A 56,370-nucleotide genomic window follows, 5' to 3' on the forward strand; every position below is an offset into this window, starting at 1 on the left:
GCGAAGGACTCCTGGCATGTGGTGGTCTATCGCAGCACGATGGTTCCCGGCACTTGTGAAAGCCTGCTCGTGCCTCGTCTCGAGGCGGCGTCGGGAGGAAAGCGTGCCGGCATCGATTTCGGCGTGTGCGTGAATCCGGAGTTCCTCCGTGAGGGGAGTAGCGTCGAGGACTTCTTCGATCCGCCCAAGACTGTCGTGGGCGAGAGCGATCCCCGGAGTGGGATGCAGGTCATGGCACTCTACGAAGATTTCGGGGGATCCCGATTCAGAGTTCGGCCGGCCGTGGCCGAGATGGTCAAATACGTGGACAACAGCTTCCACGCGCTGAAGGTGGACTTCGGTAACGAGATCGGTGCGATCTGCGGAGCGCTGGGACTCGACTCGCACGCCGTGATGGAGATCTTCGTGTCGGACACGAAGCTCAACATCAGCCCCGCGTATCTCATGCCCGGTTTCGCGTTCGGTGGTTCCTGCCTGCCCAAGGACGTACGAGCTCTCGTCCATACCGCGCGCCGACACGACGTCGAGGTGCCTGTGCTCTCGAATGTGTTGACCTCGAACGAAGTCCACCTCCGCCGCGTAGTCGATCTGGTGCTGTCGCTCGATCGACACCGGATCGGGCTGTTCGGGCTGTCGTTCAAGCAGGGCACGGACGACCTAAGGGAGAGCCCGATGGTGGAGCTCGCCGAACGGTTGATCGGCAAGGGATTCGATCTCAAGATCTACGACGCCGACGTGGCACTGTCGCGGTTGACGGGATCCAATCAGGCATTCCTCGACCATCGCCTGCCGCACATCGGATCTGCACTGACCGACGATCCCGACGAGGTCCTGTCGCACGGTGAGGTACTTATCGCGGGTTCTCGTGACGAACGGGCCGTCGCTGCTCTCGACCGAGCCGGCGCCGACCATGTGATCGTGGACCTGGTCCGCCTGCCTCACGCCGAGGACCGGCGGCGACGTGGAGGCTACGTGGGAACGGGCTGGTAGCCGTGGACGCCGAGTCCCCAGAGCCGTTCTTCAGTATCCTCACGACCGCGTACCGTACCGAGCAGTATCTTCCCGAGGCGATCGAGTCCGTCCTGTCCCAGACCCGTGGCGACTGGGAGTTGATCGTGGTCGACAACGGGTACTCGGACGACATCGCGCGGATTGTCGGCACATACGCCGACGACCACCGGATCGGATTGATCCGACAGGCCAATCGGGGTTACGGCGGCGGAGTCACGGCGGCTGCAGGGACGGCCCGCGGCCGTGTGCTCACAGTGCTCGACAGCGACGACCTGCTGCGGCCCGACTTCTGCGAACGCGTGGGGGCCGTCTTCGAGGCGGAACCACATGTCGCCGCGGTCGGCTGCGACGCGACGCTGTTCGGTTTCGGCGACGGCACCGAACGCGGATACCTGAGGAGTATCGGTTACCGCAGTCGGAAACGTCACGTGGATGTGCCACTGACGTTTTCGGATGTGCTCGGAGGGATCGTGCCCTACTACAGCGGCGCTGTCCGGCGCGACGTGTGGCATGCTGTCGGCGGCTACACGGCCCCCGCCGGTGTCGAGGAGGACGTCCTGCTGTGGTTGCGCATCACGGCCGCAGGCTGGGACGTGCGATTGCTCGACGACCGATTGGCGCGGTGCCGGGTGCGGGCGGACTCGTCCTCGCGCGATCCGTCCCGGGTGGAAGCCTTCGACGAGCGACTGCAGGCGACGTTCCTGTCTCTAGCCGGGGGGCCGGACCAACGTCGTGCCGTGGACCCGACGTTGCGGCGCTTGCGGTACCACCAGTCCCTCCGCCGGGCTCGGTGGGCATTGCTCGAGGGAGACGTGCGCTCGGCTCGCCGCGCCGCGCGCACCGCGTTCGGCCAGAAGCCGAGTCTCCGAACTGCCACTGTGGTCTCGGCACTGGCTGTCGCGCCGGGCGTGCTTCGGCGCGTCCATCCCCTCAAGCAGCACCTCTCGGGCACTGTGCGGCGATACGGCGTCGCGGGTGCCCGGATCGTCCGTCCCGTCCGGGGATCCGGGTGACCATGTCGAAGCCTACGGAACGCCCGGAGTCCGCCGAGGCCCCTCCTGTCGGACCGCTCGCGGGACGCTTGCGGCGTGGAGCGGCAATGGCTGCGGCGGGGCTCGTCCTCGTCCAGGGAATCACCTTCGTGCAGACGCTGGTCCTTGCACGTCTGCTCACCCCGGAAATCGTGGGTGTGTTCGCGGCGGCAACGGTACTGACGACATTCCTCGTGGTATTCACCCATGGGACCTTGGCCCAGGCGCTGATCCAACGCGAGAACGAGGTCGACGACGCCGTCACCACCGTGTTCTGGGTGACCCTCGCGACGGGATCCCTCATGGCAGTCGGGGTCCTGACAGTTGCACCGATGATCGGGTGGTTGTTCCACAGCGACGAAGTGGCGACAGTGGCAGCGGCGATGTCCGGGTCGGTGCTGTTGACGGCTGCGACGAGTGTGCCCGATGCCGTCATGCAGCGACGGTTCCAGTTCAGTCGCCGGGTCGTCGTCGATCCGGCAGTCGGCCTGACCTACGCGGTGGTCTCGATTGCATGCGCAGCCCAGGGGCTGGGGGTGTGGGCGCTTGCGATAGGTTCGTACGCATCGTTGGCCGTGTGGATTGCAGCGAGCTGGTCGCTCTCGCACTGTAATCCGTTCCGCGGACACTTCTCGGTACGGCTGTGGCGCGAGCTCGCCGTGTTCTCCTTCCCCCTCCTGCTGGACGGTATGGCTGCACGTGCGCAGGAAGCCGTCGAGCTGACCATCATCGGTCGAGGTCTCGACGAAGGGGCTCTGGGCAACTATCGCTACGGACGTCGAATCGCCTTGATCCCGTCCATGGCGATCGTCCAGGTGTGCTCGTATGTCCTGTTTCCGGCCTTCTCCAGGATCGCCTCGGACGTCGAACGGTTCCGGGCGGCATTCCTGCGGTCTCTCCGATGGATGTGGCGGGTGACAGTGCCGGTGGCGGCATTGACAGCTGCGCTGGGCGAGTCAGCTGTCGTGTTGTTGCTCGGTGAACCCTGGCGCGGTGCCGGCGTCGCATTGGCGTCGATGGCCGGCATAGGCATCGGAGTGGCGATGACATCGGTCAGTGCGGAGTCCCTCAAAGGTGCCGGGCGATCCGTGCGGATGAACTGGATGACGGGGGCGGGGATCCTTTCCGGCATCCCGTTGCTCCTCCTGCTTCTTCCGTTCGGGCTGTCCGGAGTAGGGCTGGCTGTCTCCGGAACGGCAGTTGTCGTCGGGATCACGGGACTCGCCGTGACGCGCTCGGTAGTAGGGGTGACCGGACGCGACATGCTGCGGGTGATGTGGTCGCCTGTCGCGGCGTCCGTCCCGATGTTCCTCGCCGTCATGTATTTCGAACGATCGGGAGGGAGTCCCGACGAACTGTCGCTCGTCGCAGGTATCGGCCGGCTCGTCGTCGAGGTTCTGGTCTTCGGTCTCGGGTATCTGCTGGTCACGAGGTTGGTCGCCCCGGCAGATTTCGCCGAGATCCGGGCGGCGGGGGTGTCGCTGATCGCTCGTCTCCGGGGACGGACATGCACGAGAGCGTGACGAGCGCTCGGGGGAGACGAATCCGGATCGGACGGCGGTTGTCGTTCGTCGTTTTCGTGCTCCTGGTGGTGGTCGCCGGAGGCATCCCCCTGTACGTAGTACCCGCTCAGGATCGTCTCCTCCCGGCAGACGCAATCGTCGTGCTGGGTGGCCCGGGAGAGGAGCGCTACGCCTACGGGATCGAGCTCGCGAACAGGGGCCTCGCGGCACACGTCGCGCTGTCGGATCCCAGCGGCGGTGAGGACGATCGGCTCACGGGTCTGTGTGCGGAGCCGTCGATTCCGACGGTGACCTGCTTCGCGCCCCGTCCTCCGACGACATCCGGCGAAGCGCGCGCGATTCGTGACCTGGCCGCTCGGGAGCATTGGCGGAAGATTATCGTGATCACGTTCCTGCCGCATCTCTCACGTGCGGGATTCATCATCCGGCGGTGTTTCGCCGGCGATGTACTGATGATCGCCAGTCCGGACGGGCTCTCCCCTGCGGAATGGGCATGGCAGTATCTGTATCAGACCGCCGGTTACGCGCGTGCGTTGATGAATCCTCCTTGCTGAAACACTTGTGCGTACCCGTCGAGCGGTACCCAGCGGCCCTCCAGTTCCCGATAACGCTCGCGCACCTCGGGAAGTAGATCCGGCAAGGTGAGCAGAACCCGGTCGGGCTCCGCCATCATCATTTCCTCCGGCGCGACGATCGGCACGTCGGTTCCGGGCATGCGCCGGCCCTGCTTGGCCGGTGAGGCATCTGCCACAGCGGTGACAAGGCGCCGATCGAGCCCGGCGCGTGCGAAGAGCGCTACCGCCCGGGACGCAGCCCCGTAGGCGAAGATCCGTCGCCGTCGGCGTGCCGACGATTCGAGCCAGGCGCGCAGCGCGCGGGACTGCGTGTCCGCTGCCCTCTGCAACCGGCGTACCGACGACACGTCCGTGACACCGATCGCCGTCTCCTTCTCGAGGATGTTCCGGGTCTCCGCCGCCGGCACGGCACGCGGCGTCCGCCGTGCCGCGACCAGCACGGTGCCGCCGTACAGTTCGAACTCGCGGGCATACACTACGTACAGACCCACCTCGGCTAGCAGCGCGCGCAGTGCGGTCAGTGAGTAGTACGCATAGTGCCCGTGCCGGAGTGCCGTCCACTGGCCCCCCGAGACGATCGTGGCCAACGAATGGAACTGCAGCAGCAGCACGCCGCCGGGGGCGACAGCCGATGCGCGCTCGCGAAACGCCGCGCGCTGGTCGGGAGCGTGCATGATGCCGAACGAGTCGAGCACCACCGAGGCCGCGGCGCCCGCCGCAGCTACCCGGAAGCCGTGTTCGGTGAGCAACGGAAGCCAGGTACCGCCGTGCGGGCTGCCGAACTCGGCTACCGTCCGGCCGACGAGGAGACCTTCCGAGGCCGCAGCACGTACGGCGGCGGCGGCCTGGTCGCGCAGCGCCTGCGGTTCGACTCCACGAGGCTCGTCGGGCACCGAGTCGTCCTCGGCGAGCTGTGCGAGCCCACAGTCGCGGCACAGGTTCATCGCGAGCGGGTGCGCTGTCTCGTCGGCCGTGACGGGAGTGTCGACGGCAGGGAAGCAGTCCGCTGCGGGCATCGGGCCGAGGTCGACGACGCGCTCGACGTCCGGGCTCCCGCATCCTCGGCAGGTGCTCACAGCGCTCTCCTTCCGCCGCAACGGTGCACTGTTCGGCCACGCGGTCGGCGTCGATGCGCGACGATGGGCCGATGCGGGTGGAAACGACGGAACTGGCGGATGTGGTCGTCCTGCGCCCGGAGCCGTTCCGGGACGATCGGGGACTGTTCACCCGCACATTCGACGCCCAGGTGTTCGACGACCACCTCGGCGCGAGCGGAGTGCGCGCCGCCGATTTCGTCCAGGACTCGCAGTCGCGTTCGAAACGGGGCGTTGTACGCGGTATGCACGGACGGTCCGGACGGGGCGAGGCCAAGCTCGTGCGGTGCGCGCACGGCGCGATCCACGATGTGCTGGTCGACATCCGGCGAAGTTCGCACACGTTCGGCCGCCACAGCGCCTTCCTCCTGGACGACGTGGAGTTCGCCCATCTCTATGTGCCGCCAGGCTTTCTGCACGGGTTTCAGGCCCTCACCGAGGTGGCGGACGTGTGCTACCGCATCGACCGGCCGCACGACCCGGCGGAGGATCTGGCGGTCCGGTACGACGACGCCGACCTCGCGATCGGATGGCCCCTCCCGGTGACGGTGCTCAGCGCCCGGGATGCGGCAGCGGGGCCGTGGTCCGCCCTGGCGGCCGGCCTCTGACTGCCCGGACGCCGGCATCCTCACCGCCGCCCGGCGCCGGAGTGCTCGAAGCGCATCGTGCTGTCGAGCACCCCGGCCTCCTGGAGACGCTTCAGGTGGGCGAGCCGGACGAACCGGTTCGAGAAGCCCTCGCGCGTCAACCCGTACTGGAGGTAGCGGGCATACAGTTCGGCTGCCCCGTCGGCCACGGTCCACTGCGGCAGATAGTCGTCGAACGCCTTGCGGATCGCGCTGAAATCGACCCGGTACGAGCGCGGGTCGGCACCGGTCTCGCCGGTGATCACGACCTCCGCGCCCTGGACGACGTCGGCGACGGTCTGGGCGATCTGGGCGACGGTCACATTGTTGGTCTCCATGCCCACGTTGAACGCGGCGCAGTGGATCCGGTCGATCGGCGCGACCAGCGCGTGCGCGAACGCCTCGGCGATGTCCTGCGCATGTACCAGCGGCCGCCACGGCGTGCCGTCGGAGAGCACACGCACCTGGCCGGTCAGCACCGCGGTGCCGACGAGGTTGTTCAGGACGATGTCGGCGCGCAGGCGCGGGGAGAATCCGAACGCGGTGGCGTTGCGGAGGAAGACCGGCGAGAAACCGGAGTCGGCGAGGGCGGTCACGTCGTCCTCGACCCGCACCTTGCTCTCCGCATACGGCGTCAGCGGACGCAGGGGCGCGTTCTCGTCGACTGCGTCCTCGCCGGCCGCGCCGTAGACGGAGCAGGTGGAGGCATAGAGGAACCGCCGCACCCCGGCTGCCTTGGCGCAGCGTGCGAGCCGTACGGACGCCTGATGATTGATCGCATACGTGATGTCCGGCTCGAGCGCTCCGAGGGGATCGTTGGACAAGGCGGCAAGGTGGACCACCGCGTCAAATCCGGTGACGTGCGAGGCGGTGACGTCACGGAGATCGATCCGGATCGCGGACGGTTCCTCCGGTGCGGGCCCGAGGACGCAGTCCGCGAAGAGGCCGGAATCGAGTCCGGTCACGATGTGACCGTGGGCCCGAAGAACCGGGACCATGACGGAGCCCAGGTATCCCTGATGCCCGGTGACGAGGACGCGCATGGCATGCCTTTCAGAAGTGGACTGTGGCCTTCTCGACTACGAACGCTTCGGCGTGCGGGCGACGGCACTGCACGCCGCGCAGCCGCGACAGACCTAGGAAGGCCTGTTCGTCGAACCAGTCGTGGTCGAGCTGAGAGGGGTAGTGCTTGAGCAGGATCCGGACCTTCTCCTCGGCCACCTTGCGGGTCAGGGGGTGGTAGAGCACCGGGCGGGGGGTGTCGGCCTCCCACTTGAGAATCTCGTATCCGAGCACGAGGTGGTCGCGGAAGACGGTGGGGACGAGTTCGGCGAGCAACCGGTGGTCCTGATGGGCGTCACCGCGCTGCGGTGCGAACACCACGTCGGGTTCGCAGGTGTGCCGGAAGGATTCGAGGGCGGTCTTGATCGCGTCCCAGTACGCGGGGGCGCGGCCGTCCGGAACGTCGAGGACCGTGAGTTCGACGTCCGCCCCGGGACACAGTGCCGCGAGCGCGTGGCGTTCCTCGATCTCGCGTCGCGAGTCTTCACCCGACAGGACGAAGGCGCGTACCCGCAGAGGTTGTGTCGCCCGGCCGGTCAAGGTGAGCAGTGTTCCGCCGATGCCGATCGCGATGTCGTCGCAGTGGGCTCCGAGCACCGCGACCTCCCCGATGTCGCGGGCGTGCAGTTCGATCACGACGTCACCGTCGCACGGGCGCTCTCCCACACGGTCCACGGATGGATGCCGCGGGCGTAGTTGTCGTCCAACTCGGCGCGTTCCTTGAACGTGTCGGCCGGTTTCCAGAACCCGTCGTGCCGGTAGCCGTACAGCCGGCCCTGCCCGGCGAGGGTGCCGCAGACGTCGGCGACGAGGTCGCCCCCAGGTGGGAGCAGATCGAAGATCTCCTGACTGAGCACGAAGTACCCGCCGTTCTCCCAGATCGGGAAGCGGCTGACCGGGACGATCTCCTTGATCTCACCGTTCTCGGCGACGTCGACGCAGTGGAACGACGACTGTGGGGGGACGACGAGCATCGACGCCGTCGCGCCGGACCGGTGGTAGCGCTCGATCATCACGTCGAGGGGAGCGTCGGTCAGGACGTCCGCATAGTTGGCGAGGAAGTACCGGTCCCCGTCCAGGTGGTCACGCACGCGGCGCAGGCGCTCGCCGATCGCGGATTCGAGGCCGGTGTCGACGAAGGTGATCGACCAGTCGCTGATGTCGGTGTTGAGCAACTCGACCCGGTTGTCGTGGAGGACGAAGTCGTTGGACTGTTCCTCGTGGTAGTCGAGGAAGAAGTCCTTGATCTTGGCCGCTCCGTAGCCGAGGCACAGGATGAACTCGGTGTGGCCGTAGTGGGCGTAGTACTTCATGATGTGCCAGAGCAAGGGCCGTGGGCCCACCATCTGCATGGGCTTGGGAATCTCGTCGGTACGGTCGTTGCGCATGCGCATGCCGTAGCCGCCGCAGAACAGGACGACTTTCATACCGTGATCCTCCTGACGAAGTCGGCGGGGCCGATGGTGGTGTGCAGCGTGGGTAGCGGGAATACGAGCCGGCCGCCCCAGGCGGAGATGTACTGCAGTTGGGTCGTCAGTTCTGCGGACAGGTTCCACGGCAGGGCGACGACCACGTCGGGCCGGTCCTTCTCGATCTGTTCCGGCGGCAGGATCGGGATCCGGGCGCCGGGTGTGTAACGCCCGTGCTTGTACGGATTGCGGTCGACGGTGTAGGCCATCAGGTCCGGCCGGATTCCGCAGTAGTTGAGCAGGGTGTTTCCCTTACCTGGTGCGCCGTAACCGACTACGGACAGGCCCTGGTCGTAGCAGTCGAGGAGGAATCGCAGCAGGGTTCGGCGGACGGAACGGGCGCTGGCTTCGAGTTCGCGGTAACCCGCCGTCGTGTGCAGCCCGGCCCGGCGCTCCTCCTCGAGTACGGCTTCCACCCGTGTTCCGGGAGTGCTCGCGACCTCGTCCGGCCGGGCCCAGAGCCGGATCGATCCGCCGTGTGTGCCGAGCAGTTCGACGTCGACGACCGACAGGCCACCGGTGGCCAACGCCCGCATCGCCGACAGCACTGTGTAGTACTGGAAGTGCTCGTGGTAGACGGTGTCGAACTGTGCTTCGCGCACCAGGTTCAGCGCGTGGTGCACCTCGATGGAGATCCAGCCGTCGTCGGCGACGAGGGTGCGCAGCGATCGGGTGAATCCCAGCAGGTCCGGGATGTGGGCGTAGACGTTGTTCGCCACGACCAGGTCGGCAGGCCCGTACTCCTCGCGGATGTCCTCGGCGAGTCCTTCGTCGAGGAACGCGGTGACGGTGGGGACACCGATCGCGCGCGCCGCGGCGCCGACGTTCACCGACGGTTCGATGCCCAGACACGGGATGCCGGCCGCGACAGCGTGCCGCAGCAGGTAGCCGTCGTTGCTGGCGACCTCCACGATCGAGGAGTCCGGTCCGAGTTGCAGTTTGCGGACGGCGGCTTCGACGAACTGCCGGGCGTGGTCGACCCACGAGTCGGAGAACGACGAGTAGTAGGCGTACTCGGTGAAGGTGTCCTCCGGGGTGATGAGCGCCGGGATCTGCAGCAGCAGGCAGTCCTCACACAATCTGAGGTGCAGGGGGTAGGTGGTTTCGGGCAGGTCGAGTTCGTCCGCGGCCAGGAAGCGTTCGCACGGTGGTGTGGCACCGAGATCGAGCACGCTGAGGAGTCTCTCGGATTCGCACAGACGGCACTTCATTGATCACACCCCTCGGGCAGTCGGCCGGGGGACCGCGCCGGCGAGACTTCCGCAACATCGGTCCGACTCGACTAGGTAATCATACTTGAAGAACGAATGGAACCCTGAAACAAACCTCGATATTGTTTTTACGGCTGTTTGGCGCCGGTTGGTAGACACACATAGACTCGGGGCTATTCACACCCCCACTCGTGGGTCGGGCACGCCGGGGGCGAGGCGTACTGTGAGGTCCTGGGGAGGTCTCCCGATGTCGTTTCAGATCGTTCAGCGCGAACGGACTCTCGTCGCCGGCCTGCCCGTGCGCAGCCCGCGCCGGGCTCTCGGCAAAGTGCGCGACCGGGCGCTCGACCGGGCCTGGTCTGCGGTGCTGAAGCAGGAGCTCGGCGGCCCGCTGGCCTCCGCCTACACCGATCACGCGGTCGACATCGACTCCTATTACACCCAGACGGTCGGGTATCAGTGCGAGTCCCTGGATCAGGTGACGGAGGGGCACATAGTGGCCTGCCTGCCGGCTGGAACCTACGCGAAGTTCTCGTCGACCGGTACTTTCCCCGGCGTCTTCATCGATCTGTGGAATCAGATCCGCACGGCCGAGGAGACGGGCGAGATCGTCCGATCCTTCACGGGTGATTTCGAATTCTATCCGCACGCGTACCGCATCGACATGTACGTGTCGATCGTGACCTCGGAAAAGGCTGGTGTGCAATGAGTTTCGAACTCACCAAACTGCACGACCACTATGTGGGCGGCCTCGTTCTGCCGGGACTCGAACCGGGATCGACCGGCCAGCAGTCCGAACTGCTGGCCTTCACGGAGGATCGCATCCGCGCGCGCGGCGTCGGCGAGGTGCTCGTGGTCTACATCTGCCATCCCGAGGTCGGATGGAATGCGGTAATCGGCAGTCGTTGCGAGGGCCTGAGCGAGCTGACGATCGGGGACTCGCTGGTACGGGTCCCCGCCGGGTACTTCGCCCGCTTCGTGCCGGACGGAGAGCACTCCGATCCCGTCGACGACGTGTGGCACCAGGTGGAGATCGCCGAGAAGGAGGGGCTGATCGAGCGGGCACACCGGGAGGAGGTGGCAGTCATCGGACCGTCGGGACTGACGGAACTCTACATATCTCTGGCTTGAACGCTGTTGTGTGCTTCGAACACCGTTCTTCGGCGTGAACACTGTGGGGAGCACCCGGATACTGCATACTCGATCCATACAGCCACATATACGATCCGCACCGTCCCAGGTCGGGGATACCGACCGCGAGGAGCGCGAGGATCCGATGTGGTCCGCCGGGTGACTCCGACCGGGGTCTCCCGCAAAGTCGGGAGGCCGACCGTGGATCGAGCAGTGCGCGCCGCATCGCACTCGGTGCGGGAGCGAGTCTCGACCTACCGGGATCAGGCCTCCGGATATTCGTTCGTCGCAGCCGCACCGAGTGCGGCGCCGGATCTGTGGAACGAATACATTGCCCGGGCGTTGGGCGCTTATCGTCGATTCGGCGTCGAATCCGCACTGGAGTACGAAACTGTGCGAAGCGGGGAGAGCACGGCAATATTCTGCGCGGGGCTCGATCGAAGGGGGGTCGTCGTGGGCGGGGTGCGGGCCCAGGGGCCTTACCAGAACGCGGACGAGTCCCACGCCTTGACCGAATGGAGCGCGCCGGAGCACGTCGACCATCTCCGCCGCATGATCGAGAGCCGAATCCCGTTCGGTCTGATCGAAGCCAAGGCGGCGTGGGTGTCCGAGGATGTGCCCAAGCGCCGAGAACTCACGCTTGCCGTGGCGCGCATGGGCGCGAAGTTCATGGGCCTGCTCGACTCGCGATACATGATGGCCACCGCCGCCGACAACCTGCTGGATCTGTGGAAGACCTGCGGGGGTGTGGTCGACCCGAGCATGCCGGCCACCCCGTACCCGGACGCCCGCTATCGGACCCGGCTCATGTGGTGGGACCGTCTGCGCACCGATCCGTTCGGCGACGAACTCCGACGAGAAGTGGGTGGGATCCGCTTCGACGGGGAGCCGATGTGAACGCCGACGGCGAGACCGGATGGACGCCCTCCGTGTTTGCGGAGGACCGGCCGCAGGACATGGAGGAGCTTCGACGTCTCCGCTCCGAACCCGGGCTCGTCGTCGTCGACCGTCTCGCCGATCAGGTGAGAGGACTGCGCGAGGTGCTCCCGCGGCCGGAGAGCGACCTGCTCGACGAGCCGGCGCGGTGGGTCCATTACCCCTGGCATCGGACCGTCGTCCGCGTACTCGGCCCGAACTCGTTCCGGCGGTTACGGCTGGATCGTAACCGGAACAAGGTGACGTCGGCCGAACAGGATCGGCTGCAGGAAGTGACGGTCGGAATCGTCGGTTTGAGTGTCGGCTTCTCGGTTGCGCAGGCGCTGGTGCTCGACGGAGTGTGCGGAGAACTGCGACTCGCAGACTTCGATCCGATCGAGTTGTCGAATCTCAATCGGCTGCCGGCTTCCCTCGTCGATCTGGGCACGAACAAAGCGGTCGTGGCCGCGCGACGACTCGCGGAACTGGATCCGTACCTGCCCCTGTCGGTGTGGCCCGAGGGAGTGGGGCCGGAAACGATCAGCGAGTTCGTGGACGGACTCGACATCGTGGTGGACGAGTGCGACTCGCTGGACGTGAAGGTCGCGTTGCGTGCGGAAGCGGCCCGGCGGGCGGTACCGCTGGTGATGGAGACGAGTGACCGGGGACTGATCGACGTCGAACGCTTCGATCTGCAGCAGGGGCGGCCGTTCCACGGTCTGCTGGGAGAGATCGACCCGGAGCGGCTCGCCGCGTTGTCGGGCCGGGAGAAGATTCCGTACGCGCTGCGCCTGCTCGGACCGGAGCGGATCTCGGCCCGGATGGCCGCTTCCCTCCTGGAGGTGGAGCAGACGCTGGCCACCTGGCCTCAACTGGGCAGCGAGGTGATGCTCGGCGGCGCGACGGTCGCCGCGGTCGTGCGACGGCTGGGGCTCGGGCAACCGCTGAACTCGGGACGCGGCCGTGTGGACGTCGAAGCCTGCCTCGACGCCCTGACCCTCCCGGCGGATCCCGGAAACCGGCCGGGTGCGGATGCACCCCCGCCCCCGGAATCGGACGATCCGATCGACCGGGTACTGCACGCCGCGAGCAGAGCCCCCTCGGGCGGCAACAGCCAGCCGTGGTCCGTCACGGCCGGCGGCGGAACCCTCGAGATCGACATCGCGGACGACTTCGTGCCGACCGCGATCGACATCCACGCCCGAGGCAGCTACGTCGCGCTCGGCGCGGCCCTGCAGAACGCGCGCATCGCCGCCGCGGCACACCGGATACTCGGTGCGGTCCGGGTGCTCGAACGGGACGCCGGTGAGCCGCCGCGCAAGGTGCTCGCGACGATGCAGTTCTCCGACGGAACGGACTCGGTCCTGGCCGCCCAGTACGAGATGATGCTCGCCCGCGGAACCAATCGGCAACCCGGCGACGGATCGCCACTTTCCGACGCCGAGACGGCTGCCCTCCACCGGGCAGCCGAACAGGAGGGGGGCCGGATCAGGATCGTCACGGGCGCCGATCGCCTCGCCGAGGCCGCGGAGCTGCTCGCAGAATCGGACAGGATCCGCTACCTGACTCCCGTTCTGCGGCGCGAGATGCTCTCGGAACTGCGGTGGCCGGATTCGGAGGACATCGACAGCGGCATCGACGTCCGGACACTCGGGATGGACGACGCGGAGCGCACGATGCTCGACCTGGCGCTTCGAAACGATGTGCTCGATCAACTCGGGGAGTGGGACCTGGGGCACGGGCTGGGGCGGCTGACCGGAATGCGGGTGCGGAGCAGTTCGGCACTCGTGGCGGTCTTCGCGGCGGGTCCACGGCCCGCCGACTACGTCCGTGCGGGGATGGCAGCCGAGAGCGTGTGGATTTGCGCCCACAGTCTGGGGCTTGCGGTCCAGCCTGCTTCACCGGTGTTCCTCTACGCCGAGGACGACACCGACCTCGTCCGGCTCTCGGAGGTCCGGTTCGGCGCGCTCGGAAAGCTGCAGTCGACGCTCGACGACGCGTTCGACCGGCCGGCCGACCTGCGCTTCGCCCTCCTGCTCCGGGTGGCGCGGGCGCGACCGGAACGGATTCGCAGTGCGCGTCGCTCGGATAGAGTTCGAAAACATCCCTGATCCGGTCCGCTCGCGTCGAATGTGCTGTTCCCAAGGGGTTTGAGATGGCGGAGAAGAGCTTCGAGAACATCGTCACCCGGGTGGCTTCCCACCTCATGCCGGCGGACGCCGTGTCTCATCACTCGGTGATCGAACGGGTGCTCCAGGAGCTCGTCGAGCACTTCGAGGTCGACACCTGCTTTCTTCGCTACAACGATCACGAGATCCACGCGACGGTCCTCGTCGCCGAGTGGCCGCCGCGGGAATTCGTGCCGGACCCGGACCCTCTGGGAGTAGTGCACTTCCGGGACGCCGACCCGATCTTCGCCATGACGGAGACCATGAAGGAACCGGCCGTCACCCGCCCGGGACAGTCGGGGGACGAATACGCCGACCGGGTGCGCGCGGGTTCGGGGGTGCCCGAGGTCTCGGTCGCGGCGGTGCCGCTGATCTCCGGGAGCGTCACCACCGGCACCCTGGGCTTCATCAAGGCCGGTGATCGCGACTGGAGCGAGGACGAAATCAACACCTTGATGATGATCGCGGCTCTGCTGGCGCAGGTGCAGGCCCGTGTCCGCGCCGAACAGGACCTGCGCGACGCGGCCTATCACGACGATCTCACCGGCCTCGCGAGCCGGCGCGCCCTCCTCGAACACCTCGAGGAGCGGCTGAAGCGGGGGCAGCCGGGGCCGGTCGCCGTTCTGTTTCTCGACCTGGACCGGCTCAAGCCGCTCAACGACTTCCTCGGTCACGCCGCCGTCGACGTGTTCCTGTGCCGTACCGCACAGCGATTGTCGCGCGTGTGTGATCCGAAGGACATGGTGGCACGCCTCGGCGGTGACGAGTTCGTCGTCGTGCTCGACGGGCCGGTGTCGCTGGAGGCGGCCCGGGAACGCGCCGAGGCGCTGCGGTGGGCGGTCGGGATGTCGGTGCAGCTGGGCAGTCAGGTCGTAGGCCGCGGGGGCAGCCTCGGCGTTGCCGTCGGCGAGCCCGGACGGATCACGCCGGTGGCGCTGCTCGGCCGGGTCGACGAGGCGATGCTGATGGCCAAGAGCAAGGGTGGCAACAGCGTCGTCGCATACACCGAGGACATGCGAGGCGCGAGCGAGCGCCGCAACCTCATCGAGCTGAGCCTGCGGACGTCGATCGACGACGAGCATCTCACCCTGGACTATCAACCCGAGTTCGACCTGCGTGACGGCAGCATTCTCGGTGTCGAGGCCCTGGTGCGATGGAATCATCCGGTGCTGGGCAAGCTGCAGCCGGCCGAGTTCATCGAGGTGGCCGAGTCGACGAACCTGGCGGGCGAGCTCGGAGGCTGGGTGCTGCGAACGGCGTGCGGGCAGTTGGCGGAGTGGCGACGGCGTATTCCGGGACTGAACATTCGGATGAGTGTGAACGTCTCGCCCGTGCAGCTGGTGAGCCTCGATTTCGTGGAGACGGTGGAGAGCGCACTCGAGGAGTTCGGCCTCGGCAGCTCGTGCCTGTGCCTGGAGATCACCGAGTATGTGGTCGTCAGCGATCTCGAACGTTCGCGCAAGACGCTCCGGCGGCTCGAGCGTCTGGGCGTGTGCTGCGCGATCGACGACTTCGGAACCGGGTACAGCTCACTTGCCCACCTGAAGTCGCTGCCGGTCCACACGCTCAAGATCGACAAGGCGTTCGTGCTGAACCTTCAGCGCAGCGAGAGCGACCGAGTCATCGTCGAGTCGATCATGGGACTCGCTTCGGCATTCGGCTTGGAGGTGGTGGCCGAGGGTCTCGAGTCGGTTTCGGCAGCGACCAAGCTTCTGGACATGGGATGCCGGCGCGCGCAGGGCTTTCTCCTGAGTCGGCCGAAGCCGCCCGAGCAGATCGAGGAAGTATTGCGCCGCGGAAGAATCGACCTTCCGTGGAAGGTGCCGATCCCCCTGCATGAATGAACCACCGGTCCGTTATTGTGTCTAAAACAATCTCCAGGTAGGTTTTAAGGGGTCCGAGGCTCCTCGACTCCGAAATGGGGATGACTCCGATGCGGAACCGCGAGACGAACACCCCCGTTGCCGGTGCGGGTGGCGCCACAGTCCGGACCACGGTGGACCACGCGGGCGCCACGCGGTCGGATGCGGGGCGGAGCCTGCCTGGACTCTGCGCCCCGAATCCTGTTCCGAGGCCCCGGTGGGAGCGCCGGTATGCCGTTCTGGTGTTCTGCTGCGACCTGTTCTGCATCCTGGTGGCCGACCTGGCAATCACCTTCGGCTATCACACACCGGAGATTCCCACGGGGCAGACGCTCGCCGTCGTCGCCGTGGTCCCGGTCGCTGCGATGTCGAGCCTCGCGATCCAGAGGGCTTGGGACGTCAGGGTTCTGGGAGCCGGTGTCGATGAGCTGCGCCGAGTCGGCCGGGCGTACGTGCTCGCCACGGCGACGTTGGCCGTGGCCGGCTACGCGTGGGGGACCGCGAGCGGTCAGTCCTGGGTCTTCGGCGCACTACCGCTGGCCGCCGTCGCGACGCTCGGTGCCCGCCTGCTGCTGCGTCGCTTCGTGCGCAGCCGCCGGCGGCGGGGACGCTTCGTGCGATCGGTCCTGATCGCGGGTGACACCCTGGAGGTGCACGAGCTGCTCGCCCGAGCGGAGGAGTTCCGCGATGCGGGGTGGCAGATGGACGGAATCTGCCTGCCGGTCACGAAGTCGGACGTGGCGCTTCCGCTCGCCGTCGACGACGTGCCGGTGCTGGGGACCGAGGACGACATCGTCGGAATCGCCCAGTTGCACGAGTTCCAGGCGGTCGCCCTGCTGCCGTCGAGCGGCTGGACTCATTCGAAGACCCGCAGACTCAGCTGGGATCTGGAGCGTACGGGTGCCGATCTGCTGATGGCTCCGGTCCTCATGGACCTGGTGGGGCCGCGTCTGCACATGGCACCGCTCGCCGGGCTGCCGCTGCTCCAGCTCAGCGCTCCTCGCTACGTCGGCCCGGCCTGGGTGGTGAAGAACATCTTCGACCGGGTCGCCGCCCTCGCGATCGTGGTGCTGCTGGCGCCGCTGCTGTTGGCCATTGCCCTGGCCATCCGGGTCACGAGCCCAGGTCCCGTGCTCTTCCGGCAGACCCGCGTCGGCAGGGACGGGCGGACGTTCACGATGTTCAAGTTCCGCAGCATGGTGGTTGACGCGGAAGACCGCCTCGCGGAGCTGGCCGACTGCAGCGACGGCAACGGGATCCTGTTCAAGATGCGGGAGGATCCCCGGGTCACGCGGGTCGGCCGCGTCATCCGCCGGTACTCGCTCGACGAGCTGCCACAGCTGTTCAACGTGGTCACCGGCGACATGTCGCTGGTGGGCCCACGACCTCCGCTCGAGTGCGAGGTGGCGCGCTACGGAGAGGACGGCGCGCGCCGACGGTTGTTCGTGAAGCCAGGGTTGACCGGATTGTGGCAGGTCAGCGGCCGGAGCAACCTGAGCTGGGAGGAGTCGGTGCGGGCCGACCTGCGGTACGTCGAGAACTGGACCTTCGCGCTCGATCTGTCCATCCTGCGCAGGACCCTGCGTGCCGTGCTGCACAGCGACGGCGCCTACTGAGTGCCCGCGCGACGTGCCCCCTTCGCACCGTCTCGTTCACGCCTGGAAGAGCGCCTGCCCCCAGTACTCGCCCGGCGCCGGCCCGGCCGGGCACGCGAACACCGCCGACCCGACATGCTGGATGTACTCGTTGAGTGCGTCCCGTCGTGCCAGTTCGCGCTGCATCGGCACGAACTGCTCGAGCGGATTACGGCAGAATGCGATGAAGAACAGGCCCGCGTCCAGATGACCGAAGCCGTCGGAGCCGTCGGTGAAGTTGTACCCCCGGCGCAGGATCCTCAGCCCGCCCAGATGCTGGGCCGACGCGAGCCGCACGTGCGCGTCGACGGGGACGAACGGCCCGTCGGGCCCCTTGGACTCGAGATCGAGTTCGTCGAACTCGCCGGTCTTCCCGAGCGGAGCGCCCTCGCGCTTGGTGCGGCCGATCACCTGTTCCTGTTCCTGCAGCACTGCCCGGTCCCACTGCTCGATGAGCATGCGGATCCGTCGCGCCACCAGGTAGGTGCCGCCGGCGAGCCAGGCCTGGTCGTCGTCGGCGTCGACCCAGACCGATTCGGCGAGCGACGCGGGATCCTCGGCCTTGAGGTTGTTGGTTCCGTCCTTGAACCCGAACAGGTTCCGCGGTGTCTGCTGCGACGTGGAGGTCGACGAGGTGCGGCCGAAGCCGAGCTGTGACCAGCGCACCGATGCGGTGCCGAATGCGACCCGTGCCAGATTGCGGACGGCGTGCACCGCGACCTGTGGATCGTTGGCGCACGCCTGGATCGCGATGTCGCCGCCGCTGCGGGCGGGATCGAGGTTGTCCGCCGGGAAGTGCGGAAGGTCCTGCAGCGCAGCAGGTTTGCGATCGGACAATCCGAACCGGTCGAAGAGCGACGGTCCGAACCCGATGGTCAGGGTCAGCTGGGAGGCGTCGAGGTCCAGAGCCTCGCCGGTGTCGGTGGGCGGATGGTAGGGGCCCTCGCCGGTGGCGCCGTCCTCGGTGGCCTCGCGCCCGGCGGTCATCCGCTCGGCCATCTCGGTCCACCTCCTCAGCAGCGCGATCACCTCCTCCCGGTCGTCGGTGGTGACGTCGAAGGCGACGAAGTGCATGCGGTCCTGGGCGGGGGTGACGATCCCGGCCTGATGCGGACCCCGGAACGGGACGGTGCCGGCGTGGCCGGCGTCCGTGCCGGGGGCGGTGACCCGGCCGACCACCGCGCCCGCTCCGGCGAGCGCGGCGCCGGCGCCGACGGCACCGAACAGGCGCCGGCGGGAGATGCCCGCGCGGGACGCGGGTGCGGAGCTCGGCGTCTCGCTCATGCGCCCGCTGCCCCCGCGACGACGCCCTGCACCTTGCTCACCTCGGCCGAGAGTGCGTCGAGCAGGCGGGAGAGCTCCTGGCGCTGCGACTCCGTGACCGTGTCGTAGGAGACGAAGCCGTCACCCTGCCGGTACTGCGCGAGCGCGGCGTCCAGATCGGCGAAGCGGGCGTCGATGGCCTGCGCCAGCTGCGGGTCGTTCGCGTCGAGGATCGGGCGCAGGGCCGCGACCGCGGCCTGGGAGCCGTCCACGTTGCCCTGGAAGTCCCACAGGTCGGTGTGCGAGAAGATGTCCTCCTCGCCGGTGATCTTCGAGGTCGAGACCTCGTCGAGCAGACCCTGCGCGTTGCCGGCGATCTTGGTCGGATCGACCGTGTAGTCGTCGGCATTCACCAGATCGGCCAGCTCCTGGACGTCGGCGGCGAGTCGATCGGCGATCGCGGCCGTGTCGGGCTGGGCGCCCTGCACCCACAGGTCCTTCTCGAGCCGGTGGAAGCCGGTCCACGCCTGACCGGGCTCGAGGTCGGCCTCACGCAGGTCGATCCGGGGATCGAGGTCGCCGAAGCTCTCCGCCTCGGGTTCGATCCGTTCGAAGTAGGTGCGGCTGATCGGGAACAGCCGCTTGGCCTCGTCGACGTCGCCCGCCTTCACGGCGGCGACGAACCCGCCGGTGGCGGAGACGAGCGCCTCGGTCTGGCTGCGGATGTACCGGCGGTAACCGTCCCCGGCCTCGGCGAGCTTGCCGTCGGCGTCGGTGGCCGCCCGGGAGTCACCCGTGACCACGAATTCCTGCCGGATGCCGTCGCCGACCATTCCGGGGCGGCAGGACAGTTCGTAGGTGCCGGCCTCGGGCAGGTTCACGATCAGCTGCCGGGTGAGTCCTGGGCCGATGTTCTCGATCTCGCCCATCACCCGGTCGCCGGCGGCGAACACGTAGAACTCGGTGACCGTGGTTCCGTTGTTCGTGATGCTGAAGGTGGAGTGCCCGGTCGGGCCCTTCGTCGCCGCCACCTCGCACGCGTTGTCGGTGGCGGTGACGGCGATCGAGTCGTCGGCTGCGGTCGACTTCTCGGTGCAGCTCGCCAGAGCGAGGGGCAGGGCCGCTGCCGCCGCGAGGGCGTACGTGGATCGGCGCATGTGATCGGTGCCTTTCGAACAGAAGGGGTCAGGCGGCGACGGCCGGTTCGGCCGTGCGCGTCGGCGCGACGGGACGCAGGAACAGGTACAGAACGACGGCGAGGTAGCTCACCCACGCGACGGCCTGCAGGATCGTGGGATCCGGGCGGAGGTTGAAGATGCCGGCCAGCACGGTTCCGTACCAGCTGCCGGCGTCGTAGTGGGCCGAGATGTCGAAGGCGAGAGTGGAGCCGCCGGGCAGGACGCCGCCGATCTGGAGGGCGCGCAGGCCGTAGGCCAGGATGCCGGCGGCGACCACGACCAGGAAGACCCCCGTGTACCGGAAGAAGCGGGCCATGTCGATCCGGATCGCCCCGAGGTACATCAGGACCGTGAGGACGGCGGCCACGCCGAGCCCGAGGAGCAGGCCGACGAGCGGCCACGCGCTGCCGGCGGTGTTCTCGGCGTACCCGACCATCAGCAGCGCTGTTTCCAGGCCTTCACGCCCGACCGCGAAGAACGACAGGGTCAGTACCGCGGCCGGTCCTGCGAGCAGTGCCTTCTCCATCCCGGCGCGCAGATCGCCCGAGATCGACCGCGATGCGGTGCGCATCCACAGCACCATGGCAGTCACGATCACCACCGCGACGAGCGAGGCGAAACCCGCGGCGACTTCGGCGGCGAGCCCGGTGAGGGTTGTGGTGCCGAGATGGATGATCGCGAACGTCGCGGCCACCATGGCGACGGCAGTGCCGACGCCGAGCCATACCCACCGCAGCGCATCGCGGCGTTCGGACTTGACGAGGAAGGCGACGAGGATCATCACGACGATGCCCGCTTCGAGGCCTTCGCGGAGACCGATGAGAGACGAGCCCGTCAGCTGGGTGGCGATCGACGGGGCTCCGGAACTCACGGCAAGCACTGACATGGACACGACTCCAACGGTTAGGTGAGGCGAACCTCTCTTAGGTGACGCAAGCCGAAAACATACACCCGGCGGGGACGCCGGCAACAGGGACCTCGGTGTCTTTACCTGCGCTTTAACAGCGATATGGATGATGGGAACCATGCCCCCTGCCGCCTCGCCGCGACGCTCACCGTGGCCGCGCGTCCTGTTCGGCGCCGTCGCTGCGACGATCCTCGTGGTCGTCGGTGTTGCGGTCTGGAGCCCACGCGAGCCGCGCATCCCGATCCCCGACGGCGTCCCGCCCGCACCCGGCACCGCCGTCCCGGCGATCGACGTCGACGCCCCCGGCCGCACGGCCGACCAGTTGCGGGACTGGGCCGCGCCGCAGGCCGAGGCACTCGGCATCCCTCGCACCGCCCTCGAGGCATACGGTCACGCCGCCGCCGTGCTCGCCGCCGCGCGCCCCGGCTGCGGTCTCGCCTGGACGACCCTCGCCGGTATCGGAAGCGTCGAGAGCCGGCACGGCCGGTACAACGGCGCCGCCATCGCCCCAGATGGCCGCGTCGACCCGCCGATCCGCGGTGTGCCCCTCGACGGCGGACCCGGACTGGCCGAGATCCGCGACACCGACGGGGGGCGCCTCGACGGTGATCCCGTTCTCGACCGGGCCGTCGGGCCCATGCAGTTCATTCCCGAGACCTGGTCCCGTTGGGGTGTGGACGCGAACGGCGATGGCATCGCCGATCCCGACAACATCGACGACGCGGCCCTGTCCGCCGGCCGCTATCTGTGCGACCGCGGAGGCGACCTCACCACTGCCGAGGGGTGGACGCGCGCTCTCATGGCCTACAACCTCTCGGGTGAGTACCTCGCTCTGGTACGCGACCGCGCCGCCGCGTACGGGGTGGGTCGCCAGCCCTGACGCGACCGTCCGATCCGTCCGCCTCGCCACCGGGCAACCCGCCGGTGGCCGCCACCGCGGGGCGCGCCGTGCTTCGGGCGCAGGTCGGGGCGGTTAGGCTGTCCCCAGCGTGCAGACCCCGCAGCGTGAAGTCCATCGAAGGAGAATCAGCCAGTGGCCATCATTGAGCAGGTAGGAGCCCGCGAGATCCTCGATTCGCGTGGTAACCCCACGGTCGAGGTCGAGGTGCTGCTCGACGACGGAAGTTTCGCCCGCGCTGCGGTGCCGTCCGGTGCTTCCACCGGTGAGCACGAGGCCGTCGAGCTGCGCGACGGCGGCGAGCGCTACTTGGGCAAGGGCGTCGAGCAGGCCGTCGAGGGCGTCCTTGGCGAGATCGCCCCGGCGATCATCGGTCTCGACGCGACCGAACAGCGCACCGTCGACCAGGCCCTCCTCGACACCGACGGCACCCCCGACAAGGGCCGGCTCGGAGCCAACGCGCTCCTCGGTGCCTCCCTCGCCGTCGCCAAGGCCGCGGCCGAGTCTTCCGGGCTCGAGCTGTTCCGCTACCTCGGCGGCCCGAACGCCCACATCCTGCCTGTGCCGATGATGAACATCCTCAACGGCGGCGCCCACGCCGACACCGGCGTCGACGTGCAGGAGTTCATGGTCGCCCCGATCGGCGCGCCCACCTTCAAGGAGTCCCTGCGCTGGGGCGCCGAGGTGTACCACTCCCTCAAGTCCGTGCTCAAGAGCCGCGGCCTGGCCACCGGCCTCGGTGACGAGGGTGGATTCGCGCCCGACGTCGCCGGCACCAAGGAGGCCCTCGACCTCATCAGCGAGGCCGTCGCCAAGACCGGTCTGAAGCTCGGAACGGATGTCGCGCTCGCGCTCGACGTCGCCGCCACCGAGTTCTACACCGCGGGCACCGGCTACAAGTTCGAGGGCAAGGACCGCACCGCGGACGAGCTCGCCGACTTCTACGACGAGCTGCTCTCCGCATACCCGCTCGTGTCCATCGAGGACCCGCTGAGCGAGGACGACTGGGACGGCTGGGTCGCGCTGACCGACAAGATCGGCAACAAGGTGCAGCTGGTCGGCGACGACCTCTTCGTCACCAACCCCGAGCGCCTCGAGGAAGGCATCGTCAAGGGCGCCGCCAACGCGCTGCTCGTGAAGGTGAACCAGATCGGCACCCTCACCGAGACCCTCGACGCGGTCGATCTCGCGCATCGCAACGGGTACAAGTCGATGATGAGCCACCGCTCCGGCGAGACCGAGGACACCACCATCGCGGACCTCGCCGTCGCCGTGGGCAGCGGCCAGATCAAGACCGGTGCCCCAGCCCGCTCCGAGCGCGTCGCCAAGTACAACCAGCTGCTGCGCATCGAGGAGTCGCTCGGCGACGCCGCCCGGTACGCCGGCGAACTGGCGTTCCCGCGCTTCAACATCGAGGGCTGAGCGCACCCGCATGAGCCAGCGCGGTAGGTCCCGGCCCGGCGCCCGGCGCACCCGCACCGAGGGTGCGCCGGGCGCTCGGCGGCCCAGCCGGGCCCGCCCGGCAGGACCGACTGCCTCGACGGAACCGACCGCCGACGCCTCCGGTGCCCGCACCGGAGGCACCGGGGGCCGGGCCCGGCCCACCCGGGTCGGGACGCCGCGCGAGTCCCGGGCCGCCCGCACCGAGCGCACCTTCTTCGGCCTGTCCACCGGCCGTGCCGTCGTCCTCGCCCTCGTGGTGTGCGGGCTCGCCCTGACCCTTGCGGTTCCGCTGCGCACGTACGTCAGCCAACGGTCCGAGGCCGAGCGGGTCGCCGCGGAACGGGCGCAGCTCGAGCAGGAGATCGCGGCGCTGCGCGAACAGAAGGCGCAGATCGAGGATCCCGCGTGGATCCGCGCCCAGGCCCGCGAGCGCCTGCGGTTCGTCATGCCCGGCGAAACCCCCTACCAGGTGCAGTTGCCCGGCGACTATGAGGAACCGGTCGCCGAGCAAGCCGAGGAACTGCCTTCCACGGGCGCCTGGTACAGCGACCTGTGGCAGTCGGTGTCCGTGCCCGCGCCAGAACCCGAACCCGCCCCGGTGCCGCGGCAGATGCCGGTGGCGCCCCCAGAACCAGGAGAACCGACCGGGTGACCGATCCCGTCGCACAGGAAGACCTCGACGCCGTCGCCGCCCAGCTCGGGCGGGCTCCGCGTGGCGTTCTCGCCATCGCCTACCGCTGCCCGGACGGCGCCCCCGGCGTGGTGAAGACCGCACCCAAGCTGCCCGACGGCACGCCGTTCCCGACGCTGTTCTACCTCACCGATCCGCGGCTCACCGCCGAGGCCAGCCGGCAGGAATCCGGTGGGGTCATGAAGGAGATGACCGAGCGGATCGCCGCCGACCCGGAGATCGCGGCCGCGTACCGCCGTGCCCACGAGTCCTACCTGGCCGAACGCGACGCCATCGAATCGCTCGGCACCGACTTCAGCGGCGGCGGCATGCCCGATCGCGTCAAGTGCCTGCACGTACTCATCGCACATTCCCTCGCCAAAGGACCCGGGGTGAACCCGTTCGGCGACGAAGCCGTCGCCCTCGCCGCCGACGCCGGCCTGCGCGGCACCGCGATCCCCGCCGACTGGCCCACCTACGCCGAACTGCGCGGGCAGGGCGAGTGACCGCGGGTACCCGCCGCGTCGCGGCGATCGATTGTGGCACCAACTCCATCCGCCTGCTCATCGCCGATCTCGACGACGACGGCCGGCTCACCGACGTCACCCGGTTGATGCGGGTCGTGCGGCTCGGCCAGGGCGTCGACGCGACCGGCCGGCTCGCCCCCGAGGCGATCGAACGCACCCGCGTCGCCCTCGTCGAATACGCCGGCCTCATCCGCGAGACCGGGGCGCAGGCGGTGCGAATGGTCGCCACGTCCGCCACCCGCGACGCCGCCAACCGGGACGACTTCTTCGCCATGACCCGCGAGGTCCTCGGCGCGGTGATCGCCGGTGCCGAGGCCGAAGTCATCTCCGGCGACGAGGAAGCGCGGCTGTCCTTCACCGGCGCCGTGGGCGAACTCGACCCGGCACGCGGGCCGTTCGTCGTCGTCGACCTCGGCGGCGGTTCCACCGAGGTGGTGCTCGGCGACGCGGACGGCGTGCACGCCGCCTACTCCACCGACATCGGGTGCGTGCGCCTGACCGAGCGGTGCCTGCACGACGACCCGCCCACGGCCGAGCAGGTCGCCGCGGCGCGCACGTTCGCGGGGGAGAAGATCACCGAAGCGCTCGCCCACGTGCCGGTGGAGCAGGCTCGCACCTGGGTCGGCGTCGCCGGCACCATGACCACGATCGCGGCGCTCGCGAACGGGCTCGAGGAATACGACCCCGAGCGGGTGCACCTGTCCACCGTCGGCTTCGACCGGCTGCGCGAGGTGTGCGACGGCCTGCTCGCCGCCACCCACGACGAACGCGCCGCGCTCGGCCCGATGCACCCCGGACGGGTCGACGTCATCGGGGGCGGAGCCGTCGTCACGACCGTGCTGGCCGACGAACTCGCTCGTCGCGCGGGCATCGACGAGCTGGTCGTGAGCGAGCACGACATCCTCGACGGGATCGCACTGTCGATCGCGTAGGCAGCCGCGGCACTCAGCCGCTCCGCGCCCAGCCGTACGCGCTGACGATCGTCTCCGCGGATGACTGGGCGCGACGCGGCTGCGGGCCCCGAGGCGCCACGCTCTACTCTCTTCATGCGCCCCCATAGCCCAATTGGCAGAGGCAGCGGACTTAAAATCCGCCGAGTGTCGGTTCGAGTCCGACTGGGGGCACCACAACCCAACCAGCTGTGAGCCGACCCGACCGGCGCGTTCGATACGGCTTCCGGACCGCCCCGCGTGGGACCGAGGGCGATGGTCGTGACGGGCATCACTGGCAGCCGCGACTTCCGCCCCTACAATGCCCTGTGTGCTTACCGAACCAAACGATCGCCTGGGCGCGTCCGTCCGGAGGGGTGCAGTGCGGCTCGGCATCGTGTGGGGGTCGCTGGCCCTCGCAACCGGAGTCTCACCCCTTGCCTCCGCGGATCCGGGTACCGCGGACGAACAGGTCCGCGCCTCCGCGCCGGAGTTCGCTCCGATTCCAGGAATGGCAGCCTCCCCGCTCGTGGCCACCGCCGACGAGGGGGTCGAGGGCATCCGCCGCGCACCGGCTCCGCTGGTCCTGCGTGCGGCCGACGACTTCGATCGTCCGGACGGTCCGCTCGGCCCGAACTGGATCACCCACGGGGGCGGCACCCTGAAGATCGTGAACGGTCATCTCGACGGCCGGGGGACTCCGTCGACTCCGCTGAGTCTCGCGTTCTGGAGTGAGCCGATGCCGAGCGAGACGCAGGTGATGCGGTGTGTGGTCCGCTGGAACGGACGCGACCCGGAGCACTCGTCGATCGGACCGGTGGTGCGTGCCAATCCCGGTGTCGACACCGGTGTGCAGTTCGCGTTTACCGAGAGCATGATGGCGTTGTACTACGAGGATCCTTCCAGCCCGAACGGATTCGCCCCCGCTGCAGGGACGCCGCAGTACGCGTCCACGTCGAAGTTCCCCGAAGGCGCGGTCGTCGAGCTGCGTGCCGACGGGAACCGGTACACGGCCAGGGTCAACGGCAGGATCGTGCTGCAGGGGACCGTGGAGGCCGACCGGATCCCGTTCACGAATCGGTACGTCGGCACGGTCATCCAGGACGACAGCCGGGAACGGGGCGGTGGACAGCCCCCTGCTCAGCTCGACGATTGCCGGGCGTTGACTCCCTGACGGGACCCGTCGAGCAGAGACCCGGCGGAAGCGGCGATCGTTCACGACATCCGGGAGGGTTCGGCAGGACACGTCGTCAGGCGGGGAGAACCGACGACACGCCACCGATCCAGTTGCCGTCGGGTAGTTCGACCGCTCTTCCCACCCGGCACGGGGTCCGCGATGACGATACGTTCGGAACATGTCGAACGAATCCGAAAGTGCCGTTCTGTCCCTCACGACGCCGGTCACGATGAGCATCGTCCGGGCCTTCCTCGCGGGCGCTCCCGAAGACGCCACGCTGGAACTCGATTCTTCCGATCCCGGAGAGCCGAAGCTACTGCTGACCTGGGCGAAGCGTCAGAAGGGGTGATCCACGGCCGGGGCGGTCCCGACCGGTCGGGTCAGGGCCGCTCCCGGTTCTCCCGTTCCTCCCAGTCGTGCCCGACCTGTTCCTCCAGCGTCCATTCCGGGGCTCCCGACCGCGGGCGGGTGTGCGCCCATGCGAGGGCTTCGTCCTCGGTCTCGAACGACTGCTGGTCGATGACGGCACCGTCTCGGTCCACAATCCGAAAGTGCTTCACACCCGGAATCGTTCCAGGCGAGCATTCCCTTCGGGCCGCATTCGGCCGAATGCGACGCCCCGAAACGCAGGGGAGGGGTGACACGAGGGCAGCCGCCATTGCCGCCGGCGAGCCTTCCGCCGCAGCCTCAGCGCAGCGTCCCGCCCGAGGCCAGCAGCAACAGCACTGTCGCCGAGACGACGACCGCGACGACGACGGCGACGATCGCCACCATGCCGCGCGGGGACTCGGGGTCACCGAAGAGCGGTTCGTCCTTGTCCCACTTCCACGGGCAGCGCACAGCTACAGGAAACCGGATGCCCGGTATGTATGCAAGGCGTAGTCCCGCCGGCGGTCACGAGGAGCGACGTTTCCTGATGCAGTCGTCCAGCTCGGCCGACATGATGTGATAGGCCTCCGCGATGTGCTCGGGTGGGATTCTCTGAGTGACAATCTCTTTAGGGTCGAGGTAACCGTTACGGATGTGCTCGGACAAGCGTGGCGATCGACGCTCGACCGGGCACTGGTTCATCCGCAGCGTCAGTCCTCATGGCGCCCCCGAACTTCACGGCGCTGAACGTCGGGCCGTACGCGCCCATCACCGGGATCGTCCCGCCCTTGCGAACCGCGTCCATCGCCCAGTTCAGGGTTGTACATCTCGGCGTGCGCGAACGTGTGCGCCTTCTCGGGTCGGTAGTCGAGCTGATCGATCACGATTACGCGTCCGGCTGTGAACCACAGGGTGTCCGATCCGCCCTCCGAGAGTCCTCGTGTAGCGAACGGACTAACTCTTCGTCGCCTCGACCACTCGCTCGGCCACCGCCCGCGACGACGCCGGGTTCTGCCCGGTGTAGAGGCTGCGGTCGACGACCACGTGTGATTCCCATGCCGGCCCCGCGTCGAATCGGGCGCCGCTCTCGCGGAGGCGGTCCTCGAGCAGCCACGGCGCCTTCTCGGCGAGCCCGGCCTGCGTCTCCTCCTCGTTGGTGAATCCGGTCATCCGGTACCCGTCGAAGAGCCAGCCGCCGTCGGCACCTCGTGCGGGCAACAACGCTGCGGGAGCGTGGCATACGACGGAGACGAGCTTGCCGGCGGCCATGAACTCCGCGAGCAGCCGGCCGAACGGTTCGGACACGGCGAGGTCCTCCATCGGGCCGTGCCCGCCCGGGACGAACACGAGGTCGTAGTCCTCGGCGCGCACGTCCTCGAGTACGGCGGGCGAGTCGAGGACCGGCTTCAGCTCAGTGAGGGTCCGCCGCAGCTCGTCACTGCGGTCCTCGCCGCCGGCGGCGTCGGGTGCGAGGCTGGCCTCGTCCACGACCGGGCTGCGGCCGCCCGGCGTGGCGAACGTGAGACGGAAGCCGGCATCGGTGAACACCCGGTACGGCTCGATCAGTTCCTCGGCCCAGAATCCCGTCGGGTGTTGCGTACCGTCGGCGAGCGTCCAGTGATCGGCTCCTGTCACGACGAACAGCACCTCGGTCATGATCAATCCTTCCGGTCGGGAACGGGTCGTGGGGCGACCCACAGGGTGCGTTCCCGTTCCCGGCCGGTTCCAATCGTCGTTCCGGGCACCGCCCGGAATGACGAACGCCCCGGCACGGAGCCGGGGCGTTCGCGTGGCCGGGTCTTCCCCTCCGGCCGTGGTCCACTGTACGCGACCGGGCGGCGGTCCGGCCGCACGGGTCATCCGTTGCGAGGGCGGCGCCGGGATCGTCTGGCGGGCAGGTCATCCCGCAGTCCGAAACCGATTTACCGCAGTGCGGAACGACGCGGACGGCGATCAGGCCCGGGCGGAGAAGATGGCGTTGTAGTCGTACGGGCCGCTCGGCGGCTGCGAGGTCGCGACGGGCTCGGTGCTGCCCTCGTCGCCGGGAGTGGTGGGCTCGACGAAGAGCGGCGTCTGGAACTCGGTTTCGTTGTGCATGATGTCCTTTCGGGCCGGCGAGCCGTGTCGGGCGGCGTAGCTGTGGTACCCCGACGCTGCCGCCGCTACACCCGCACCCGGTATGCGGGTACGGCAGTTCCGGGGCAGGGCTCGGTGGGTGGTGCTCGACCGAAATCACGCTGTACTCGCCCGACCGGAAGCGATCGACCGAGACGTGTCGTCGATGCCCTCACCCTACACGCCGCTGGATGGCCGATGCGTTACGCGCACGGAACCGGTGCGTGACGTGTCGCGGGGTGCGGCGCGGCGAGGTGGGGCAAAGTCTTGTTCGTCCTGTTCGGTCGCGTCTACGGTGAGTTCGGACCGCGTGTACGACACTCCGAATCGGAGGCCGCTATGAAGGCCGGCAAGATCGTCATGTTCGTGGTGGGTGTTCTGCTGTCGATGCTCGGGCTGGCCCTGCTCGTCGCCGCCGGGGTGCTCGGCTGGGGGTACTTCGTCCAGCGCGACGACGGCTGGTTCACCGCTCCGACCGAGCGTTTCCGCACCGACTCGAGCGCCCTCGTCTCCGAACGCATCGACCTGGTCTTCGACGACACGCCCACCGGGTTCGGCGCCGAGGACTTCGGCCGGCTCAGATTGCGTGCGGCATCGGAGGATCCCGGACAGCCGGTGTTCGTCGGCATCGGCCCGCAGCGGGAGGTCGACGCCTTCCTGTCCGGGGTCGCACACGCCGAACTCACCGACGTCCGGTTCGAGCCGTTCCGCGCCGAGTACCGCGAGATCCCCGGCGACGACCCCGCCCGGGTTCCCGGTGACGAGGACTTCTGGGCCGCGTCGGCTGCCGGACCTGGGACACAGGAACTGCGCTGGGACTTCCAGGAAGGGGTGTGGTCGATCGTCGTGATGAACGCCGACGCCACCCCGGGCGTCGTCGTGGACCTGCAGGCGGGCGCCCAGTTCCCGTTCCTGGGACCGCTCGCGCTGTGGCTGCTCGTCAGTGCTCTCGTCCTGCTCGTGATCGGGGTTCCGCTGCTCGTCCTCGGCGCGGTGGGGCTCGGCCGGCACGGCCCGCCCTCGGCGCACGCGCCGCCGCCGCCCGCCGTCGCCCCGGGCACCTACCCGGTGATGTTGCGCGGCGACCCGGACTCGCCGTCGCGCGGGCTGTGGCTCGTGAAGTGGCTCTTGGCGATCCCGCACTACATCGTGCTCTTCTTCCTCGCGATCGCGCACTTCGTCACGACCGTCGTCGCGGGCTTCGCGATCCTGTTCACCGGCCGCTACCCGCGGGCGCTGTTCGACTTCAACGTCGGCGTGATGCGGTGGTGGTGGCGGGTGGGGTTCTACACCTACTCGGCGCTGGGCACCGACCGGTATCCGCCCTTCAGCCTGCATCGCACGGACTACCCCGCCGACTTCGACGTCCCCTATCCGGAACGTCTCTCCCGGGGACTGGTGCTGGTCAAGTGGTGGCTGCTCGCCGTCCCGCACTACCTGATCCTCGCCGTGCTCGTCGGGGGCGGGGCCACCGCGACCTCAGGCGACTGGGACGACGCGGCGTGGACCTACTCGTGGTCCCTGCTCGGCATTCTCGTGCTCGTCGCGGCGATCGCCCTGCTGTTCACCGCCCGCTACCCGAGCGGGGTGTTCGATCTCGTCGTGGGCATCAACCGCTGGCGTTTCCGGGTGTGGGCCTACGCGGCGCTGCTGCGCGACGAGTACCCGCCGTTCCGGCTCGACCAGGGCCCCCGGGAACTGCACGAGTACGCGCCGCCGGCCGGGCCGCGCGACGACCTCTCACCGGAACCCGGTCGAACGCAGATTCCGCTGTCGAAGGAGCAGTACGGCGACGCGACCTCCGGGGAGCAGGCACGGCCGGGGGAGGGACGCTGACGGCCCCGGACACGAGCCGTGGCCCCGTCGACGGGGTCGACGGGGCCACGCGCGTGCTTGCGCGCCGCGGCGCTACTTCTTGAACGAGTCCTTGACCTTGCCGGCGGCATCGGAGATCTTGTCGCCCGCCTGCTTCAGACCGCTCGACGCCTGGTCGCCCCGGCCCTCGGCCTCGAGATCGCGGTCGCCGGTCGCGCGGCCGGCGCCTTCCTTGGCCTGACCGGTGACGTCCTCGGCCTTGTGCTTGGCCTTGTCGATGAAATCAGCCACTTCATCCTCCTTCGTCCGTGGTCGCTTCCATCCCCGGATACCCCGGACCCGGCCGCGCCAATCCTGGGGGCTCGGGTTTGGGTGGCGGATCGCCGGGGAAAGCCCCCGGCATGGCTACATACCGAGTGATCGACCCCAAGGGCGAAGTGGTGGCGACCAAGGACATCGAGAGCGCGGACGACGCGCACGCCTGGTTCGTGGACTCCAAGGCCGACAACAGTGAACTGGGCTGGCGCATGGAGGTCAGGGTCGACGGCGACGACGACTGGCGGTTCTTCGACGATTCCGAAGGAACCTCGTAGCCCGAGCAGACACGTGCCGTACCCGGTCGTCCGTCACAACCAGTTGCGTTGCTTGAACACGATGTAGAGGGTTCCTGCGGACGCGGCGATGACCGCGGTGCTCGACAGCACCCCGCTCCACTGCCCGAAGCCGGGGTACGGCACGTTCTGCCCGTACCACCCTGTCACCGCGGTGGGCACGGCGATGATCGCGGCCCACCCCGTGAGCTTCTTCATCACCGTGTTCAGCCGCGCGTCCTGCAGCGACAGGTTCGTTTCGAAGACCGTGGTGACCATGTCACGCAGGGATTCGGTCCACTCCGTCGCGCGGATGACGTGGTCGTACAGGTCGCTGTACCAGCCGTCGAGTTCGACGGAGTTGCCTCGCTCGGCCCGGTGCCGCATCACCGCGGCGACCACCTCGCGCATCGGCAGGACGACCCGGCGCAACTGGACGAGTTCCTTGCGTACCCGGTAGGTGCGACGCTGGAGCGAGCGGATGTGCGCACGCTCGTCGAACAGCCCGTCCTCGAGTTCCTCGATCGCGTCGTCGAGGCCCTGGATGGCCTCGAACTGGCCGTCGACGACGACGTCGAGCAGCCCGTGCAGCAGCGCGGCGGTGCCGTGCCGCAGCAGGTCGGCGTTGTCGTCCCAGCGCCGCACCATCTCCTCGACGTCGAATCCGGTACCCCGGTGTACCGTGACCAAGCCGCGTGGGACCACGAACACCGAGACCCGCGTGGTCTCGAGCCGGGATCCGAGCGTGTCGGCCGGCTCGCTCCCGTCCGCCAGCGACGTGGCGTAGACGGTCAGGAAGGTGTGCGTGGAGTAGCGCGTGACCTTCGTGCGCTCCCCACGCGCCACCACGTCCTCGACCGCGTGCGGATCGAACTCCAGCTCCTCTGCGATGTCGGTCAGCTCGCGGTGCGTCGGATCGTGCAGATCCACCCACACCAGGGCGGTCTCGTCCCGGAGGTAGTCGGAGACGTCCGCCAGCGGGTAGTTCTCTGCGACGAGCCGTCCGTCGCGCCAGAGCCTGGTACGGATGTGGTCGGGGACGGCAGCGGTCACGCTCGCAGTCTGCCCTACCCCGGGGCGGCCCGGGCTCACAGCGCGATGCGCGCGCCGCCGGCCTCCGCCAGCCGCACCATCTCGTCGAGGAAGGCCTCGTCCACAGCCGGCCAGTCCGGGGGCCACAACAGGGTGCGCAGCCGATCGCGCAGCAGGGGCAGGAGCGGCACCACGTGGGCACCGCCGTCGACGAGGTAGCGGAGCATGCCCAGGCGTCCGCACGTCGCCACGGCGGGGGCCAGCACGTGCTGGGCCTCCTCGATCCGTCCGGCGGCGTGCAGGCACGCCACCAGCAGCCGCACCGCCTGCAGTTCGGCGCGACGGCGGCCGCGTCCGGAGACGCGGCGGTGCCACAGCCGGGCCCACTCGCACGCCACGGCGGCGTCCTCGGGCCTGCCGCTGCCGTAGAGCAGCCGGATGGCGGTGGCGTCCTCCACCTGAGCGGTGATCTCCGCGATGCCGTCGGGGTCGGGGGCATCGGAATCGGGCATCTGTCGCGGGGCGGGCTGCGGCCCCGGCAGACCGAGCCGCACGCGTTCGTTGACCACCCGGGCATGCAGTCGCGGCAGCCGATAGTCGTCGGCGGCCCGCGCTCCCTCGTCGAGCAGTGCCGCCGCGGCGGCGCGGTCACCGCGCAGGGACTTGAGCCGCGCGGCCGTGACGAATCGGGCGATCATGAAGTCCGGTACGCCGCCCTCGGTTCCGAGCTCGTGACTTTCGTCGAGCAGGGCCTCGGCCTCGGTGATCCGGCCCTGTTCGTAGAGCAGCTCCCCGAGCATGGCGGCGGCCAGCCGCGCGGCGTGGGTGTGGATGCCACCCACTTTGCGCGCGGCCCGCAGCCCCGCACGGAAATGTCCCTCGGCCGCGGCGACGTCGAGCTGCTCGTTGGCCGCGATGCCGAGCAGGCACTGCCCGTACACGCGGCTGAACGGGCCGTTGGAGGCACGGTGGTACGGCTCGGCCCACCGCTGCCGTCGCCGGGCGGACTCGAAGTCGAACCGGTAGATGTCCACGAAGGTCGCCACGTTCGCCGCGACGGACACCACCCACGGACGGAAGGCGTCCGGATCGTCCAGGCACGGCGCGACCTTGTCCGCCACGTCGGCGATGCGGTCGGTGGAGACTGCGACGACACCCTCGACGACGTCGGCCTCGACCTGCAGGACCGCGATGTCCTCCGCCGCCGCATTGCAGCAGCTGAAACATCCCCGCGCCGCCGCGAGTGCGGTGCGCGTCTGGTCGGCTCGCTGCAGCAACGCGTTCGCCCACGCCACCGTCATCTGCAGCCGCGGGTGCGTGGCCACCACGCGGGGCGGTAGCTTCGCGACCAGCGCCAGCAGGGTCGTCATGTGGGAGTGCTCGATCAGGAACATCCCGTCGGCGGCGATGATGTCGACGGCGAGTTCCTGGTCGTCGGCGCTGAGCGCGTGGTCCACGGCCTCACGCAGCATGTGCTGGTGTGCGAACCATTGCGCAGCGGCACGATGGAGCGGCTCCACGCGTTCGGGATGATCACGCTCGAGCCGGCGGCGCAGGAAATCCGCGAACAGCCGGTGGTAGCGGAACCAGCTGCCCTCGTCGTCGACCCGGCGCAGGAACAGATCCCGGGCCTCGATCTGCTCGAGCATCGCCTGTCCGTGCAGGTCGCCGGTGAGCGCGGTGGCGAGGCTGCCGGTGATCTCGTCGGTGACGGACGTCGCGAGCAGGAACTCGTACACCTCCGGCTCGAGGGTGTCGAGCACGTTGTCTGCGAGGAACTCGCCGATGGCGCGGTGGCGGCCCGAGAGGTTCTCGATCAGGTCGGTCGGATCCTCGCAGTCGCGCAGGGACAAGGACACCAGTTGCAGCGCGGCGACCCAGCCGTCGGTGACTTCGGTCAGGCCCCGGATGTCCTCGGGGCCGAGGTCGAGGCCGCTCACGTCGCGTAGGAAACCCTCGGCTTCCTCGGCGTCGAACCGCAAAGCCTCGGAGTCGATCTCGACGAGTTCGTCGAGGACCCGCATCCGGCTGAGCGGCAGTCCGGCCCGGCTTCGGCTGGTCACCACGAGCTGCAGGTGATGACATCCTCGGTCGAGGAGGAAGTCCAGTGCCGCGACGGTCCCCGGTGCAGTGACGAGGTGCCAGTCCTCGATCACCAAGGCCATCGGGGTCTCCTCGCGATGGGTCTCGTCGATGAGGGTCGACAGGACGTACCGTTCGGCGTCGTCGCCGTGGGCCTCGAGCACCTGCCGCAGCTGGCGGGCGAACTGCGGACGCACCTGCCGGAACGCCTCGATCAGATGGGTGAGGAACCACACCACGTCGTTGTCGTCCCGGTCGACCGCGAGCCAGGCCACCGCGACGCCCTCGGCGGTGAGGACCTCCCGCCACTGTGCGGCCAGCGTCGACTTCCCGAATCCGGTCGGGGCATGGATCGCGACGAGACGGCGGCGGCGGGCGAGGCGCAGCCGGTCGATGAGGTGGGTGCGCGGGACCAGCGGTCGGCTGGCGGCGTGCGGCCGGAACCGGGTCACCGGCACCGGCGGCGTGGCGATCGCGGTGGGCGTGAGGTGGGGTCCGGTGGTGTGCGGGGTTCCCGGGACGGGCAGCGGCCCGGGTCCGTCCGGATCCGCGGGCAGCGCCATCTCGTCCACGTCGCAGCCGCCCCGCTCCTGGGCCCGCTGCAACAACTCCCCGAACTCCGCGGCGGACTGCGGACGGGCATCCGGATCGGTGGCCATGCCGCGTTCCAGGGCAGAGCACACCTCCTCGGGGACACCGGTGCCCCGCAGGTCCGGGACCGGTTCGGTGGTGATCCGCAGGAACTGCGTGACCACTTGTTCCCCGCGTCGCCGTTCGAAGGCCGCATGCCCGGTCAGTGCGCAGAACAGGGTGGCGGCCAGACCGTAGACGTCGGCGGCCGGGGTCGGCGGCGCGCCGGCCAGGATCTCGGGCGCGGTGAAGGCGGGGGAGCCCGTGATCGCGCCCGACGAGGTGCGGAAGCCGTCCGCGATTCGGGCGATGCCGAAGTCGGTGAGCTGCGGTTCGCCGTACTGGGTGAGCAGGATGTTCGCGGGTTTGACGTCGCGGTGCAGCACGTCGGTCCGGTGCGCCGTCTCGAGCGCGCCGGCGAGTTTGACGCCGATGCGCAGCACGTCCGGCCACGGCAGCGGCCCGTAGCGGCGGATGCGCGCCTCGAGCGAGTCGTGGGGGTGGTAGTGCATGACCAGGTAGGGCCGGCCGCTGCCGGTGGTGCCGACCTGCAGGACGGTGACGATGTGCGGATGCCCGGAGAGCCGGCCCATCGCGCGTTGCTCGCGGAGGAACCGGTCGAGGTTGTCGGCGTCGAGCGGGGCGGTGAGCACCTTCACCGCGACGGTGCGCTCGAGCGCCGTCTCCCGGCACCGGTACACCACCCCGAAACCACCACGGCCGATCTCGGTTGCGTCGGCGAACCCCGCGAGGCGCAGATCCTCGACGGTCTCGTCCTCCGCCGCGGCGGCGTGGGAGACCGTGGCTCGCTGGGTGGCGAGGGGATCGTTCTCGGCCATCGGGGCACTCACCTCACGTGGATTCCTCCAGGATAGTCCCGGGTGTGGCGGGCACGACACGGATGGATCGCCGGTTCTCCATTACCGTTGTCCGGCCGGGGCTCCCGGCAACGACGGCCGGATCTTCCGGGAAACGACACTGCGATCGGAATTGGGAAACGATGAAGAAGACTCTCGCGGCGCTGTTCGGTACGGGTGCGGTGCTGCTCGCGGCGGCCTGCGGATCGTCCGGTGACTCCGGCTCCGCAGCCGAGGGGACCACCGAGTCCACTACCGCCGCGCCGAGCACGAGCCAGGTCACCGGAAGCACCGGCATCGAGCTGGGCCAGAGCTACGACGAGATCTGCAGTGCCATGGTGCCGTACTTCGACCAGCTCGAATCCTGGGGGCAGGACCGCACCCAGGCCGCCGCCTCCGTCGCCGACGCGCAGAAGTCGCTGCCGGGGTGGGCGGAGCTGAGCGAGGAGCAGCAGGCCGACACCCTGCGCGCCATCGAGAACGCCGGCAAGGGGCAGTGCTGACCGGCGACCCCGCTGCCGGCGACGAACTGTTCGCCCGGTTGCGGCGCCTCCCCGACGTGGAGGCGCCCAATCTGGTGGCCGTCGACGCCGCCGACAGGTTGATTCTCGACGAGGCCGGCGCCGCGCTCGCCGCGGCGCCGGCCGGGACCGTCGCGGTGATCGACGACCACTACGGAGCCCTCACCCTCGGCGTCGCCGTGCGGCACTCCGCGTCAGGGATCCGGGTTCACCAGGACTCGGTGGTGGGGGAGCGGGCCCTGGCCGCGAACGCCGCCCGCGAAGGACTGACCGATCGTTACACCACGCACGACCTCGGTAGCGATCTGCTCACCGGGGCCCGGGTGGTGCTGCTGCAGTTGCCCCGGTCGCTCGCCGCGCTCACCGAGATCGCCGAGACCGTCGCCCGGTATGCCGACCCCGGCGTCACGGTGTTCGCCGGTGGCCGCGACAAGCACATCACACCCGCGATGAACGAGGTACTGGCCCGCTGCTTCACGGAGGTGCGCGCCTCCCGTGGCCGGCAGAAGTCGCGGGTGCTCACCGCCCGCGGCCCGATCGCGACCGAGCCGACCTACCCGGTGACCGGCACGGTGCCCGAGGCCGGGCTGACCGTCGTCGCGCACGGAGCGGCGTTCGCCGGCCCCCGCCTGGACATCGGCACCCGCTTCCTGCTGGACTTCGTGCCCCGGCTGCCGCGTGACGCGAGGACCGCCGTCGACCTCGGCTGCGGCACGGGCATCCTGGCCGTCGCCGCGGCCCGGCAGTTCCCCGGCCTGCGGGTGACCGCCACCGACCAGTCCGCTGCGGCGGTCGCCTCGGCCGCCGCCACCGCCGCCGCGAACGACGTCGCCGACCGGGTCGAGGTACTGCGCGACGACGTCGCCGGGACGCTGCCGGACGCCTCCGTGGACGTGGTGCTGTGCAATCCGCCGTTCCACGTCGGCGCCGCGGTGCACACCGGTGCCGCCGTGAAGATGTTCGACGCGGCGGCCCGGCTGCTGCGTCCGGGCGGTGAACTGTGGGCCGTCTACAACACCCACCTGAACTACCGTGGGATCCTGCAGCGGACGATCGGCCGCACGGAAGTTGCAGGACGCAACCGTAAGTTCACCGTGACCAGGTCCGTGCGCACCCGGTAGAGTCCGGTTTGTCCGTGCTCGGCTCGGGTCCGGGAACCCCCGGCGTCCGCGGATCGTTGAACGGACAGAACCGACCACCAGAAGGGATGTGCACGGTGCGCACCACCAGTAACCCGGTGTTCCGCAACCTGCCCAAGCAAGAGGGCGGCGGATACGCCACGTTCGGCTCTGCGACGGCGGGCGCCGCGCAGGTCACTCAGCAATTCGGCCAGCCGCAGTACGCGCCGACGGATCCGTGGGCCCGGCCCACGACCGAGCGGTCGATGACGATCGACGACGTCGTCACCAAGACCGGCATCACCCTCGGTGTGCTGGCGATCTCGGCGCTGATCTCCTACGTCCTCGTCAACGGCAACGTGAACCTCGCCGCGCCGTTCGTCATCGGCGGCGGTCTCATCGGCCTGGTCCTGGTCCTCGTGGCCACCTTCGGCCGCAAGATGGACAACCCGGCCATCGTCCTGGCCTATGCCGTCGCCGAGGGCTTCTTCCTCGGCGCGCTCTCGTTCATGTTCACCGACATCACCTTCGGTGGCGCCGGTGGCGGAACCCTGATCGTCCAGGCGGTGCTCGGCACGTTCGGCGTGTTCTTCGGCATGCTCGTCGTCTACCGCACCGGGGCGATCCGCGTGACCCCGCGCCTGACCCGCATGATCATCGGCGCCCTGATCGGCGTCCTCGTCCTGGCGCTGGGCAACCTCGTCGCGAGCTTCTTCATCGACGGCGGCCTCGGCCTGCGCGACGGCGGCACCCTGGCGATCGTCTTCAGCCTCGTCTGCATCGGCATCGCCGCGTTCAGCTTCCTGCTGGACTTCGACGCCGCCGATCAGCTCATCCGCGCCCAGGCGCCGGAGAAGGCCGCGTGGGGCGTCGCCTTCGGTCTGACCGTCACCCTGGTCTGGCTGTACATCGAAATCCTGCGCCTGCTGTCGTACTTCCAGAACGACTAGCCCAGCTCTCCGGCCACCGTGCCGACCGCGGGCCCCGGGAACACCCGTTCCCGGGGCCCGCGGCGTGTCCGGGGCAGCCACAGCCGCGCGGCCGCCGACGTGTGCGGCGGCACCGGCACCGGACCGCCGGACCAGAGGCCGAGCCCGGCGGCCAGCACCGGCAGCAGGTGACCGGCCGCGAGCTCGTATCCCGCGGCCGAGGGATGAAATCCGTCCGCGGAGAACAGGTGGTCGGGCGCGGACAGGAACTCGGGCGTCAGCAGGTCGGCCAGCGGCACGGGATGCCCGCCGGCCGCGCGCGTCGCCGCGGCCTGCGCGCGGGCCAGTTGCCGTCCCCACGTCCGTACCACGGTGCGCAGCGGCTGGGGAATCGCACCGACCACCCCCAGATCGGGACACGTACCGACGACGACGACGGCGCCGCTCGCGCGCAGACGTCGCACCGCCGAGCCCAGTCGCTGTGCCGAGCGGTGCAGCGACAGTTTCGCGGTCACGTCGTTGGCCCCGACCAGGATCACGGCCGCGTCGGGCGGCGGACCCGCCACGTACATCGCGTCGACCTGCCCGGCCAGTCCCCGCGACGTGGCGCCGGCGATGGCCTTCGTGCCGAGCCGGACGCTGCGGCCCGACTCGTCGGCCAGCGCCCGGGCCAGCAGCACTCCCGGCACCTCTGCCGCGCTCGCGCAGCCCAGGCCGGCCGCCGTCGAATCCCCGAAGATCATCAGGTGCAGGTCGAACGGCACGCCGCGGCGCCACGGCACCGGGGACTGCGCTCCGGGCAGGTACACCCCGTCCGCCTCGGGCGGCTTCGCCCAGGTGCGGCCGATGACACCTCTCGCTACCGTCGCCTGGCGCATCAGGTACGTGTACGTGAGCCAGGAGGCGCCGCCGGCGCCGGAGCCGGCGGCGACGGCCGTCGCGCCGGCCAGCGCCGCGGTGCGCCACGAGGTTCGGGGCACGGGAGATCACCTTTCCGAGCAGACGGCCCTGGAGTTGCAGACGGCCCTGAGGTTGCCGTGTCCAGTGTGCGTCGAATCCGCCGCTCGAGCAGCCGGAACGCCGTCGGGTACCGGCATCTGAGACCATGGAGGAATGCGCATCGCGGATTCCGTCGTCGACCTCATCGGAAACACCCCGCTGGTCAAGCTCAACTCGGTGACGACACCGGGTTCGGGCGTGGTCGCGGCGAAGATCGAGTACCTCAACCCGGGCGGCAGCTCGAAGGACCGCATCGCCGTCAAGATGGTCGATGCCGCCGAGAAGTCCGGTGCACTGAAGCCGGGCGGCACCATCGTCGAACCGACGTCCGGCAACACCGGAATCGGTCTCGCGCTCGTGGCCCAGCAGCGCGGCTACAAGTGCGTGTTCGTGTGCCCCGACAAGGTCAGCGAGGACAAGCGCAACGTGCTGCGCGCGTACGGTGCCGAGGTCGTGGTGTGCCCGACCGCGGTGCCCCCGGAGCACCCCGACAGCTACTACACCGTCTCCGATCGACTCGCCCGTGAACTGCCGGGTGGCTGGAAGCCGGACCAGTACTCCAACCCGGCCGGTCCGGAAAGCCACTACGAGACCACCGGCCCGGAGATCTGGCGCGACACGGACGGCAAGGTGACGCATTTCGTCGCCGGCGTCGGCACCGGTGGCACCATCACCGGCACCGGCCGCTACCTCAAGGAGGTCTCGGGCGGCAAGGTCAAGGTGATCGGCGCCGACCCGGAGGGCTCCGTGTACTCCGGCGGCACCGGCCGTCCGTACCTCGTCGAGGGCGTCGGCGAGGACTTCTGGCCCAGCGCCTACGACCCGTCGATCCCCGACGAGATCATCGCCGTCTCCGACGCCGACTCGTTCGACATGACCCGCCGGCTCGCCCGCGAGGAGGGCCTGCTCGTCGGCGGGTCGTGCGGCATGGCCGTCGTCGCCGCGCTGCGGGTCGCCGAGCGTGAGGGGCCGGACGCCCTCGTCGTGGTGCTGCTGCCCGACGGTGGCCGCGGCTACATGTCGAAGATCTTCAACGACAAGTGGATGGCCTCGTACGGCTTCCTGCGGGCCCCGCTCGACGGCAAGCCCGACGATTCGACCGTCGGCGACGTCCTGCGCAGCAAGTCCGGCGAGCTGCCCGCGCTGGTGCACACGCATCCGTCCGAGACGGTCCGCGACGCCATCGAGATCCTGCGCGAATACGGTGTCTCGCAGATGCCGGTCGTGGGCGCCGAGCCGCCCGTCACCGCCGGTGAGGTCGCGGGCAGCGTCAGCGAGCGGGAACTGCTCAGCGCCGTCTTCGAGGGCCGCGCGCGGCTGGCCGACCCCGTCGCGAAGCACATGAGCCCGACCCTGCCGCTGATCGGGGTCGGCGAGTCGATCGCCGCCGCCACGAAGGCGTTCGGCGATACCGACGCGCTGCTGGTCATCGACGACGGCAAGCCCGTGGGCGTGATCACCCGCCACGACCTGCTCGGGTTCATCAGCGCCGGTTCGTAGCGGCTGCGGCGGCGGGCCGGGGAGCCTTCCCCGGCCCGCCGTCCTTCCGTCCCGCGGCTAGGCTGAGCCGCATGAGTGAGCAGCGCAGCCACGGATTCTCCACCCGAGCGATCCACGCCGGATACGATCCCGACCCGGCCACCGGTGCCGTCAACGTCCCCATCTATGCGAGTTCGACGTTCGCGCAGGACGGCGTCGGTGGGATGCGCGGCGGCTTCGAGTACGCCCGCACCGGCAACCCCACTCGCAAGCCGCTCGAGGCGAATCTCGCCGCCATCGAGGCGGGAACGTTCGGCCGGGCCTTCAGTTCCGGGATGGCCGCCACCGACTGCCTGCTGCGTTCGGTGCTGCGTCCCGGGGATCATCTCGTCATCCCCAACGACGCCTACGGTGGCACCTTCCGGCTGATCGACAAGGTGTTCACGCAGTGGGGCATCGAGTACACGCCGGCGCCGATCTCCGACGTCGACGCCGTGCGCGAGGCGATGCGGCCCACCACCAAGCTGGTGTGGGTCGAGACCCCGACGAACCCCCTGCTCAACATCGGCGACATCGCGGCACTCGCCGACGTCGCGCACAGCGGTGGGGCGAAGATCGTCGTCGACAACACGTTCGCGTCGCCGTACCTGCAGCAGCCGCTCACCCTGGGTGCCGACGTCGCGCTGCACTCGACCACCAAATACCTCGGCGGCCACTCCGACGTCGTCGGTGGTGCGCTGGTGACGAACGACGAGGAGTTGGACGCGAAGTTCGCGTTCCTGCAGAACGGCGCAGGCGCCGTCCCGGGTCCGTTCGACGCATACCTGACGATGCGCGGCATCAAGACGCTGGCCCTGCGCATGGAACGGCACAGCGACAACGCCGAGAAGATCGTCGAGCTGCTCGACGGGCATCCCGCCGTCACCCGGGTGATCTACCCCGGCCACGAGTCGCACCCGGATCACGCCGTCGCCTCGAAGCAGATGCGCCGGTTCGGCGGCATGATCTCGCTGCGTCTGGCCGGGGGCAAGCAGGCCGCCCTCGACTTCTGCGCACGCACCGAGATCTTCACCCTCGCGGAGTCCCTCGGGGGTGTCGAGTCGCTGATCGAGCACCCGGGCGCGATGACGCACGCCTCGACGGCGGGGTCGCTGCTCGAGGTTCCGGACGATCTGGTGCGCCTGTCGGTGGGTATCGAGGATGCCGCCGACCTCGTCGCGGACGTGGAGCAGGCGCTCACGGCCTGACCCGGATGCCGCTCGCGCGTCCGTGCGCGAGCGGCGCCGTCCCTGTTGCTGTAACTTCAAGTCCCGTGTGTGGCGCGTCACAGGACAAGAACTAGAACGCGTTCTCGCATATATATGATATGGATGTAACGAACCGCATCGGTGATCGAGATCACACAGTACGGTGAAGTCGTTCGTCAAGGGATGGGGAGTTCGCGAATGTCAGTTGACCCGTCGGCGGTGATTGTGGCGGTAGCCACTGCGGCGAGTGCCCTGGTACAGGGAGCGGACATCCCGGAGCATCTTCAGGAACAGGTCACGCAGGTCATCGAGTCGTTCCAGGCATCCGCCGAAGCCGTTGCCTCGGCCACGGATCAGCAGGTCACCGACCTCGTCGCGGCGCTGCCCGAACCGATGCGCCCGGCCGCCGAGCAGGCCGTGGCGGATACGACCTCGGCCGCGAAGGACGCGTTGATGCCGCATCTGCCGCCGGAGGCGGCCGCGGTACTCGAACCGCCGGCCGAGAATCCGGTGCAGGCCGTGCTCGAACAGGCGCCGTCGGTGCTGGCCCCGGCCGCGCCGGCGGGACGGCCGTCGGTGTTCGGCGCCCCCGCCCCCGGCGCTGTGACGGGCAGCGGTGCGTGGGGGTCGGCACCGGGCGGGGTGGGAACCGGCGGTGCGGCGGTGACGTTGCCGTCGATCCCGGCGATCCTGCCGGGCACCAACCTGGCGCCGATCGGGGCGATCGCGGTGTTCGCGCCGTGGCTGCGCAAGGCCGGGAAGTTGTGCGAGGGCGTCGGGGCGCCGGTCCTGGCGGCGTTGTATTCGGCGGAGAACGGATTCCGGTACGGACCGAGCGCTCCGGTCTCGCCGGTGGGCGCGAAGGGGCCGGGGCAGTTCATGCCGGGTACCTGGGATGCCTACGGCAAGGACGCCGACGGGGACGGGCGGGCCGACGTGCTTGGCATCGCCGATCCGGTGATGGCGTCCGGGAATCTGTTGTGCGACAACTACCGGCAGATCGAGCAGTGGAAGGCACAGGGGGTGGTGCGCGGCGACACCCTCGACCTCACGCTCGCGGCGTACAACGCGGGCCTCGGGGCCGTGCGCCGATCCGGGGGCATGCCGTCCGGCCTGCCGGACTACGAGAACCAGACCAAGCCGTACGTGGCGAAGATCCGGGCGACCGAGATGGTGTTCGCGCGGTTGCTCTCACCGTTCTTCGGGCTCGGGCTGCCGGGGATGACCGAGACCGGTAACCGGGTGGTGGATCTGGCGTTCCGGTACCTGGGGCTGCCGTACGTGTGGGGCGGCGGCAACATCAACGGTCCCTCCGGCGGCGGGTTCGACTGTTCGGGCCTGACGTCGTACGCGGTGTACGCGGCGACGGGGATGACGTTGCCGCGTACGTCGCAGACGCAGTGGCGGGTCGGCACCGAGATCCCGATCGAGCTGGCCCGGCCGGGGGATCTGGTGTTCGGCAACTGGCAGTCCGACGGGCCCGGGCACGTGGGCATCTACATCGGCGGCGGCCAGATGGTGCATGCCCCGACGTTCGGAGACGTGGTGCGCGTCGGCGCGGTCTTCCCCGGCATGAAGGCCCGCCGTCTGATCTGAGGTGCCGTACGCAAGAAGGGTCCGACCGGAGGCACCGGTCGGACCCTTCTCGCGTGTCGGTCGAGCCGCGCGACGGCTCGCCGCCGATCAGCTGTGGTACGGCTCCGCGCTGACGAGCGTCACCTTCATGGTGCTGCCGTTGGGAAGCGTGTACTCGCGGGTCTCGCCGACCTTCGCGTCGATCAGGGCACCGCCCAGCGGGGAGCTGGGGGAGTAGATCTCGATCTCGTTGCCCCGGGCGCCCTCCTCGCGGGTGGCGATGAGGAACGTCTCCTTGTCGCTTTCGTCGCCGTCGTAGTAGACCGTGACGACCGAGCCGGGCAGCGCGACGCCGGACTGCGTGGGCGCGACACCGACCTTCGCGTTGTTCAGCAGTTCCTGCAGCTGACGAATCCGGGCCTCTTGCTGACCCTGCTCCTCGCGAGCGGCGTGGTATCCACCGTTCTCCTTGAGGTCGCCCTCCTCGCGGCGCTCGTTGATCTCGGCCGCGATGACGGGACGATTCGCGATGAGCTGGTCGAGTTCTGCCTTGAGTCGGTCGTACGACTCCTGTGTCAGCCAGGTCACCTGGGTCTCGGTCATCCTCGATCACTTCCTTCGGGTTGGAGCTCCCGGCTCCGTCGACTGGTCGCCGCAACTCGCAGCGACGACGGCAACGCGGATCCCTCGAACGTTCCCCCCAAGCCAGTGGCGAACAGGACCGCACTGCTTCCTATGCAGCAATACACGGCCCCAAAGGGTGGAACCGTGTATCAGGCAATTCTAGCACCAACGTGGTCGCGACCACGGAATCCGCAGCGTGCGGTCAGTGCGCGCGCAGGTATTCGGGCACCTCGAAGCTGCAGCCGTACATGTCCGCCATGCCCGGCCGCTGCGACGTGATCACCGGCGCGTCCATCAGCAGGGTGCCGGATTCGGACGACGGGATCAGCACCTCGCGCCGGCCCGTCTCGGATCCGTCCTTCGACCGCGAGCGGATGATGCACACCGCCTCCTGCGAAGGGTCCTTCCGCGTCACGGTGAACTGCACCTGCACGGTCGAGTCGTCGACGACGGTGTAGGTGACGACCTCGCTCTCGATGTCCGGGGTGCCGAACTTCTGGTAGAGCAGGAACGCCGCGAGCACCCCGGCGACGAGCCCGACGGCGACCAGTGCCCACAGCCAGGTGCGGCGGGATCCGCCCGTCGCCGGGTAGCGGCCGGTCGGGTAGCGGTCGGTCGGGGTGGTGTCGGTCATCACACTTACTTTCGTGCACCCGCGGGCGCAGCGGGGGCGTGGCTGACGAGGGACGTGTCAGGTGGAACTATAGGGGAGGAACCCAGGACGCCGGCCCGCAGTGCCGGTGGTCCGGGTAGCGACGATGCAGCCGACGGCGAGGTGGAGGAAAGACGTGAGCGGACTACGGCTCATGGCCGTGCATGCCCATCCCGATGACGAGTCGAGCAAGGGTGCCGCCACGACGGCCCGCTATGCCGCGGAAGGGCACGAGGTGCTGGTGGTCACCCTGACCGGGGGTGAACGCGGCGACATCCTCAACCCCGCGATGGACATCCCCGGGATCCGGGACCGCATGCCCGAGGTCCGGCGCGAGGAGATGGCCGAGGCCGCCCGCATCCTGGGGGTGCAGCAGCGGTGGCTCGGGTTCGTCGACTCGGGGCTGCCGGAGGGTGATCCGAAGCCCCCGCTGCCCGAGGGCTGCTTCGCGCTGGTGCCCCTCGAGGAACCCACCCGCAAGCTCGTCGAGGTGATCCGGGAGTTCCGGCCGCACGTGATGACCACCTACGACGAGAACGGCGGCTACCCGCACCCCGACCACATCCGGTGCCACGAGGTCTCCGTCGCGGCGTACGAAGCGGCCGGCGACCCCGACCGCTTCCCCGAGGCCGGACCGGCGTGGAAGGTGCAGAAGCTGTACTACTCGCACGGGTTCATCCGCAAGCGCCTCGAGCTGTTCCGCGAGGAGTACGAGCGGCGGGGCGAGCCGTTCCCTATGGAGGAGTGGCTCAAGCGGTGGCGCACCGAGCAGGGCGACATCATGGCGCGGGTGACCACGCAGATCACCTGCAGCGACTACTTCCCCAAGCGTGACGACGCGCTGCGCGCCCATGCGACGCAGATCGATCCCAACGGCTCCTTCTTCGCCGTGCCGCTGGACATCCAGCAGAAGGTGTGGCCGACGGAAGAATTCGAGTTGGCCAAGACCCGCGTGCACACGGCGATCCCCGAAACGGATCTGTTCGCGGGCATCGAGGACGGACAGGTGAGATGACGGTAGGCATGTTGGCGGCCGAGGTCCTGGCCCAGGACCCCACCGGCCCCGAATTCGGCAAGGCGTCGCCGCTCGGTCTCGCACTGATCGTGATCCTGCTCGTGGCGACCGCCCTGCTGATCCGCTCGATGAACAAGCGGCTCGGCAAACTGCCCGAGACGTTCGAACCCGAGCATCCGGAGCCGGACCAGGCCGCCGACGAGGGGACCGATCGCGGGGCGGCGGAAAACCCTCGCGGAGCCGCGCAGAACCCTCGCGGAGCCGCGCAGAACCACAGACCCGACCACCCCCAGCCCCCGATGGCCGCGAACTGACGGACGCGTCGTGACACCCCCGGCGCCCGAGACCCGTCACCGGAACACTCTCGGTGAGGCGACCAGCCCCTACCTGCGGCAGCACGCCGCCAACCCGGTGCACTGGCACCAGTGGGGCGAGGAGGCGTTGACCTGGGCCCGCGAGCGGGACGTGCCGGTCCTGCTCTCCGTGGGGTATGCGGCGTGCCACTGGTGCCACGTGATGGCACACGAGTCGTTCGAGGACGAGGCCACCGCCGCGCTGATGAACGAGCACTTCGTGTGCATCAAGGTGGACCGGGAGGAACGCCCGGACATCGACGCGATCTACATGAACGCCACCGTCGCGATGACCGGGCAGGGCGGCTGGCCGATGACGTGCTTCCTCACCCCGGACGGCGCTCCGTTCTACTGCGGCACCTACTACCCGAAGCTGCCGCGCGGCGGGATGCCGTCGTTCACCCAGCTGCTCGAGGCGATCGCCGAGACCTGGCGCAACCGTCGCGCCGACGTGCACCGCTCCGCCGTCGCGATCGTCTCGGAACTGCGCCGCGGCAGCGGCGGCCTCGCGCCGGGCGAGCGGCCGGTGGACGCCGCGCTGCTCGACGCCGCCGACGCCTCCGTCGCCGCCGACGAGGACGCGGTGCACGGCGGGTTCGGGGGCGCCCCGAAGTTTCCGCCGTCCGCGCTGCTCGAGGGCCTGCTGCGCGGATACGAGCGCAGCGGGAACCCGGCCGTGCTGTCCCTCGTCGAACGGACGGCCGAGGCGATGGCGCGCGGTGGCATCTACGACCAGCTGGCCGGGGGTTTCGCCCGCTACAGCGTCGACGCCGGGTGGGTGGTTCCGCACTTCGAGAAGATGCTCTACGACAACGCGCTGCTGCTGCGGATGTACGCGCATCTCGCGCGTCGGACAGCGGCGCCCTGGGCGCGACGGGTCACCGAGGAGACCGTCGAGTTCCTGCTGCGGGACCTGCGCACCGCCGGACGGTGCTTCGCCTCCGCGCTCGACGCCGACACCGACGGGGTCGAGGGCCTGACCTACGTGTGGACGCCCGGGCAGCTGGCCGAGGTCCTCGGTGACGACGATGCGCAGTGGGCGGCCGAGCTGTTCACCGTCACCGACGCCGGCACCTTCGAACACGGCGCGTCGGTGTTGCAGCTGCGCGCCGATCCGGACGACGCCGAACGCTACGAGCGGGTACGGGCCGAGCTGTTCGCCGCCCGGCTGCAGCGTCCGCAGCCCGGCCGCGACGACAAGGTCGTCACGGCGTGGAACGGTTTCGCGATCACCGCGCTGGCCGAGGCCGGTGCCGCGTTCGGTCGCGCCGACTGGGTCGAGGCCGCCGTCGACTGCGCGCGGACACTGCTCGAGCTGCACCTGGTGGACGGACGGCTCCGGCGCGCCTCTCTCGGCGGCACGGTCGGTGTCCCGGCCGGTGTGCTCGAGGACTACGGTGCCCTCGTCACCGCCCTGCTCGCGGTGTACCAGGCGACGGGCGACGCCGCGTGGCTCGACCCGGCCCGGGAGCTCGCCGACGTCGCCCTGAACCACTTCCAGGATCCGGCACGGCCCGGAAGCTGGTTCGACACCGCCGACGATGCCGAAACCCTGGTGGCGCGGCCGCGGGATCCGACCGACGGCGCCACCCCGTCGGGGGCGGCGCTGATCTGCGAGGCCCTGCTCACCCTCGCCGCGGTGGTGCCCGAGGACCCGCGGTACGCGGACGTGGCGGACGCGTCGCTGCGGTCGGCGGTGGTGCTGCTCGAACGGGCGCCGCGCTCGGCCGGACACTGGCTCGCCGTCGCCGAGGCGGCGGTGCGCGGACCCGTCCAGGTGGCGACGGTCGGCGGCGGCGAGCTGCTCGCCGTCGCGCGGCAGGCAGCTCCCGGCGGCGCCGTCGTGGTCGGCGGGGACCCGGACTCGTCACCGTTGCTGGCCGGCCGACCGCTGGTCGACGGACGCCCGGCAGCCTACGTGTGCCGCGGATACGTGTGCGACCGGCCCGTCACGACGGCGGCCGAACTGCGTGCGGCGCTCTCGGCGTGAGCGATCCGGGTCTCAGTCGGCGCGGGACGAGGCCAGCAGAGCCGGCAGGGGAGCATCGATGCTGTTGTCGTCGAACGCCTCGAGCACGGCGCGGGCGATCGCGCGCTGCACGGCCCACTGCTTGCCCGCACGGGTGCGCACGGTGATCCGCAGCGTCACCGATTCGGGGGTGACGGAGTTGACGCCGAGCATCTCGGGCGGCTCGAGGACGTCGCGGGCCAGGTCGTCGCGTTCGACCGTCTCGAGCGCGGCGCGCAGCGCCACCTCGCACGCCCGGTGGACGTTGGCGGCGTGGGCGATGGGGGCGTCGACGACGGCGACGGCGTAACCCTGGCTCATGTTGCCCACGCGCAGGATCTCGCCGTTGCGGCAGTACCAGAGGGTGCCGCTGATGTCGCGGACGGTGGTGACCCGCAGGCCGACCGATTCCACGGTGCCGACCGCGTCGCCCAGGTCGACGACGTCGCCGACGCCGTACTGGTCCTCGAGCAGCATGAACATTCCGGAGATGAAGTCACGCACCAGGTTCTGCGCACCGAAACCGAGGGCCACGCCGACGATGCCGGCGGACGCGATGAACGGTGCGACGTTGAGTCCGAGGGTGCCCAGTATCTGCAGGACGCACCAGACGAGCAGCACGACGGAGACACCGGACTTGAGCACCGAGCCGATCGTCTCGGCGCGCTGGGTGCGCCGCTCGTTGACCAGCACACCCGGCAGGCCCTTCGGGGCGCGTTCCTGGAAGGGGCGGAGCAGGCCGGGCTTGCTGCTCTGGTGCCGCGGCTTCGTCATCCGGTCGATGAACCGGTGCAGCACGAACCTCAGGATCAGCGCCGCCAGGACGTATCCCGCGATCGCCAGCGGCCGCTCGACGAGCCACTCCCGGTTGGTGTCGGTCAGTTCGAATGCCAGTCGCTGAACAGTCATCGCGGCCGAGTCTACGGATCCTTGACGTGGCTGCCACCGATGTGATCTTCGTCCGATCGGGTTTACCCGAACACCACCAGCCACACGGCGACGGCATGGCAGAGGGCGGCGAGCACCGTCGCCGCATGGAAGAACTCGTGGTAGCCGAAGACGTGCGGCCACGGGTCGGGCCACTTCGTGGCGTAGAGGATCGCGCCGATGCTGTAGAGGATTCCCCCGACGAGCAGCAGCACCATGGGGACGATGCCCGCCTCGTCGATCAGCTGGCCGGCGACGGGGACGATCGCCCAGCCGAGCAGCAGGTACAGCGGGACGCCCACCCAGCGTGGCGCGGTGGGCCAGAGCATCTTCAGGGCCACGCCGGCGAGGGCCCCGGTCCACACCACCGTCAGCAGCATGCGACCGGTGTCCGGGGGCAGTGCCAGCGTGGCGAACGGGGTGTAGCTACCGGCGATGAACAGGAAGATCATCGAATGGTCCGCGCGTTTCATCCACGTGCGCGCTCGCGGGTCGTGCCAGTGGACCCGGTGGTAGAGGGCGCTCACGCCGAACACGCCGCAGACGGTGAGGCTGTAGATCACCGTCGACCAGCCCGCGGGTGGATCGGCCACGGTCTGCGACAGGATCACGAGCGCGGCGCCGGCCACCACGGCCACACCGAATGCCCACAGATGGATCCAGCCGCGCATCCGCGGTTTCACGGGCAGTTCGTCGATCCCGAATACCGTCATCGGCCGGGCCTCCCTTCGATACCGAAGAGTAACCTACGCTTCCGTAACTTGCCTGCCGTACCGGACCCCGGGATGGGAGGAGTCACACTCGGGGCCGCACCCGACCGCCGCCGCGACCCGAGGCCACCGTGAGCGTAATGTGACCCGCGTGGTGATCTCGGGGTGAACGCGCGCGGCCTGCTGTATCAGCTCTACGAACGACGGCTGCTGAGCAAGCTGGACGGCGCGCCGCACCCCCGGCATGTCGCCGTGATGTGCGACGGCAACCGTCGCTGGGCCCGCGAGAACGGGTTCACCGACGTCAGTCACGGACACCGGATGGGTGCCCTCAAGATCGCCGAACTGCTGAGCTGGTGCGATGCCGCCGGCATCGAGCGGGCCACCATCTACCTGCTCTCCACGGAGAACCTGCGGCGTGAGCCCGAGGAGCTCGAGGCCCTGCTCGAGATCATCACCGACGTCGTCGAGGAGATCTCCGGTCCGGAGCAGAACTGGAGCGTCAAGATCGTCGGCACGCTCGACCTGCTGCCGGACGAACTGAGCCGGCGCCTGAGCGAGGCCGCACAGCGCACGCAGGGCCGCACCGGCACCCACGTCAACGTCGCGGTCGGCTACGGCGGCCGGCAGGAGATCGCCGACGCCGTGCAGGCCCTGCTGCGAGCCAAGCAGCGCGAGGGGCTCGACGGCGAGGGGCTGGTCGAGGCCGTCACGGTCGAGGCCATCAGTGATCATCTCTACACCTCGGGACAGCCCGACCCCGACCTCGTGATCCGGACCTCCGGCGAGCAACGGCTCTCGGGCTTCCTGCTGTGGCAGAGCGCGTACTCCGAGATCTGGTTCACCGAGGCCTACTGGCCGGAGTTCCGTCGCGTCGACTTCCTGCGCGCCCTGCGCGACTTCGCGGCGCGGCACCGCCGCTTCGGCGCCTAGCCACCGGTGCGTCCTTTGGGCTGTCCCCGCAGCCCAAAGGACGCACCGGCGGCGCAGCCGCCTACAGTTTGCGCAGGCGCAGACGGTTGATCGAATGGTCGGAGTCCTTGCGCAGGACCAGCGTTGCGCGCGGCCGCGTCGGCAGGATGTTCTCCACCAGGTTCGGCCGGTTGATCGAGTGCCAGATCTCCTTCGCGGCGCCCACTGCGTCGCGGTCCGACAAGTTCGCGTAGTGGTGGAAATGCGCCTCGGGATCGGAGAACGCCGTCTTGCGGAGCGCGAGAAACCGCTCCACATACCATTTCTCGATGTCCTCGAGGCGAGCGTCGACGTAGATCGAGAAGTCGAACAGGTCCGACACCATCAGCCTCGGACCGGTCTGCAGGACGTTCAGGCCCTCGATGATGAGGATGTCCGGTTGCCGCACCACGTGATATTGGCCCGGGATGATGTCGTAGGAGATGTGCGAGTACACCGGGGCCGCCACCTCCGCGGCGCCGGATTTGACCTCGGTGACGAACCGGAGCAGTTTGCGCCGGTCGTAACTCTCCGGAAACCCCTTGCGATGCATGATGTTCCGTCGCATCAGCTCCCGGGACGAGTACAGGAAGCCGTCGGTGGTCACCAGGTCCACCCGAGGATGGTGTTCCCAGCGCGCCAGCAGTGCCTGCAGCACGCGCGCCGTGGTCGACTTGCCGACCGCGACCGAGCCGGCCACTCCGATCACGAACGGCACCTGCTGGTCCGGATGCTTCTCGCCGAGGAACGTTGCGGTCGCGGCGAACAGGCGCTGCCGTGCGGCGACCTGCAGATGGATGAGACGGGCCAGCGGAAGGTACACCTCCGCCACCTCCGCCAGATCGATCTGCTCGCCGAGGCCCCGCAGGCCGCGCAGTTCTTCCTCGGTCAGCACCAGCGGCGTCGACTTGCGCAGCGTCCGCCACTGCTTGCGGTCGAACTCGACGTACGGACTCGGCTCGCTCAGACGCGCCACCGGCACACTCCCGACTCGACGGGCCCGGCGGCACACGCCGGGGATGGCTCGCAGCGAAGGATGTCCATATCGGCCGATTGTGCTCGCTGACACATCCGCTCGCTGCGCGGGGTCCGGTTTCCGGGGTCGCCGACGGGCCGTGGACCGGTTCGGGGTACTAGGGTGCGAGGGCATGGACCCGGACTCGCTGGTGCGTGAATACCTCCTGCTCGGCTTGGCGTTCGACCGGCTCGAGGAGGGTTTCGTCGACGCCTTCACCGGTGACCCGGACCTGCGTCGCCGTGTGGAGAACGCGCCGGCTCCGGATCCTCGTGACTTGTCCCACATCGCACGCAGGCTGCGGGCCGAGCTGCCTGCGACGGGACTCTCCGGCGAGCGCACCCGCTTCCTCGACGTGCACCTTCGCGCCCTCGACTGCTCGGCCCGCAAGTTCGCCGGTGAGGACATCGCCTTCGTCGAGGAGGTCGAGGCCTACTTCGACGTGCGTATCGACATGGGCGACGAGGATTCGTACCGCGACGCCCACCGGCGGATCGACGCGCTGCTGCCCGGCAGCGGTCCGCTCGCCGAGCGGCTGCAGGCCCACCGCAAGTCCGAGGTCGTTCCCGCGGACCGCCTCGCCGAGTGCGTGGACGCCTTCTCGAGCGCCCTGCGTGACAAGGTCCGCGCGGTGTTCCCGCTACCCGAGACCGAGACCGTCGAATACGAGGTGGTCGGCGACAAGCCGTGGTCGGGGTTCAACTACTACCTGGGCCACTACCGCTCCCGCGTCGCGATCAACTCCGATCTCGACCAGCACATGTCGCACCTGCCTCGGCTGATCGCGCACGAGTCCTATCCCGGCCACCACACCGAACACTGTCGCAAGGAGGCCGGACTCGTCGCCGGGGGGCACGACGAGCAGACCCTCTTCGTCGTGAACACCCCGCAGTGCCTCATGGCCGAGGGGCTGGCGGACCTCGCGCTCGAGACGATCGTCGGACCGGGCTGGGGGAAGTGGGCCCAGGACATCTACGCCGACCTGGGCCTGCGCTTCGACGGTGAGCTCGCCGAGCAGCTGCACGAGGCGTCCGCCGGGCTGCTGAGCGTCCGCCAGGACGCCGCCCTGCTCCTGCACGACCGGGGGCGCACCGGCGACGAGGTCGTCGCCTTCCTGGAGCGCTGGTCCCTGTCGAGCCCGGAGCGGGCCCGGCAGTCGCTCCGCTTCCTGTCGTCGCCCTTGTGGCGCGCCTACATCAGCACCTACGTCGAGGGGTACCGCCTGCTCGGCGGCTGGCTGGCGCAGGCACCGGCAGGGACGGAACGCGTCGAACGGTTCCGTCGCCTGCTCGACGAACCCCTGGTGCCCAGCGTCCTGCGGTGACGAGCAGTCGTGACCTGCGCCGTCGCCCGAGGGGACCGGGTTCCTGGACCGGGGGCAGGGTTCGTAGACTGGTAGGTGAATTCCCGCCGTCCCCAGCTTGGAGAAACCTCGATGACCGTTGTGCCCGGCACCGACGTCAACACCGCCTCGCTCGCAGATCTGGACCCCGAGCTGGCGCAGGCCATGGCCGGCGAGCTGTCGCGCCAGCGTGACACGCTCGAGATGATCGCGTCGGAGAACTTCGTGCCGCGCGCGGTGCTCCAGGCGCAGGGCAGCGTGCTCACCAACAAGTACGCCGAGGGATACCCGGGACGCCGCTACTACGGCGGCTGCGAGAACGTCGACATCGTCGAGGACCTCGCCCGCACCCGCGCCAAGGAGCTGTTCGGCGCCGAGTTCGCGAACGTCCAGCCCCACTCCGGGGCGCAGGCCAATGCGGCCGTGCTGATGGCGCTGATGAACCCGGGCGAGAAGCTGCTGGGGCTCGACCTCGCCCACGGCGGGCACCTGACCCACGGCATGAAGCTGAACTTCTCCGGCAAGCTGTACGACGTCGCCTCCTACGGGGTCAGCAAGGAGGACCACCGCGTCGACATGGACGAGGTCCGCTCGATCGCGCTGACCGAGAAGCCGAAGGTCATCGTCGCCGGATGGTCCGCGTACCCGCGGCACGAGGACTTCGCCGCGTTCCGCTCCATCGCCGACGAGGTCGGTGCCTATCTGTGGGTCGACATGGCGCACTTCGCCGGCCTCGTCGCTGCGGGCCTGCACCCGTCGCCGGTGCCGTACGCGGACGTCGTGTCCACCACCGTCCACAAGACCCTCGGTGGCCCGCGCTCGGGTCTGATCCTCGCAAAGCAGGAGTGGGCGAAGAAGATCAACTCCGCGGTGTTCCCGGGCCAGCAGGGCGGCCCGCTCATGCACGTCATCGCCGCGAAGGCCGCCGCGCTGAAGATCGCCGCGAGCGAGGAGTTCAAGGACCGGCAGCGCCGTACCGTCTCCGGCGCGAAGATCCTCGCCGAGCGACTGATGCAGTCCGACGTCACCGACAAGGGCATCACCGTGCTGACCGGCGGCACCGATGTGCACCTCGTCCTCGTCGACCTGCGCAATTCGCAGCTCGACGGCCAGCAGGGCGAGGACCTGCTGCACGAGATCGGCATCACCGTCAACCGCAACGCGGTGCCGTTCGACCCGCGTCCCCCGATGGTCACCTCCGGCCTGCGTATCGGCACCCCGGCGCTGGCCACCCGCGGCTTCGGCGACGAGCAGTTCACCGAGGTCGCCGACATCATCGCGGCCGCACTGACGGGCGCGTCCGACGCGGCGACGCTGCGCGGCCGGGTGAGCGCGCTCGCCGCCGCCGCTCCGCTGTACCAGGGTCTGGAGGACTGGAAACTGGTCTAGGCGCGGCCCCCGGCCCGTGCCGGAATTGCCACGTTTACCCAATCTTCACCGACACGCCTCTTCGCTCGTCGAGCGAACGGGGCGTGTCGGCGTTAGCGTCGAGGGTGTAGACGGCGCAGTTGCCGGCTACGCGGGAGGTCCTGATCGTGACTGTGTCAGACAGAGCGAGGGGCCGGCACCCGGCCCTCGTGTCCTTCGTGGACACCAGGTTCGACCGGCCCATCGAACGAAGTCTGTGTGGTGCTACACAGGCCTAGGAGCCTCACGTGACTGCAACACGCTCCGTCCCCGCCCGCCGCTCCGGTAGGACCCCGGCGAAGAAACCCGATGTACGCACCTACGTGCTGGACACCTCCGTGTTGCTCTCCGATCCGTGGGCGGTGACCCGCTTCGCCGAGCACGAAGTGGTGCTACCCCTCGTCGTGATCGGCGAACTCGAAGGCAAGCGGCACCACCACGAACTGGGTTGGTTCGCGAGGGAATCGCTGCGGCTGCTCGACGACCTGCGCCTGCAGTACGGGCGGCTCGATCAGCCCATCCCGATCGGGGACGCGGGAGGCACCCTGCACGTCGAGCTCAACCACACCGACCCGCAGGTGCTGCCGGCCGGATTCCGCACGGACACCAACGATTCCCGGATCCTGGCGTGCGCGCTGAACCTCGCCGGCGACGGGCACGACGTGGTGCTGGTCAGCAAGGACATCCCGCTCCGGGTCAAGGCCGGCGCCGTCGGGCTGAGCGCCGACGAGTACCACGCCCAGGACGTGGTGACGTCGGGCTGGACCGGCATGACCGAACTCGAGGTGGACCGGACGCTGATCGACGACCTGTTCGCCGAGGGCATCGTCGACCTCGACACCGCGAGGGATCTGCCGTGCCACACCGGGATCCGTCTGCTGGGTGGCTCGTCCAGCGCCCTGGGCCGGGTCACGCCGGACAAGCGGGTGCAGCTGGTGCGCGGAGACCGGGAGGCGTTCGGGTTGCACGGGCGTTCCGCGGAACAACGAGTGGCGCTGGACCTGCTGCTCGACGAGTCCGTCGGCATCGTCTCGCTCGGCGGCAAGGCGGGCACGGGCAAGTCGGCGCTGGCACTGACCGCGGGCCTCGAGGCCGTGCTGGAGCGTCGCACCCAGCGCAAGGTCGTGGTGTTCCGTCCGCTGTACGCCGTCGGAGGGCAGGAGCTGGGCTATCTCCCCGGCAGCGAGAGCGAGAAGATGGGACCGTGGGCGCAGGCCGTGTTCGACACCCTCGACGGTCTCGCCAGCCCGGAGGTCATGGACGAGGTCATCAGCCGGGGCATGCTGGAAGTGCTTCCGCTGACCCATATCCGGGGCAGGTCGCTGCACGACTCGTTCGTGATCGTCGACGAGGCGCAGTCCCTCGAGCGCAACGTGCTGCTCACCGTGCTCTCCCGCCTCGGCGCCGGCTCACGGGTGGTGCTCACCCACGACGTCGCCCAGCGCGACAACCTGAGGGTGGGCCGTTACGACGGCGTCGCGGCCGTGATCGAGAAGCTCAAGGGACATCCGCTTTTCGCGCATGTCACCTTGACCCGCAGTGAGCGTTCGCCGATCGCGGCGCTGGTGACGGAGATGCTCGAGGAGTTCGCCCCCGGCGCCTGATGCCTGCTGTCGTCGGCCGGCTGTCGTGGGCCGAATGTCACATCGCGTCGATGACGGCGGTTTCAGGCGGCCGATGCGACAAGCTCGGTGAACGCTTCGG

Annotated in this window: 54 protein-coding genes, 1 tRNA gene and 1 pseudogene (1 of these 56 cut by a window edge); 34 read left to right on the forward strand and 22 right to left on the reverse strand. The window is 69.2% G+C overall.

Going from position 1 to position 56,370, the window contains the following annotated elements; translation table 11 throughout:
* The 4 genes in view from QYS60_RS21565 to QYS60_RS21580 are tightly spaced (at most 2 nt apart) and all read left to right on the forward strand, a layout consistent with a single transcriptional unit that may run on beyond the window.
* Window positions 1-990, forward strand: partial view of a nucleotide sugar dehydrogenase gene (locus tag QYS60_RS21565; protein WP_235157133.1) — the 3' portion only. It extends 375 nt beyond the left edge of the window; 990 of the gene's 1,365 nt are visible here — the last part of the coding sequence; the start codon falls outside the window, past its left edge; it ends in the stop codon at window positions 988-990.
* Between the two features lie 2 nt (window positions 991-992).
* Window positions 993-2,024 carry a glycosyltransferase family 2 protein gene (locus tag QYS60_RS21570; protein WP_371384233.1) on the forward strand — a complete coding sequence of 344 codons (1,032 nt, stop codon included), beginning with the start codon at window positions 993-995 and terminating at the stop codon, window positions 2,022-2,024.
* Window positions 2,025-2,026: 2 nt separating this feature from the next.
* On the forward strand, window positions 2,027-3,565 hold the full coding sequence (locus tag QYS60_RS21575) for an oligosaccharide flippase family protein (protein WP_371384234.1): 1,539 nt from the start codon (window positions 2,027-2,029) through the stop codon (window positions 3,563-3,565).
* Window positions 3,550-4,119, forward strand: coding sequence for a YdcF family protein (locus tag QYS60_RS21580; protein WP_371384235.1), 570 nt, complete (start codon window positions 3,550-3,552; stop codon window positions 4,117-4,119). The genes QYS60_RS21575 and QYS60_RS21580 overlap by 16 nt, the downstream gene beginning before the upstream one ends.
* Here the strand turns inward: QYS60_RS21580 and QYS60_RS21585 are convergent.
* Window positions 4,086-5,216 (reverse strand): class I SAM-dependent methyltransferase, encoded by a 1,131-nt coding sequence (locus QYS60_RS21585; protein ID WP_003935122.1) that lies wholly within the window; start codon window positions 5,214-5,216, stop codon window positions 4,086-4,088. The two genes, QYS60_RS21580 and QYS60_RS21585, sit on opposite strands and share 34 nt — an antisense overlap.
* A gap of 71 nt (window positions 5,217-5,287) precedes the next feature.
* Here QYS60_RS21585 and rfbC point away from each other — a divergent pair, with 71 nt between their 5' ends.
* Window positions 5,288-5,842, forward strand: coding sequence for a dTDP-4-dehydrorhamnose 3,5-epimerase (rfbC, locus tag QYS60_RS21590; RefSeq protein ID WP_003935121.1), 555 nt, complete (start codon window positions 5,288-5,290; stop codon window positions 5,840-5,842).
* A gap of 20 nt (window positions 5,843-5,862) precedes the next feature.
* Here the strand turns inward: rfbC and QYS60_RS21595 are convergent, their stop codons facing one another.
* The 4 genes from QYS60_RS21595 to QYS60_RS21610 are packed head-to-tail and all read right to left on the reverse strand — an operon-like array spanning window position 5,863 to window position 9,602.
* On the reverse strand, window positions 5,863-6,903 hold the full coding sequence (locus QYS60_RS21595; protein WP_003935120.1) for an NAD(P)-dependent oxidoreductase: 1,041 nt from the start codon (window positions 6,901-6,903) through the stop codon (window positions 5,863-5,865).
* A gap of 10 nt (window positions 6,904-6,913) precedes the next feature.
* Window positions 6,914-7,558, reverse strand: coding sequence for a PIG-L deacetylase family protein (locus QYS60_RS21600; RefSeq protein ID WP_371384236.1), 645 nt, complete (start codon window positions 7,556-7,558; stop codon window positions 6,914-6,916).
* Entirely contained in the window at window positions 7,555-8,349 is a 795-nt protein-coding gene (locus tag QYS60_RS21605) for a glucose-1-phosphate cytidylyltransferase (protein ID WP_371384237.1), read from the reverse strand. Before QYS60_RS21605 ends, QYS60_RS21600 begins: the two co-directional genes overlap by 4 nt.
* Window positions 8,346-9,602, reverse strand: a complete 1,257-nt coding sequence (locus QYS60_RS21610) for a methyltransferase domain-containing protein (RefSeq protein WP_371384238.1) — start codon at window positions 9,600-9,602, stop codon at window positions 8,346-8,348. The genes QYS60_RS21605 and QYS60_RS21610 overlap by 4 nt, the downstream gene beginning before the upstream one ends.
* A gap of 247 nt (window positions 9,603-9,849) precedes the next feature.
* Between QYS60_RS21610 and QYS60_RS21615 the strand changes: the two genes are divergently transcribed.
* From QYS60_RS21615 to QYS60_RS21640, 6 genes are all read left to right on the forward strand, one after another.
* Window positions 9,850-10,311, forward strand: coding sequence for a GyrI-like domain-containing protein (locus QYS60_RS21615; RefSeq protein WP_371384239.1), 462 nt, complete (start codon window positions 9,850-9,852; stop codon window positions 10,309-10,311).
* A complete protein-coding gene (locus tag QYS60_RS21620) occupies window positions 10,308-10,733 on the forward strand; it encodes a hypothetical protein (RefSeq protein ID WP_003935115.1) in 426 nt (141 codons plus the stop codon). Before QYS60_RS21615 ends, QYS60_RS21620 begins: the two co-directional genes overlap by 4 nt.
* Window positions 10,734-11,285: 552 nt before the next feature.
* Window positions 11,286-11,630, forward strand: coding sequence for a hypothetical protein (locus tag QYS60_RS21625; protein WP_371384240.1), 345 nt, complete (start codon window positions 11,286-11,288; stop codon window positions 11,628-11,630).
* The gene (locus QYS60_RS21630; RefSeq protein WP_371384241.1) at window positions 11,627-13,759 is read left to right on the forward strand and encodes an Rv1355c family protein; all 2,133 of its coding nucleotides are present in this window, start codon (window positions 11,627-11,629) and stop codon (window positions 13,757-13,759) included. Before QYS60_RS21625 ends, QYS60_RS21630 begins: the two co-directional genes overlap by 4 nt.
* A 44-nt stretch (window positions 13,760-13,803) precedes the next feature.
* A complete protein-coding gene (locus QYS60_RS21635; RefSeq protein WP_003935112.1) occupies window positions 13,804-15,660 on the forward strand; it encodes a bifunctional diguanylate cyclase/phosphodiesterase in 1,857 nt (618 codons plus the stop codon).
* Between the two features lie 260 nt (window positions 15,661-15,920).
* Window positions 15,921-17,294 carry a sugar transferase gene (locus QYS60_RS21640; protein WP_371384242.1) on the forward strand — a complete coding sequence of 458 codons (1,374 nt, stop codon included), beginning with the start codon at window positions 15,921-15,923 and terminating at the stop codon, window positions 17,292-17,294.
* Window positions 17,295-17,330: 36 nt separating this feature from the next.
* On the opposite strand, the gene efeB is transcribed toward QYS60_RS21640, so the two are convergent.
* From efeB to efeU, 3 genes are read right to left on the reverse strand one after another with little or no spacing between them, the layout of a single operon-like run.
* Entirely contained in the window at window positions 17,331-18,596 is a 1,266-nt protein-coding gene (efeB, locus tag QYS60_RS21645) for an iron uptake transporter deferrochelatase/peroxidase subunit (RefSeq protein WP_371384243.1), read from the reverse strand.
* On the reverse strand, window positions 18,593-19,732 hold the full coding sequence (efeO, locus tag QYS60_RS21650) for an iron uptake system protein EfeO (RefSeq protein WP_371384244.1): 1,140 nt from the start codon (window positions 19,730-19,732) through the stop codon (window positions 18,593-18,595). Before efeO ends, efeB begins: the two co-directional genes overlap by 4 nt.
* 28 nt (window positions 19,733-19,760) lie before the next feature.
* Window positions 19,761-20,639, reverse strand: coding sequence for an iron uptake transporter permease EfeU (efeU, locus tag QYS60_RS21655; RefSeq protein ID WP_003935108.1), 879 nt, complete (start codon window positions 20,637-20,639; stop codon window positions 19,761-19,763).
* A gap of 139 nt (window positions 20,640-20,778) precedes the next feature.
* Between efeU and QYS60_RS21660 the strand changes: the two genes are divergently transcribed.
* The 8 genes from QYS60_RS21660 (at window position 20,779) to QYS60_RS21695 (ending at window position 26,653) form a co-directional block, all read left to right on the forward strand.
* Window positions 20,779-21,540 (forward strand): lytic transglycosylase domain-containing protein, encoded by a 762-nt coding sequence (locus QYS60_RS21660; RefSeq protein ID WP_371384245.1) that lies wholly within the window; start codon window positions 20,779-20,781, stop codon window positions 21,538-21,540.
* A 153-nt stretch (window positions 21,541-21,693) separates the two neighbouring features.
* Complete coding sequence (eno, locus tag QYS60_RS21665; RefSeq protein ID WP_003935106.1) at window positions 21,694-22,980, forward strand: phosphopyruvate hydratase; 1,287 nt, start codon at window positions 21,694-21,696, stop codon at window positions 22,978-22,980.
* Window positions 22,981-22,990: 10 nt separating this feature from the next.
* Window positions 22,991-23,653 (forward strand): septum formation initiator family protein, encoded by a 663-nt coding sequence (locus QYS60_RS21670; protein WP_371384246.1) that lies wholly within the window; start codon window positions 22,991-22,993, stop codon window positions 23,651-23,653.
* The gene (locus tag QYS60_RS21675) at window positions 23,650-24,177 is read left to right on the forward strand and encodes a DUF501 domain-containing protein (RefSeq protein ID WP_289377283.1); all 528 of its coding nucleotides are present in this window, start codon (window positions 23,650-23,652) and stop codon (window positions 24,175-24,177) included. The genes QYS60_RS21670 and QYS60_RS21675 overlap by 4 nt, the downstream gene beginning before the upstream one ends.
* Window positions 24,174-25,130, forward strand: a complete 957-nt coding sequence (locus QYS60_RS21680; RefSeq protein WP_371384247.1) for an exopolyphosphatase — start codon at window positions 24,174-24,176, stop codon at window positions 25,128-25,130. Before QYS60_RS21675 ends, QYS60_RS21680 begins: the two co-directional genes overlap by 4 nt.
* 118 nt (window positions 25,131-25,248) lie before the next feature.
* A tRNA-Leu gene (locus tag QYS60_RS21685) sits at window positions 25,249-25,325 on the forward strand.
* A gap of 313 nt (window positions 25,326-25,638) precedes the next feature.
* Window positions 25,639-26,301 carry a hypothetical protein gene (locus QYS60_RS21690; protein ID WP_235157130.1) on the forward strand — a complete coding sequence of 221 codons (663 nt, stop codon included), beginning with the start codon at window positions 25,639-25,641 and terminating at the stop codon, window positions 26,299-26,301.
* A 181-nt stretch (window positions 26,302-26,482) separates the two neighbouring features.
* Window positions 26,483-26,653 carry a hypothetical protein gene (locus QYS60_RS21695; RefSeq protein ID WP_162919285.1) on the forward strand — a complete coding sequence of 57 codons (171 nt, stop codon included), beginning with the start codon at window positions 26,483-26,485 and terminating at the stop codon, window positions 26,651-26,653.
* 31 nt (window positions 26,654-26,684) lie between these two features.
* Here the strand turns inward: QYS60_RS21695 and QYS60_RS21700 are convergent, their stop codons facing one another.
* From QYS60_RS21700 to QYS60_RS21720, 5 genes and pseudogenes are all read right to left on the reverse strand, one after another.
* Entirely contained in the window at window positions 26,685-26,864 is a 180-nt protein-coding gene (locus QYS60_RS21700; protein WP_040781381.1) for a hypothetical protein, read from the reverse strand.
* 127 nt (window positions 26,865-26,991) lie between these two features.
* Window positions 26,992-27,144 carry a hypothetical protein gene (locus tag QYS60_RS21705; RefSeq protein WP_289377280.1) on the reverse strand — a complete coding sequence of 51 codons (153 nt, stop codon included), beginning with the start codon at window positions 27,142-27,144 and terminating at the stop codon, window positions 26,992-26,994.
* 54 nt (window positions 27,145-27,198) lie between these two features.
* Window positions 27,199-27,581, reverse strand: a pseudogene (locus QYS60_RS21710) (glutathione-dependent formaldehyde dehydrogenase); the annotation flags it as partial.
* Between the two features lie 46 nt (window positions 27,582-27,627).
* Window positions 27,628-28,329: a type 1 glutamine amidotransferase domain-containing protein gene (locus QYS60_RS21715; RefSeq protein WP_371384248.1), complete on the reverse strand. Its 702-nt coding sequence runs from the start codon at window positions 28,327-28,329 to the stop codon at window positions 27,628-27,630.
* 297 nt (window positions 28,330-28,626) lie between these two features.
* On the reverse strand, window positions 28,627-28,770 hold the full coding sequence (locus QYS60_RS21720; protein WP_169833332.1) for a hypothetical protein: 144 nt from the start codon (window positions 28,768-28,770) through the stop codon (window positions 28,627-28,629).
* A gap of 357 nt (window positions 28,771-29,127) precedes the next feature.
* On the opposite strand from QYS60_RS21720, the gene QYS60_RS21725 reads away from it, so the two are divergent.
* Entirely contained in the window at window positions 29,128-30,624 is a 1,497-nt protein-coding gene (locus tag QYS60_RS21725; RefSeq protein ID WP_371384249.1) for a DUF4389 domain-containing protein, read from the forward strand.
* A gap of 72 nt (window positions 30,625-30,696) precedes the next feature.
* Here the strand turns inward: QYS60_RS21725 and QYS60_RS21730 are convergent, their stop codons facing one another.
* Window positions 30,697-30,894 (reverse strand): CsbD family protein, encoded by a 198-nt coding sequence (locus QYS60_RS21730; RefSeq protein WP_003935098.1) that lies wholly within the window; start codon window positions 30,892-30,894, stop codon window positions 30,697-30,699.
* Window positions 30,895-31,004: 110 nt separating this feature from the next.
* Between QYS60_RS21730 and QYS60_RS21735 the strand changes: the two genes are divergently transcribed.
* The gene (locus tag QYS60_RS21735) at window positions 31,005-31,196 is read left to right on the forward strand and encodes a hypothetical protein (RefSeq protein ID WP_289377278.1); all 192 of its coding nucleotides are present in this window, start codon (window positions 31,005-31,007) and stop codon (window positions 31,194-31,196) included.
* Window positions 31,197-31,229: 33 nt separating this feature from the next.
* Here the strand turns inward: QYS60_RS21735 and QYS60_RS21740 are convergent, their stop codons facing one another.
* Window positions 31,230-32,246 (reverse strand): magnesium transporter CorA family protein, encoded by a 1,017-nt coding sequence (locus tag QYS60_RS21740; RefSeq protein ID WP_289377277.1) that lies wholly within the window; start codon window positions 32,244-32,246, stop codon window positions 31,230-31,232.
* 35 nt (window positions 32,247-32,281) lie between these two features.
* Window positions 32,282-35,776, reverse strand: a complete 3,495-nt coding sequence (locus QYS60_RS21745) for a protein kinase (RefSeq protein ID WP_371384260.1) — start codon at window positions 35,774-35,776, stop codon at window positions 32,282-32,284.
* A 161-nt stretch (window positions 35,777-35,937) separates the two neighbouring features.
* Between QYS60_RS21745 and QYS60_RS21750 the strand changes: the two genes are divergently transcribed.
* The 3 genes from QYS60_RS21750 to QYS60_RS21760 all read left to right on the forward strand — a co-directional run bounded on the left by QYS60_RS21750 (window position 35,938) and on the right by QYS60_RS21760 (window position 38,383).
* Complete coding sequence (locus QYS60_RS21750; RefSeq protein ID WP_003935094.1) at window positions 35,938-36,297, forward strand: hypothetical protein; 360 nt, start codon at window positions 35,938-35,940, stop codon at window positions 36,295-36,297.
* Entirely contained in the window at window positions 36,291-37,436 is a 1,146-nt protein-coding gene (locus QYS60_RS21755) for a class I SAM-dependent methyltransferase (RefSeq protein WP_059174839.1), read from the forward strand. The genes QYS60_RS21750 and QYS60_RS21755 overlap by 7 nt, the downstream gene beginning before the upstream one ends.
* Window positions 37,437-37,531: 95 nt before the next feature.
* Window positions 37,532-38,383: a Bax inhibitor-1/YccA family protein gene (locus tag QYS60_RS21760; protein WP_003935092.1), complete on the forward strand. Its 852-nt coding sequence runs from the start codon at window positions 37,532-37,534 to the stop codon at window positions 38,381-38,383.
* Here the strand turns inward: QYS60_RS21760 and QYS60_RS21765 are convergent.
* On the reverse strand, window positions 38,380-39,342 hold the full coding sequence (locus QYS60_RS21765) for an SGNH/GDSL hydrolase family protein (protein WP_371384250.1): 963 nt from the start codon (window positions 39,340-39,342) through the stop codon (window positions 38,380-38,382). The genes QYS60_RS21760 and QYS60_RS21765 overlap by 4 nt on opposite strands.
* Window positions 39,343-39,475: 133 nt before the next feature.
* Between QYS60_RS21765 and QYS60_RS21770 the strand changes: the two genes are divergently transcribed.
* The 3 genes from QYS60_RS21770 (at window position 39,476) to QYS60_RS21780 (ending at window position 43,683) form a co-directional block, all read left to right on the forward strand.
* Entirely contained in the window at window positions 39,476-40,861 is a 1,386-nt protein-coding gene (locus tag QYS60_RS21770) for a cystathionine beta-synthase (RefSeq protein ID WP_040274555.1), read from the forward strand.
* A 71-nt stretch (window positions 40,862-40,932) separates the two neighbouring features.
* The gene (locus QYS60_RS21775; protein ID WP_003935087.1) at window positions 40,933-42,087 is read left to right on the forward strand and encodes a cystathionine gamma-synthase; all 1,155 of its coding nucleotides are present in this window, start codon (window positions 40,933-40,935) and stop codon (window positions 42,085-42,087) included.
* 198 nt (window positions 42,088-42,285) lie between these two features.
* Entirely contained in the window at window positions 42,286-43,683 is a 1,398-nt protein-coding gene (locus QYS60_RS21780) for a bifunctional lytic transglycosylase/C40 family peptidase (protein WP_040781413.1), read from the forward strand.
* A gap of 87 nt (window positions 43,684-43,770) precedes the next feature.
* Here QYS60_RS21780 and greA read toward each other — a convergent pair whose 3' ends face one another.
* Together greA and QYS60_RS21790 are read right to left on the reverse strand one after the other, a co-directional pair.
* Window positions 43,771-44,265, reverse strand: coding sequence for a transcription elongation factor GreA (gene greA, locus QYS60_RS21785; protein ID WP_003935085.1), 495 nt, complete (start codon window positions 44,263-44,265; stop codon window positions 43,771-43,773).
* A 223-nt stretch (window positions 44,266-44,488) separates the two neighbouring features.
* Window positions 44,489-44,920: a DUF4307 domain-containing protein gene (locus tag QYS60_RS21790; RefSeq protein ID WP_003935084.1), complete on the reverse strand. Its 432-nt coding sequence runs from the start codon at window positions 44,918-44,920 to the stop codon at window positions 44,489-44,491.
* A gap of 154 nt (window positions 44,921-45,074) precedes the next feature.
* On the opposite strand from QYS60_RS21790, the gene mca reads away from it, so the two are divergent.
* Genes mca through QYS60_RS21805 form a run of 3 tightly spaced genes read left to right on the forward strand, consistent with a single transcriptional unit; the run spans window position 45,075 to window position 48,296 of the window.
* Complete coding sequence (mca, locus tag QYS60_RS21795; protein WP_003935083.1) at window positions 45,075-45,953, forward strand: mycothiol conjugate amidase Mca; 879 nt, start codon at window positions 45,075-45,077, stop codon at window positions 45,951-45,953.
* The gene (locus tag QYS60_RS21800) at window positions 45,950-46,267 is read left to right on the forward strand and encodes a hypothetical protein (RefSeq protein WP_289379894.1); all 318 of its coding nucleotides are present in this window, start codon (window positions 45,950-45,952) and stop codon (window positions 46,265-46,267) included. The genes mca and QYS60_RS21800 overlap by 4 nt, the downstream gene beginning before the upstream one ends.
* Window positions 46,268-46,277: 10 nt before the next feature.
* Entirely contained in the window at window positions 46,278-48,296 is a 2,019-nt protein-coding gene (locus QYS60_RS21805; RefSeq protein WP_371384251.1) for a thioredoxin domain-containing protein, read from the forward strand.
* A 12-nt stretch (window positions 48,297-48,308) separates the two neighbouring features.
* On the opposite strand, the gene QYS60_RS21810 is transcribed toward QYS60_RS21805, so the two are convergent.
* A complete protein-coding gene (locus QYS60_RS21810) occupies window positions 48,309-49,223 on the reverse strand; it encodes a mechanosensitive ion channel family protein (RefSeq protein ID WP_059174819.1) in 915 nt (304 codons plus the stop codon).
* 62 nt (window positions 49,224-49,285) lie between these two features.
* Window positions 49,286-49,954 carry a hemolysin III family protein gene (locus QYS60_RS21815; protein WP_003935079.1) on the reverse strand — a complete coding sequence of 223 codons (669 nt, stop codon included), beginning with the start codon at window positions 49,952-49,954 and terminating at the stop codon, window positions 49,286-49,288.
* Between the two features lie 162 nt (window positions 49,955-50,116).
* Between QYS60_RS21815 and QYS60_RS21820 the strand changes: the two genes are divergently transcribed.
* Window positions 50,117-50,884, forward strand: coding sequence for an isoprenyl transferase (locus QYS60_RS21820; RefSeq protein WP_003935078.1), 768 nt, complete (start codon window positions 50,117-50,119; stop codon window positions 50,882-50,884).
* A gap of 61 nt (window positions 50,885-50,945) precedes the next feature.
* Here QYS60_RS21820 and coaA read toward each other — a convergent pair whose 3' ends face one another.
* Window positions 50,946-51,878, reverse strand: a complete 933-nt coding sequence (coaA, locus tag QYS60_RS21825) for a type I pantothenate kinase (RefSeq protein WP_003935077.1) — start codon at window positions 51,876-51,878, stop codon at window positions 50,946-50,948.
* A gap of 172 nt (window positions 51,879-52,050) precedes the next feature.
* On the opposite strand from coaA, the gene QYS60_RS21830 reads away from it, so the two are divergent.
* The 3 genes from QYS60_RS21830 to QYS60_RS21840 all read left to right on the forward strand — a co-directional run bounded on the left by QYS60_RS21830 (window position 52,051) and on the right by QYS60_RS21840 (window position 56,270).
* Entirely contained in the window at window positions 52,051-53,241 is a 1,191-nt protein-coding gene (locus QYS60_RS21830; protein WP_371384252.1) for a DUF885 domain-containing protein, read from the forward strand.
* A gap of 111 nt (window positions 53,242-53,352) precedes the next feature.
* Window positions 53,353-54,648 carry a serine hydroxymethyltransferase gene (gene glyA, locus QYS60_RS21835; protein WP_371384253.1) on the forward strand — a complete coding sequence of 432 codons (1,296 nt, stop codon included), beginning with the start codon at window positions 53,353-53,355 and terminating at the stop codon, window positions 54,646-54,648.
* A 266-nt stretch (window positions 54,649-54,914) separates the two neighbouring features.
* A complete protein-coding gene (locus QYS60_RS21840; protein WP_371384254.1) occupies window positions 54,915-56,270 on the forward strand; it encodes a PhoH family protein in 1,356 nt (451 codons plus the stop codon).
* Window positions 56,271-56,370: the final 100 nt, after the last annotated feature.

Origin of the sequence: Rhodococcus sp. GXMU-t2271 (assembly GCF_041414735.1) — a bacterium.
Taxonomy (GTDB): Bacteria; Actinomycetota; Actinomycetes; order Mycobacteriales; family Mycobacteriaceae; genus Rhodococcus; species Rhodococcus indonesiensis.

Coding starts and splice junctions, on each gene's coding strand:
- QYS60_RS21575 (WP_371384234.1), top strand. CDS start 2,027: ATGTCGAAGCCTACGGAACGCCCGGAGTCCGCCGAGGCCCCTCCTGTC.
- QYS60_RS21580 (WP_371384235.1), top strand. CDS start 3,550: ATGCACGAGAGCGTGACGAGCGCTCGGGGGAGACGAATCCGGATCGGA.
- rfbC (WP_003935121.1), top strand. CDS start 5,288: ATGCGGGTGGAAACGACGGAACTGGCGGATGTGGTCGTCCTGCGCCCG.
- QYS60_RS21595 (WP_003935120.1), bottom strand. CDS start 6,903: ATGCGCGTCCTCGTCACCGGGCATCAGGGATACCTGGGCTCCGTCATG.
- QYS60_RS21605 (WP_371384237.1), bottom strand. CDS start 8,349: ATGAAAGTCGTCCTGTTCTGCGGCGGCTACGGCATGCGCATGCGCAAC.
- QYS60_RS21610 (WP_371384238.1), bottom strand. CDS start 9,602: ATGAAGTGCCGTCTGTGCGAATCCGAGAGACTCCTCAGCGTGCTCGAT.
- QYS60_RS21615 (WP_371384239.1), top strand. CDS start 9,850: ATGTCGTTTCAGATCGTTCAGCGCGAACGGACTCTCGTCGCCGGCCTG.
- QYS60_RS21620 (WP_003935115.1), top strand. CDS start 10,308: ATGAGTTTCGAACTCACCAAACTGCACGACCACTATGTGGGCGGCCTC.
- QYS60_RS21625 (WP_371384240.1), top strand. CDS start 11,286: ATGATCGAGAGCCGAATCCCGTTCGGTCTGATCGAAGCCAAGGCGGCG.
- QYS60_RS21635 (WP_003935112.1), top strand. CDS start 13,804: ATGGCGGAGAAGAGCTTCGAGAACATCGTCACCCGGGTGGCTTCCCAC.
- efeB (WP_371384243.1), bottom strand. CDS start 18,596: ATGAGCGAGACGCCGAGCTCCGCACCCGCGTCCCGCGCGGGCATCTCC.
- efeO (WP_371384244.1), bottom strand. CDS start 19,732: ATGCGCCGATCCACGTACGCCCTCGCGGCGGCAGCGGCCCTGCCCCTC.
- efeU (WP_003935108.1), bottom strand. CDS start 20,639: ATGTCAGTGCTTGCCGTGAGTTCCGGAGCCCCGTCGATCGCCACCCAG.
- QYS60_RS21660 (WP_371384245.1), top strand. CDS start 20,779: ATGCCCCCTGCCGCCTCGCCGCGACGCTCACCGTGGCCGCGCGTCCTG.
- QYS60_RS21670 (WP_371384246.1), top strand. CDS start 22,991: ATGAGCCAGCGCGGTAGGTCCCGGCCCGGCGCCCGGCGCACCCGCACC.
- QYS60_RS21690 (WP_235157130.1), top strand. CDS start 25,639: ATGGCAGCCTCCCCGCTCGTGGCCACCGCCGACGAGGGGGTCGAGGGC.
- QYS60_RS21695 (WP_162919285.1), top strand. CDS start 26,483: ATGTCGAACGAATCCGAAAGTGCCGTTCTGTCCCTCACGACGCCGGTC.
- QYS60_RS21715 (WP_371384248.1), bottom strand. CDS start 28,329: ATGACCGAGGTGCTGTTCGTCGTGACAGGAGCCGATCACTGGACGCTC.
- QYS60_RS21720 (WP_169833332.1), bottom strand. CDS start 28,770: ATGCACAACGAAACCGAGTTCCAGACGCCGCTCTTCGTCGAGCCCACC.
- QYS60_RS21725 (WP_371384249.1), top strand. CDS start 29,128: ATGAAGGCCGGCAAGATCGTCATGTTCGTGGTGGGTGTTCTGCTGTCG.
- QYS60_RS21735 (WP_289377278.1), top strand. CDS start 31,005: ATGGCTACATACCGAGTGATCGACCCCAAGGGCGAAGTGGTGGCGACC.
- QYS60_RS21745 (WP_371384260.1), bottom strand. CDS start 35,776: ATGGCCGAGAACGATCCCCTCGCCACCCAGCGAGCCACGGTCTCCCAC.
- QYS60_RS21750 (WP_003935094.1), top strand. CDS start 35,938: ATGAAGAAGACTCTCGCGGCGCTGTTCGGTACGGGTGCGGTGCTGCTC.
- QYS60_RS21770 (WP_040274555.1), top strand. CDS start 39,476: ATGCGCATCGCGGATTCCGTCGTCGACCTCATCGGAAACACCCCGCTG.
- QYS60_RS21775 (WP_003935087.1), top strand. CDS start 40,933: ATGAGTGAGCAGCGCAGCCACGGATTCTCCACCCGAGCGATCCACGCC.
- QYS60_RS21780 (WP_040781413.1), top strand. CDS start 42,286: ATGTCAGTTGACCCGTCGGCGGTGATTGTGGCGGTAGCCACTGCGGCG.
- greA (WP_003935085.1), bottom strand. CDS start 44,265: ATGACCGAGACCCAGGTGACCTGGCTGACACAGGAGTCGTACGACCGA.
- QYS60_RS21790 (WP_003935084.1), bottom strand. CDS start 44,920: ATGACCGACACCACCCCGACCGACCGCTACCCGACCGGCCGCTACCCG.
- QYS60_RS21800 (WP_289379894.1), top strand. CDS start 45,950: ATGACGGTAGGCATGTTGGCGGCCGAGGTCCTGGCCCAGGACCCCACC.
- QYS60_RS21810 (WP_059174819.1), bottom strand. CDS start 49,223: ATGACTGTTCAGCGACTGGCATTCGAACTGACCGACACCAACCGGGAG.
- QYS60_RS21815 (WP_003935079.1), bottom strand. CDS start 49,954: ATGACGGTATTCGGGATCGACGAACTGCCCGTGAAACCGCGGATGCGC.
- QYS60_RS21830 (WP_371384252.1), top strand. CDS start 52,051: ATGGACCCGGACTCGCTGGTGCGTGAATACCTCCTGCTCGGCTTGGCG.
- glyA (WP_371384253.1), top strand. CDS start 53,353: ATGACCGTTGTGCCCGGCACCGACGTCAACACCGCCTCGCTCGCAGAT.